We start from the raw sequence: 57671 nt of genomic DNA, 5'->3' as shown, positions 1-57671 counted from the left end.
ACGTATATTTTAAGTGTGGAAAGATTTGCGGCACATTTTTTGAGGTGAGGCCGATATGAAAACTTACAAAATTATTGATATAGCAGCCGTTTTGATGGTTGCTGCTTTTTTGGGCTATGCGGGGTATGTCTATTTCCATCCGGAAGCAGCGGTGCCGGAGAAAACCGTTGCGGCTGAAGAGCCGACTTTTTCTGCGGCTCCGTCTGCTTTGACGCTCTCAATGGAGTCTGCAGAGGAATTCAATCCTGAAACTCCTGTTTTTGCGGAGGCTGTTTCGGAACCCGTCGAGCCCCTTTTGGGCCGGAGCGAAAGTGAATCGGATGTTTTTTATATCCGTTCGCCGGAAGCCGCTCAGGTTCTCGAAAGCTCATCCCGTCCGCTGGCGGCATCCGCCGCTGATGACAATAATTTACACAGCTCGGGCAGTACGGGTTCTTCAGTCTCATCATCATCATCATCATCATCTTCTTCTTCTTCTTCCGATTCTTCCTCTTCTTCCGCCTCACCCGCCGGTGCCGGAAAGAAACAAGACGCTTCTGCATCAGCCGCTTCAAATACCAGCTCTTCCCCACAGACATCTTCGGTTAGAAACGGTACGGGGTCTCCTTTGGTGGAGGAAAAAAAGGATCCAACGGACTGGATTCTCAAGGAGGGTATCCGCGGGGGTTTTATGTCCTCAACCCAAGGGAATCTTTCGAAAATCCCCCGGTATGTAAATCTGGCAAAATCTCTCGGCCTGAATACTGTGATTGTTTATGGGTGTTCTTTTGCAGAAACTTCCAAACACCTGAATTATTATCGTGAGTGGTTTCGACTTTGCAATCAGGCGGAACTTCATATTTTTGCATTCTATCCATGGCAGCCGCCCGCGGGCAATGCCTGCCGCAAAGTTGTTTTTGCAGATGGGACAGAAGGGCTTTTCCCCTGTCCTCTGGATTCAAAACTCTGGAAACAATATTTGACGGAGGATATGGCGAATCGGCTTGCCAGGGTTTCAGTAGAATCCCCCCTTTTGTCCTTTGACGGTTTTTTCATTGATATGGAGCAATACCGAACGGAAGAGCTGCCGGAAGAACACAAGCAGTATTCCTACAACACCTGTTTTTGTGATTTTTGTTTCTCTTCTTTTCTTTTTACGCAAGGGTACACCGGTTCAACGCTTCCCCCTGTCGAAAAGGAAGCGAGGAAACAATGGCTTTCTCAAAGGGGTCTGCTTGAAAATTATTTTGCTTATCTGAGTTCGGAGGTTCAGGCGAAGGCCACCGAGCTGAGGAGGAAAATCCATGCGGTAAATCCGAACCTGCTGTTTGGCGTGTATCCGGCTTTAACGGAAACGAATTGGGTTCTGCAGGCGCTGATGAGAGGGCTTTGTGAGGATTCCTACCCCGTTATTTCTTTTACGACAGATACTTACGGATATTATCAAGAACCTTGGGGTGCGGATCGGATTCCCAATGATCTGGATGCGTATTTCCAGAAGTATAATATTCGGGGACTCTATGCGGCGGGGTATCTTCTGCGGGCGTACAAAAGTTCTGAATTGAGGGACCATCTGGTCAAGTCGGCCCAGCGGGCCCATGGGTATTGGCTATATCGAATTCCTCAGCTGGTTGATGAGAATATTCCCTCTTCCGAAAAACTTCTGGAGGGAAGCCGAGCGGATTATCAACAGGCTGTTCGGGCAGCCAATGCGGCAATTCAAAGACCTTAGCACCGGAGTTTATGCATCGTCCATCCTTGAAAATTAATTTTTTATGGGCGTTTGCAGGAAACTCCTTTTATGCCCTCTGCGGCTATCTGCTTCTGACCATATTGGCGAAGACGTCGCCGGTCGAAACTGTGGGACTTTGGGGAATCGGCCAGGCCGTTACGCTTCCGGTGGCCACGTTTTTCAGCCTGAAACTGTGCACGGTCAATATCACGGATATTCGAAATGCCTATCAGACCGGCGATTACATAGCGGTCCGGCTTTTGGCCTCGCTGGCTTCCGTTGTGATTTCAGCCGTCATCGGTTTTGTGTTTTATCCCCTTCAGACGGCCCTGGTTATCAGTTTTATGGGTATCAGCCAGGCCATAGCGGAAATCCGGGCTTATTTTCTGTCCAATTTTCAAAAATATGAACGGCTGAATCTAGCGACCGGATCTCAGGTTGCAGAAGGGGTTCTCGCCCTGCTTTTGTTCCTGCTGCTGTATTGGCCGACTCGGAATCTTCTGCTGGCAATCGGCGGGATTATTCTCGCCCGCCTGAGTGTGCTGTGTTTTTATGATATGCCGGTCTCGGCACGGGTTCTTTCGGCTCATCAGCCGGAAGGATTCGGCGGGTATCGGCCGCGATGGCACTGGCCGAAGATTTGGAGTCTTTTTAAGTATGCGTCTCCGCTGGCAGTAGTGGGAGCTGTTATGAATATATCACAGCATGTTCCTCGTCTGGTGATGGATAAAACCCTCGGTCGCGACGCCGTCGGGTATTTTACCGCTTTGTCGATGCTGCTGGTGGTTTATACGATGATTCATTCGGCCCTCGGCAATGCAGCTCTGCCGCGTCTGTCGATATATTTTAAAGAAAGCATACGCTCTTTTGTCCGTCTGTTTGTTCAGCTGATTGTTCTGATGCTTGCGGTGGGGCTGGTTTTTGTGGCGGGGGTTTACTTCGTCGGGAAACCCCTGCTGACATTTCTGTTTACAGCGGAGTATGCCCGCTACAACGATGTTCTGGTGATGCTGGCGGTCGCCAGTTCTGTGTTGGCTGTTTTCAGCGTCTCCAACTGGGGGCTGAATGCCACGCGTCAGTTTGTTGTGCAGATGCCTATCTATATCGGCACGGCGGTTGTCAGCGGCGTCTGTTCTGTTCTGCTGATTCCCCGCTTTGGGATTATGGGCGGGGCTTATGCGTTTTTCTGCAGTTATATGTTCGGGGCTCTGATTTGTATTGTGTTTGTGATGAAGGCAATTCGAAAGAATCATGTTGGTTGATGAAAAATGACAATAGCATTTGCATTCTTTATCATTGCATTTTTAACGATAATCTTTCTTAACCCCCAATTAGGTACTTTTCTAATCTGGCCGATATTGTTTACTTATCCGCACGGCTGGTGGTATCACCAGGGTTTCCTGCCTCTTAATATTGGATATGATGACCTGTTTTGTATCACCTTGTTTTTGGTTGTTTTTGTGAGAAGAAATTTAATGGGCGGCATTCCTCTCCGTTTGGGGTACGGTTTCTGGGTTATAACCGCTTTTATTGGGGTCGTGACGCTTGCCGGTTTTTCCGGTGCAATGGATTGGCCGGCTTACCGATTTGTTATTTTGAAGGAAATATTGAAAGTTTGGGTTTTCTGGTGTTTGTTCTATGCAGTAGTTCATTGTGTGGATGATGAAAAGGACCTGCAAACACAACTTATTATGTTTTCAGCAGCGGCTGTCTTGGGTGCAGGATTGGTCATTTTTCAATATTTTGTTCCGTCTTTGGCGTGGCCTTGGCAGCTTCCTGAAACTACCGGATTGGGAGGCCAGACAATATCTGGAACTATCGGTGAAGAAGAAGAATTAAGAAGGGCTTACGGTGCTTTTATGAATGCGAATGGCGCTGCCTGTGTCTTAGTCTGCTCATTTATTCTTTTGTTGGGTTCCTTAAAACTTCAGAAGAATATTTGGAAGCGTTTCATATATTATATTTTTGCCTTTCTACTGCTGGTGGCGGCCTTAGTAACCAAATCCCGCTCAGGTTTTCTTATGCTTGCAGCCGTTCTTTTTTTAATGGCTTTTTGGGGGCAAAATAAAAGACTTTCCTGGCTTGCTATAGGGACATTTATTGTTGTTTTGTTTTTGTTTGCCGGCACAAGAAAGGCGTTTTTTGAACGATTGTCGGAGGTTTATAATCCCGCCAGCAAAGAAGTCAGCGGAAACGTTCTCGGACGTGTAGAATTATGGAAACGGTACTTTTCAACAATGAACCTCAAAATTTTTGTGTTGGGCCAGGGGAGTACGGCAGGGATTATTCGAAATGAAACGGAAAGCCACAGTATGTATGTCTCATTAATTACCGTTTATGGCCTTCCAGGGCTGATATGGGCTTTGAGTTCTTTATATGGCTTTGTGAAACGTGCTGTTTTCGTACGATGTTATTCAAGAAGTCTGTTGCTTTGGCAAGTTGCTACTATTTGTTTATGGGCAATCTTTTCTTGGGGCGTTTATGCCGGCACATCTGATGCGCTCAGTTCAAATTATCCACGATATCTTTTGTTCTTTCTGGTAGTCCTAGTGGATAGAGCGTTCGAATTATGCCGACGGCAGGAACTCGTGGCTGCAGATGGATATTTGAATTATTTGGATTCATACAGAATATCTGATTGGGAAGTGAATGAGGGATATGTATAAACATTGTTTCAAAGGCATTTTTGCTGAAATTCTGGAGTTGGTTGAGGCGATTCTTCGTTCATGGCCCGGGCGAATCGGGGTTTTTCTCCGCTGGTGTTATTACCGGTGCCGCCTGAAATATGTCGGAAAGGGAGTGGTGATAAAGGCAGGGGTTCGGTTTGTGGGCCACCGCTATATTACCCTTCAGGATGGCTGCATTGTGGATGTCAACTGTATGATATGCGCCGGACCCTTTTCGTCTTCTCCGTATGAAAAGCGCTATGTGCCCAATCCTGATTTTCACCTCGGAGAAGGGGAGGTCCGCATCGGCCGCAAGGTTCACGTGTCAGTCGGCTGTTATATCCTGGGGCATGGAGGGGTCGATATCGGCGATTACAGCGGATTGGCGGCCGGGACGCGGGTGCTGTCGCTGACCAATCATTACCGCAGTTTCTCGGAACCTCACCGCCGCAATGTGTATTTTACCATTAGTGTTCCCAAGGAAAATGCCTGCTTTTTATACGGTCCGATTGTTCTTCAGGAAAACGCCGGCGTGGCGTCTCAGTGTGTTTTGCTGCCGGGGTTGACGATGGAAAAGGACAGTTTTCTGGCGATTGGTTCTGTAGCCCGAGGACGAATTGAGTCCAATTCCATTGCGGCCGGCAATCCGGCTGTTCGGATTAAAGAGCGGTTTACGGATTCATCCGGAAAAAAAGAATGAAGATTGTTTTTTTTGATTTTATTTATCGATTCGGCGGCGGTCCTCAGCTGGCGGCGGATACGATGATTCGTCTTTCGCGGCATCATCAGGTAGAAGTGATCGACCCGTATGGACAAAGTCAGCCCTATATTCAGAAATTGACAAACCATGGGGTGAAAGTCCATATTCTGATGTCGGGGGCAAGGTTTATTTTTCTCGGTTCTCCGCGGAAGCCCTGGCAGCGGCTGTGGCGGTTTCTGTGTGCCGTTCCGCATTATGTTCGTCTTCGCCGCCGTTTGATTCAAACAATCCGGCGGATTCAGCCGGACCTGCTTTGGACGAACGGCAAAGTGGCTTTCCGCTTTTTAAATATCGGCAGGGCTCTTCGGAAGATTCCTATGGTGATGGAAGTTATCGGCTGCCTGCCGGCGTCTTATTACCGGGATTCCGTCGGCAGGCAGATGCAGAAACGGCTGTCTTTGGTTATGGCTATCTCCACGGAGACGGCCAGGCAGCTGACGGCGGCCGGATTCGCTCCGGAGAAGGTACATGTGGTCTATGATACCATCGATTTTGAGGAGACCATTCAGAAATCTATGCAGCCGCTGGAAGCTCCGCTGCCGGGTCTGGGCAAGCATCCGGCTGTTCTTGTGCCGGCTACCCTGATTCCCAAAAAAGGACAGGATACGGCCATTCGGGCTGCGGCTGTCCTGAAAGAACAAGGGCTCAATCCTGTTCTCTGGCTGGCGGGGGATATTGTAGGAGATGATGATTCCTATGCACGATATCTTAGGGACTTGGCAGAGCAGCTGAAGGTAACGGAGCATGTTTTCTTTCTCGGCTGGCGGAATGATGTGCCGACGATTCTCAAACAGGCGGATATCATGGTGCTTCCGACCCATGAAGAGGGGTTTGGACATGTCGTCCTGGAAGCGATGCTTCTGAAGTGTCCGGTTGTAGTTACGCCTGTTGGAGGAATTCGGGATTCTGTGCAGGATGAGGAGAACGGTCTTGTTTTTCCTGTTGGAGATGAAAAACGGCTGGCGGAACAGATTCAGCGACTGCATCAGGATTCTGCCCTGCGGGAGCGTCTGATTGAGCGCGGCTACCAAACCGTCACAGAACGATTTACACCGGAGAACCATACGGCTCGTGTGATGGAAGGGCTCGAACGTCTTGTGAAAACAGGAGAGGTTAAATGAACGCTCCGCTGGTGACAATTTCCAGCGCTTTTTACAATACGGGGCCGATGCTGCTGGATATGGTTCGGTCGGTCTTTTCCCAGACCTTTACGGACTGGGAGTTGGTTTTGGTGGATGACGGTTCGACGGATGACAGTCTTCAGATTGCCCGCTCGGTGCGGGACCCGCGTGTGCGGGTGTACAGCAACGGCCGCAATCTGGGACGGGCGGCCAGTTTGAATCGGATTACGGAGCTGGCCCGCGGCAAATATATTGCCCGGCTGGATTCGGATGATTTATGCTCGCCGAATCGGATTCAAAAACAGGTGGAACTGATTGAAAGCGACCCTAAAATTGATGTTGTCGGAACCGGAATGTGCTATCTGGGTGAAGGTGACCAACCGCTCGGTTACGGCCGGGCCGTCCAGGGCCACGACAAAATATGTGCGCATCCGAACCGTACTTTTCATATTGCTCATGGGACCCTTCTCGGCAAAAAGACATGGTTTCAGAAATTTCGCTATGATGAACGGTTGCCTTTGGCAATAGATTTCAATCTGTTTTTCCGTTCGTATAAAGCCAGTGTCTTTGATAATGTGCCGGAGCCTTTGTATTATTATCGGTTTGATAAGTCTTTTAATCTGAGAAAACAATGGACGGCAAGGAGGGTTGGGGCGGGGTTTCTTTTCCGTTACAATTGGCAGGAACAAAAGTACATTCGTGCTGTGTCAAGTTTACTAAGCCAGTATTTCAAGTTCGCAGTTACGGTGGGTATGTTTTATACAGGGCTTCGCGGCAAATTGATGCAAAGGCGATTTGGGAAGATGAGCGAGGCGGAAAAAGAGTATTTTCTGGAAGAACTCCGTCGAATAAAAAATTGTCCGCTGCCGGGAGTGGGGGAATAGCATGTTGAAAAAAATATTTTTTCACCTTTTTTATCAGGTTCGTTATTTGCTCCCGATTTGGCTGGTGCAGCTGCTGACGGACTGGCTGCCGGACAACCGCATTACACTCCGTCTTCGCGGGGCGATGCTGCGTCCGTTTCTGGGCCGATGCGGCCGGGGGTTTCAGCCGGCCCGCCGTGTGACGTTTCTCAATCCGCACGGCATTCGCATCGGCCGAGATGTCTATCTGTCGACCGGCTGCTGGATTGACGGCATCGGCGGTTTGACCATCGAAGACGAGGTGAAACTCAGCCCCTACGTGGTGATTACCACCAGCTCCCACTGTTTTAAGGACAATTCCGTCTGCGGCGGCGGCTCCCGAACCGCCCCCGTGCGAATCGGCCGGGGTTCCTGGCTGGCCTCTCATGCGGTTGTGGTCAGCGGCGTCTCCGTCGGCTCCGGCGTGATTGTCGGCGCCAACGCTGTAGTAACCAGAGATATCCCGGACAACGTTTTTGCGGCCGGTGTTCCGGCTCGCATCATCGGCCCTCGGGTTGACCAGACTCCCAACATATTTTCACGAGACGATATCCTGAAGGAACAACAAGCGTGAACCAGACACCCAAGCCGGCCCTCTGCATCCTGACCACGGTTTCGGAGTCGATTCGTTTTTTTTACAAAGGGCAGATTGATGCGCTTCTGAAAGCCGGCTTTGATGTCACGGTGATTTGCGCCTATGACGAAACCCTTCCAGCCGAATTGCCGCCGAGCGTTCGATATCTGCCGGCCGAGTTCTCACGATTGATTACACCCTGGCAGGACCTTCGGGCTTTGCGGCGGCTGGTCAGGATTTTTCGAACCCATCGGTTTGCCGTTGTCCAGTACAGCACGCCCAAGGCCTCGCTGCTCGGCTCGATTGCGTCTTTTCTGACGGGTGTGCCGTGCCGGCTTTATCTGCTCTGGGGGCTGTATTATATGGGTCAAACCGGGGCCCGCCGGCTTCTGTTGAAAACCTTTGAAAAAGTAATCTGTGCCCTCAGTCATCAGGTTCTGCCGATTTCTCACGAAATGGTCGGTTTTCTGGAGCAGGAGCGAATCACCCGCCGTCAGAAATGCACAGTGATTCTGAACGGCAGCGCCTGCGGCGTCGATTTAGAGCGTTTCAGCCCTGACTTAACCGGACTATACCGGAAGCAGATTCGAGAACGATACCAAATCCCCGACGATGCTGTCGTCATCGGGACGGTTGCCCGGTTAACCGGAGATAAGGGGATTCATGAGCTGCTGGCGGCTTTTGAGCAAATTCATCAGGAAAACCCTGCGGTTTATCTGCTTCTGGTCGGCCAGCAGGAGGAAAAGGACAGATTGCGTCCGCAAGCTGAAGAACTTATTCGTTCTCATCCGGCGATTCGATGCACCGGCTGGCAGCAGGACCCCGTTCCTTTTTATACCGCGATGGATATTTTCTGTCTGCCGACTTATCGGGAGGGATTCGGCGAGGTCAATCTCGAAGCCCAGGCCATGGCTTTGCCGGTGGTTTCCACCGATGTCATCGGCCCCCGTGAATCCGTTCAGAACGGCGTGACGGGTTTTCTGGTTCCGCCCAGAGAGGTTCCTGCTTTGAAAGAGGCCCTGACGAAACTGGTTCAGGATGCCTCCCTTCGGAGCCGAATGGGACAGGCCGGGCGCCGAAGGGTTGAGCAGATGTTTGACCGCAAACAGTGGATTGAGGAAATGGTCCGTCATCGTCTGAGCTGCCTGAAACAGATAAACCGTCCTTGCTGAATCCTCCTTTCCAATGTTGGAAAAGACAAAAATCGCCTTTATTTCCACAATTCCTAATACCCTTTTTTTCTACATTGAACTGCTCAAGGCTCTTCAAAACGCAGGGGCTCGGCTGACACTGATCACGTCGGAAAATCCGTTTTTAGAGAAATTGACTGCGCAGCTGGATTGCCAGGCTGAGCGCGTGCCGTTTTCCCGCTCTCTTTCGCCGGTTCAGGATTGGCGGACCCTTCGCGGACTCACCGGACTTTTTCGGAGGAATGGTTATGACCTGGTTCACGCCCATACGCCCAAGGCCGGTTTTCTGTCGATGAAGGCCTCCGCGGCGGCATCCGTGCCGGTTCGGCTTTATACCATTCACGGTCTGGTGGGCGATACAGCCGTTTTCTGGAAGAGAAAACTTTTTTCTTTTTGTGAAAAACAGGCCTGTCGGCATGCACATCAGGTTCTGGCCGTCAGTCCCAGTCTCCGGAAACGGATTGTGGATGAAGGTCTTTGTCCGGCGGAGAAAGTATCGGTCCTTCGGGACGGCAGCGCCTGCGGGATTGATGTGGACGGCCTTTACTCTCCGACGGAAGCGGTTCGACAGGAAGCACGGCGGATTCGAGAGCAATTTCAAATCCCTCCCGAGGCGGTTGTCCTCGGCTTTGTCGGACGGCTCACGCCCGAAAAAGGGATTCCGATGCTGCTGGAGGTCTTCGGGAATCTGGCTCAGAAAAATCCGCTGCTTCATCTGCTGCTGGTCGGCAGAATGGATGAAGACCGCGAAAAACTGGATGCCCGCTCCCTGTCGATGATTCGCGAACATCCGCGGATTCACTGGGCGGGTCATATCCCCTTTCCTGCTGCGTATTATGCGGCGATGGATATTTTTGTGATGCCGTCCCGACGCGAAGGGTTCGGTATGTGCAACATCGAAGCGGCGGCGATGGAGGTGCCGGTCGCTGCTTCCCGCATTACAGGATGTGTGGATTCCATACAGGAGAATGTTACGGGTCTGCTTTTTCAAAGAGATGACCCTCAGGATTTGATTCGATGTCTGACCCGGCTGATTGATGATCCGCAGCTGCGGAGAAGGATGGGGCAGGAGGGTGCCCGCTGGGTGCGGGAACGTTTTTCCTCCCGCCTGCTTGTGCAGGAGCATCTACAGTTGTATGAACGTCTGCTTGCCCGGAGAGGTTGTTAAAAATGGCTTTTCTGAAAAATAAGATTCTTCACGTGCTGGCTGTCATCGTACTGGTTCAAGTGCTGGTTCTGGTTCTGAACTATCGCCGGCAGGAGCAGATTATCCTGAAGATTCCCGACAATCAGGGCATTGAGGAGCTCTGGACGCGGGACAATCATCTGATTGCCTCCGAAATGGGCCGCGGGTTTCATCTGTTCGACTGGTCCAATCTTCAGGCGGCCCGACGCGATTTGCCGGCGGCCTTTTACCCATCGCTTCTCCTGCCGGATGAGCGGATTCTTTCCGTCAAGGAAAAACGCGGTCTGGTGCTGGAAAACTCGCCCGGCCGTTCACTCTGGATTCCTCTGTCCGGACAGCCCGCCGAAGTGCTTTTGGTCTCGGATGCCGCCTGTTCGACCATCATTCTGGCCTGTCAATATCTTAGCGACCAGCGCAGCGAATATCGTTTCCAAAGAGTGGATTTGCAGCAGGAGATTCTCCTGAATCTGGCAGAGCTTCAGGGCGGGCGTGATTTTCTCATACGACGGCTTTGTGTATCCGATACACAGGACAAACTGATTTTGGCCGGCACCAAAGACAAAAAGGCCTATTTGGCCCTGATAGAAATCCCCGGCGGCCGAGTGGTTTGGGAAAAAATCTATCCGGAGGAGATGGAATTTTATTCCGTCTGTTTTCTGGACAATCCGCCGCTGATTTTTGCGGGCTCGCGGGATGGAGCGGTCAGCCGGATTGACGCCGCAGACGGCCGGCTTCTCGAGACCCTTCCGCTGGTTCCCCTGCAGGCCGGACAAACCAAGCTGCGGACCATTCAGCGGGTGGTGCTCAGCCCCGACCGAAAAACTTTGGCGGCCTCGTGCGACCCGTCGTTTTATCTGATTGATGTCCAGACATGGCAGCTGCGAAGGAAAACGGGCGTCTCGCATAAAATTATCAGCGGGATGGCCTTTTCGCCGGACGGCCGATATCTTGCCACATCGGATATCCGCGGCAGCGGGATTATTGAGATATTTGATTTGTCAAAATAACAGCAGAGTCTTTTTTAGGGAACAAACGTGGAACGAACGATTCAGACAGTCGCAGTGCTCGGAGCCAGCGGGACCGTCGGGTCGCTGACGGGCGGACTTCTGGCCCAAAACGGTTTGCGGGTGTATTTTCTGAGCCGCACACGGGAGGGCTCTCGGAAAGGGCTCGAAAAGGCGGTTGCTCAGGCCCGCTCGGAAGTCATCGCAGAAAATATCGTCTGCGGGGATTATGATTCGATGCTTTCGGAAGCCGTCCCCAAAGCGGACTGGATTCTGGAGTGTGTAGCGGAGGACCTGTCGGTCAAGCAGGCGATGTATGAGCGGCTGGAACCGCTTCGCCGGCCGGGCACGATTGTCAGCTCTGTCACCAGCAGTCTGGTGCTCGAGGAGCTGCCGAAGGGCCGCTCGGAGGATTTTCAAAAGCATTTTCTCTCGACCCACTTCTACAATCCGCCGGGAAAGATGTCTGCCTGTGAAATCTGCGGTCAATCGAAGACTGACCCGGCTCTGGTGGAGTTTATGGCGGACTTTCTGCATCGCCGGCTGCGGCGCGCGGTGATTCCGGTTCGGCCGACCGCCGGATTTGCCGGAAACCGCATCGCCTTTCTCCTGTTTGCCCGGATTACGGAACTGGCCGCCGAGTATGGCGTGGAGATGATGGATTATCTCATCGGCCCCTATACCGGACGGGTGATGGCTCCGCTGGCGACGATTGACCTGGTCGGCCTGGATATTCATAAGGCCATTATCCAGAGTCTTCAGGCTCATACCCGTGATGCTCTGCATTCCAAACTGGTGCTTCCGGACTATCTGGAAAAAATGATTGAGCAGGGGCATTTGGGCAGAAAGACGCGGGACAATGGCGGGTTTTACAAGCGCCTCGAGAGCGGCCAATACGAGTATATCGACCCGAAAAGTCTGACCTATATCCAGGCTTTCGAGCCGCATGTCCGCTTTGTCGAAGAAGCCAAGCAGCTGATTCATATCGGACGCTATCGGGATGCCTTTGAGCATATACGGACTGCAAAAGGGACTGAAGCGGAGCTCGTTCAGGAGATTCTTGCGACCTATATTGCCTATTCGTATATGCTTGTCGGGGAGGTCACAGAGAAGAAGTACGGCATCGAGGGCATCGACCGGGTGATGATGACCGGCTTTAACTGGGCGTCTCCGAGTCTGCTGGTTTATATGTTCGGGGGAAAAGAAAAAGCGGCCGAGCTGCTGGCCTCCAAAGGGCTGCCGGTGCCTGCTTCACTGCTGGAGGATACGATTTGTGAACGGTACCCCTTCAATGCAGGGCGGTATTTTCCTGCAAAGTGAGCGTCCAGTTTCCAGCATACAGCAGCCAGAAATGAAAACGAATGAAAGATTATCGGAAAATTCACGCTTGGCATCGTTCTCATAAACTGGTTTTGCAGGTTTATGAATTGACAGAAACATTTCCTGCAAAAGAAATGTATGGACTGTGTTCGCAGCTGAGACGCTCTGCTGTTTCGATTCCGACGAATATTGCAGAAGGCTGCGGGCGGACTACCGGAACGGAGTTGACGCGATTCGTGGATATTTCGCTGGGCTCTCTGAATGAAGTGGAATATCTTCTTTTTTTTGAGCACAGAACTCAAGTATGTAGAGGAAAAGGACTTTTTGCAGATTTCTGCGGAAGTTGCGGAAATCAGAAAAATGCTTACAGCTTTTGCACGGACTATTCGCAAGAGCAGCGAGTAGCAAATTGTCAAAGAGCGGTCGAATCCCTTGCTGGAATCCGGCTGCTGGATACTGGAATCTGAAGAGGATAAAATGAGCGGACAAAACGTTTACCTTCTGGGCGGTTATCAGACCGATTTTGCCCGCAACTGGGCACGGGAAAACAAGCACATCAGCGCGATGATGCGGGAGGCGTACGAGGGCTCGCTGGCCGTGACCCGCATCGAGCCGCGGGATATTCAGGCGGCCTTTATCGGCAACTTCGCCGCGGAACTGTACTGTATGCAGGGGCATTTGGGGGCCTTTTTTGTCGATTTCGACCCGGCCTTTCGCGGGCTGCCGACCTGCCGATTTGAAGGGGCCTGTGCCTCCAGTGCTCTGGCGGCCCTGTCGGCAATGGCTCACATCCAGGCGGGCCTGTATGACTGCATTGCCGTCGTCGGAGTGGAACAGATGAAGACCGTCTCGCCGGCCAAGGGCGGCGACTATCTGGGGACGGCGGCCTGGTACGAGCGGGAATCGGCCGGCATTGAGTTTCCCTTCCCCAAACTGTTCGGAAAACTCGGCGATGTGTATGAGGCCCGCTATGGTCTGGACAATCGGCATCTGGCCCGGATTGCCGCGATTAACTATGCCAACGCCAAACGCAATCCGAATGCTCAGACCCGCGACTGGTTTATGAATTATGACCATGCCTGCCGAACAGGGCAGTACAATACCGCCATCGTCGGGCGAATCAAAGTGACGGACTGTTCCCAGGTGACCGACGGGGCTGTTTGCATCTATTTGGCCTCGGAGCATTTTGCCGCCGCGTATGCCCGCCGACTGGGCAAACCCCTGGAGGCGCTGCCGCGGATTTTGGGCTGGGGCCATACGACGGCCCCGATGGAGTTTGCCGCCAAAGTCGCCGAATCCGAGGGGCAGCCCTATGTCCTGCCCTGGACCCGCAAGGCGATTACGGATGCCTACCGGCGGGCCGGACTGAAGGACTGCTGGGATTTGGATGCCATTGAGACGCACGACTGCTTTACAACGTCTGAGTATATGGCGATTGACCACTTTGGACTGACGGAGCCGGGGCAGTCCTGGAAGGCGATTGAGGAGGGGGTCATAGAAATGGGCGGGCGGCTGCCGATTAATCCGTCCGGCGGGCTCATCGGCTGCGGCCATCCCGTCGGGGCCACCGGCGCCCGCCAGCTGCTGGATGCCTATAAACAGGTGACCGAAACCGCCGGCGATTATCAGGTGCCCGGCGCCCGCCGCGTTGCCACGCTGAATATCGGCGGCTCCGCGACGACCAACGTTGTGTTTATCATCGGACGATGAGTTTTCGGATTTCTGCTCTATGACGGACGAACAAGGAATACAGATTGTGCCGATGAAGGCCGAGCATGCCCGGGAAGTGGCACGCCTTCATATTGAAGGAATTCATCAGGGCTTTATCAGTTCACTGGGGGAGGAATTTGTCACGGCGCTGTACGAAACCCTGGCGGAAAGTGCCGAGAGTTTCGGATATGTAGCCATTGCGGACGGCAGGGTTGTAGGGTTCGCTTCGTTTACAACCAATTTAAGAAAAGTTTATCATTCCGTGCTTCGCCGGCGCGGGCTGAAATTTGTCGGCCTTCTGCTTCGAAAAGTTTTCTCTTTTTCGGTGCTTCGCCGGATTCTCGAAACGCTGCTGTATCCCCGCCGAATCGGCCGCCTTCGCCTTCCGGATGCAGAGCTGCTTTCCATCGGGGTGGCCGCAGACTGCCGCGGACAAAAACTGGGCAATCGTCTGATTGAGCGCGGATTTCAGGAATGCGCGGCACGGGGGATTGAGCGGGTCAAAGTGCTGGTGGCGGATTTCAATGAACCGGCGAATCGTCTTTACCGGAAAACCGGCTTTCGCCTGGCGACTCAGATTGTCAACCACGGTGTTGTCAGCAATGTTTATGTGGCGCCTGTCCGTCCGGTTGTTTCCGAGGAACAGAGGCTGGTCTTCCGTTCCATGCAGCTGTCTGATGTGGACCAGGTGGTTACAATTCATCGGTTTTGTTTTCCGCCTTCCGTGTCGCTGTTTTCTGTTTTAAACCCGCAGGTTGCCCGGCATCTGTATGCGCAGTATGTCGAGGAGCCGGACAGCCTGGCGGTGGTGCTGTTTGATACGGCGACGGGGCTTGTGGCCGGATATGCCGCCGGAACACTCCGTCCGGGCTTCCAGAAGCGGTTTTTCAGACGGCACTGGTTTTTGGTCGGCTGGCATCTTTTCTGGGCTTTGGTTTCTCAGCCCTCTCTGCTTTCTCGATTGGTTCGCTCGATGGGCCGTCGGGAGCTGTTCGAAGAATACCGCCGGCATCCTGAACGGTTTGAGAATACGCCGCCCGCCGGTCCGGTGGGGTATTTTATGCCGATCGCACTGCATCCGGATTATCGGGGCGGAGGCAACGCCGTTCGTCTGGCTCGGGCGTTGATGGATGAATTCTTCAAACGGGGAGTGGTCCGAATCCGCGGCAACAAAATCGACATAAACAACCTTGCCAGCCGCAGACTGTTTGTGGAAAAACTCGGCTGGAATTCCATTGTTCTTGAAAATGAATCGGTCGCCGTCTGGGTTGACAGACCGGCGGCGGAGGAACTCCAACAGCAGACGATTACTCCGCCCGCGCCGCTTTCTTTTTCCGCTCAGATGCCGGCGGCATTTATTACTTACGGCTGGTGCCGTTCCTCTTATGCGGTCCTTTTTTCGTTGGGACAAAAAGGCATAAAGGTCCACGTCGGAGACGCTTCTCCTTTGGCCATGTGCCGTTTTTCCCGGTACAGCCGTTCGTTTGAGCGCCTGCCGGATTTCTTTCTGGAACCCGAACGCTATATCGACGCCCTTCTGGGGGCTCTTGAGCGGACAGAGGCGGAAGTCCTTCTGCCCTGTCACGAAGACATTGGGCTGGTCAGCCGCTTTCGAGACCGGTTTCCCAGCCATATTCGGATTGCCGTGCCGGACTGGCAAACCTATCAAACGGCGGAGGACAAGCTGGAGCTGATGCGGCGGGCTGCAGACTTTGGCGTACCGGTCCCGCAAACCCGCCCCATTCAGTCGGAACAAGAACTGGAGAAGGCCGTACGAGATTTTACCTGGCCGGTGATTCTCAAAACCCGTATCGGCAACAGTGCCAAGGGGGTAACCGTTCCGCGCAGTTGGGAGGAGCTGAAACGGCAGTTTCGATATCTGATTGATACGTATGAACTCGAACAGGACCGCTGGCCGTTTTTGCAGGAGTATCTGCCCGGAAGGGCGGCCGGTGTCTGTGCCCTCTATGACCGCGGCAGACCGCTAGCCTTTTTTGCGGAAGAATATCTTCGCTGCAAGGAACCGAATCGATTCGGGACCTCGACGATGAGAAAAACACTCGAGGCCCCGGTTCTTGTGGACTTTGCTCAAAAAGTTCTCGGCGGTTTGGGATGGCACGGCCTGGCTCACCTGGATTTTATCCAGGATGCAGCGGGAACCTGGCGGCTGATTGAACTGAATCCTCGTCCGTGGGGGGCGATGGCGCTGGCGCTGTACGCCGGTGTGGATTTCCCCTGGCTGTGGTATCGTCTGGCCAAGGGGGATGAACTATCCTTTGCGGATGTCAAACCGCAGTCCCTTTTCTGCCGGTGGATTTTGGGGGATTTTTTTGCGTTTGTGGAACTGCTTAAAAGAGGGCGTTTTTCGGAGGCCGGGCGGGTCTTTCTGCCTTGCCGAAACTGCCGCCACGATGATTTTCTGCTGGCGGACCCGCTTCCGTTTGTTTTTCAGCATCTGGATTATTTTGTAAAGTTCATCAAATCGGGCGGCAGTTTGAATCCCGCCACGAAAAATATGGTTCGTTAAGTTTTTTTGAAGATGCGCTGGATGGATGGGTTTTTGATTTTCGTTGTGAGTTTGGCTGCTGGGCTGGCCGCCACGTGGCTGAGCCGGCGGCTGGCCCTTCGATTCAATATTGTGGACCGGCCGGACAATACCGTCAAAACGCACGGCCGGCCGATTGCTTATCTCGGCGGGCTGGGCATCTGGGTCGGGTTTGCCGTCGGAATGTTTTCGCTTTTTGCAGGGGAACAATTTGCCGGCCTTGTGTGGTTTCTGGCTGCTTCCGTCCTGATTTGTCTGGTCGGTCTGGCGGATGACATCTTTGCCTTGTCGCCGTCCCGCAAAATCGCCGGACAGATTTTGACGGCGGCCCTGGCTGTATTTTTCCTGAACTCTCATTTAAAGGGTGTTTTTCCGCAGCTGTCGGCCCCTGCTGCAGCGGTGCTTTCATTCGGCCTGCTTGTCTTTTTTGTTCTCGGGGCCTCCAACTCCGTCAATCTGCTCGATGGGCTGGACGGCCTGTGCGGAGGGGTGACATTTTTGATTTGCATCGGATTTTTTCTGCTGGCGTCGATGAGCCGCTCGGCCTTCAGTTCGTTTCAGCAGACGCTCGCATTGTCTCTGGCCGCCGCCTGTGCCGGGTTTTTGGTGTTGAATTATCCGCCCGCTTCGATTTTTATGGGCGATGCCGGCTCGCTTCTGATTGGGTTTCTGCTGGCCTGTCAGATGATTCTGTTTCTGCTGCAGGGCCCGGCGGTTTTTCTGGCATCCCTGTTTATTTTTGGTCTGCCGATTTTAGATACGTCGGTGGCCATTCTCCGCCGGTTCCTGAACAAAAAGCCGCTCTTTGTTTCAGACCGAGGGCATATTTACGACCAGCTGGTCGATCGGGGCTTTACAAAAACCCAATCCGTCTGGGCGTGTTATCTCCTGACGGTTCTGTTTTCCGCCGTCGGTCTGCTCGGCTTTCGGCTCGGTCTTGGCCCGGCCCTTCCACTTTACTTTCTCACTCTTCTCATCACCTTCCTTGTCATCTGGAAAAAAGACTTTCTCAAAAAAGTCTGATTTGATTTTTTGAGAAACATTCCTTTTTTCCTCCTTGCCGGAGTCATCCGTTTGGAGTATTCTATGCAAAAAGAGTACCAATGAGAAGTGTTCCAGAGGGAGTTTGTATGAATACAGGAAACATCCGATACTGCACAGACATCCGGCAGATTTCCGCTCTGACAGAAAAGGAAAAAGCTCTCCTGGGACCGGTGGTCGAGCGTTTTCCTTTCCGGTCCAATGACTACTATCTTTCCCTGATTGACTGGAATGACCCGGCCGACCCCATTCGACGGATTATTGTGCCCAGTGCCGATGAACTGGAGCCGTGGGGCCGGCCTGACCCGTCCGATGAAAGCGCCTATACGGTGATGCAGGGCGTCGAACACAAATACAACACGACGGTGCTCCTGCTGGTCAGCGAGGTCTGCGACGGCATCTGCCGCTACTGTTTCCGCAAGCGGCTTTTTGCCCGCCAAAAGCAGGAGGTTCTTCGCGATTTGCCGGCCGCTCTCGATTATATCCGTTCTCACACCGAGATTACCAATGTGCTGCTGACCGGCGGCGACCCGTTCGTCCTGTCCACACGCAGGCTGGAACAGATTATCGCTCCGCTGCGACAGATTCCCCATGTGCAGATTATCCGCATCGGAACGCGCATCCCCGTTTTCAATCCGTTTCGAATTCTGGATGATAACGAGCTGATCACGCTGATTGAAAAGCATTCGCTGCCGGACAGGAAAATCTACATCATGACTCATTTCTGTCATCCGCGCGAATTAACCCCGGAGGCCCTCGAGGCCGCTCATCGTCTCCAGAAGGCCGGGGCCGTTCTGTGCAACCAGTGTCCGCTGATTCGCGGCGTCAATGACAACCCCCAAACTCTGGCTCTTCTGATGCGGAAGTGTTCCTTTGCGGGGATTGTGCCGTATTATCTGTTCCAGTGCCGACCTGCTCTGGGCAATCACGCCTACACCGTGCCGATTGAAGAGGGCTACGACATTCTTCGTCAGGCCAAGTCGATGGTTTCCGGCCTGGCCAAACGGCTTCGCTTTGTGATGTCCCATTCAACCGGCAAGCTTGAAATTATTGCCAAAACGGAAGAATACACCTATTTCAAATATCATCGGGCGGCCGATGACGCCGACAGCAGCCGCGTGCTGGTCTGCCGTTCCAATCCAAAAGCCTGCTGGCTGGATGACTATGAAGAAGTCATTCGCGATTACCCGCCGGAGCGTCCGTATCATTTCTACGGGCCGGAGTAATCTTAGGTCTGATTTACGGCGGACGACAAAAGGAGTTTCAGACCGGCCGGATGGGAATCCCCCGTTGGGCCAGATAGTCTTTCACCTGTCGGATGGAATAGGTTCCGTAATGGAAAATTGAGGCAGCCAGGACGGCATCGGCTCGGCCTGCTTCAATCACCTCCGCCATGCTTTCGAGTGTGCCGGCCCCGCCGGAGGCAATCACCGGAATTTCCACCGCCTCTGCAATCGCCCGTGTCAGGGCCACATCATATCCCGCCTGCGTGCCGTCGGCGTCCATGCTGGTCAGCAGGATTTCTCCCGCCCCCAGCTCCTGAGCCCGTACGGCCCATTCCACCGCATCCAACTCTGTCGGCTCCGAACCGGCCTTGACACACACATGCCAGCGGTTTGTTTGCCCGGGAGTGCGTCGGGCGTCAATCGCCAGCACGACGCACTGGCTGCCGAACCGGTACGCCGCTTCTGAAATCAAGTGGGGATTGCGCACCGCCGCCGTATTGATGGAGCATTTGTCCGCACCGCTTCGCAGCAGGAGCCCGATTTCATCGGCACTGGAGATTCCGCCGCCGACCGTAAAAGGAATAAACACCCGCTCGGCCACCTTTTCCACCATCTCCACGATAGTTTTGCGAGAGCGAATCGTCGCCGTAATATCCAGAAAGACCAGCTCATCCGCCCCTTCTTCGCTGTAGCGGGCCCCCAGTTCCACCGGGTCGCCTGCATCCCGCAGATTGACAAAGTTCACCCCTTTGACAACCCGGTTGTCTTTGACATCCAGACAGGGGATGATTCGTTTGGTCAGCATACCGTCTGCTTCTCACAGAACCGTACAAAGTTTTTCAAAAACCGCAGCCCGTCGGCCGCACTTTTTTCCGGATGAAACTGACAGCCGAAGATGTTTTTTTTCTGCACGGCGGCGGGGATTTTGATTCCATATTGTGTGGAGGCAATCAGGGTTTCCGGGTCGGAAATCTCTGCATAGAACGAATGTGCGAATGCAAAATGCCTTCCCGGCCGCATCTCCTCCAGCAGGGCCATCCCTTCCGGGATTTCCACATAATTCCACCCCATATGCGGAATCGTCAGCCCCAGATTTTTGGGAATCGGCACCACCTTGCCGCGGATAAGTCCCAGGCACCGATGCACGCCCATCTCATAGGTTTCCTCAAACAGGATTTGATAGCCCACGCAGATGCCCAGCAGGGGCTTGCCGGCTGCGGCTTGTTCTTGAATGACCTCGGCAATGGGGGCGACATTCTGCATCGCATAGCCGCTGGCCCCGACCCCGGGCAGAATCAGCCCGCGGGCCCGGCGGATGTCGGCCGGTTTGCACGAAACCTCAATCGGGGCCCCAATGTACCGGAATGCATTAATGACACTCCGCACATTCCCCACACCGTAATCAATAATCACCAGCATTTCCCGAAACCGCCAAGAAGAAAAGAATGGCTCCCAAAGTGAATCCTCAGGGGCAGTCCTGAAGAGAAACAGCAAACGGAGAGGGCGGGATTCGAACCCGCGGTACCCAAAAGGGCACACTGGTTTTCGAAACCAGCTCGATCAGCCGCTCCGACACCTCTCCATATCCGGCCGTTGGGCCTTCACGCCCTTTACCATATCAACTTCAGCTGGTTTTTGCAATCAGGAATGAGGGTTTTTCTGTCCGGTTAAAGGAAAAGGGGCTGAATGTTCACTACGGAAAAATTTTTCGGCTTATATATGCCATATCGCATAGACAATATCGCCATTTTCTTCTTTTCTTTTATGCTTTTTTAACAGTTGGTTCATTCTTGCCTAACAGCGTCTCATTACAAATTTCCCCGTGCTGCTGCGGTGTGCGCCGCAGGTGTCGTGTGTGAAGTGTGTCCAAACCGGTGTGTGTATGAAAAGCAGGGAACGTTTCAGGAAAGAAAGGGAAAAGTATTATGAAGAGAATCACAGCAAGTCTTTTGGTATGTGGGCTTCTGGTGGTCGGCATGGCGCAGGGGGCCGAGATTTTGGTCACCAGCGATATTACCACTTCGACAACCTGGACAGCCGACAATACCTACAATCTGCAAACGCAGATTTATGTTCTGCCCGGTGCAACTCTGACGATTGAACCGGGAACGATTATCGCCAGCACGCCGTCAGCCAACGGTGCCGGGTCTCTGGCGGTCTGCCGCGGAGCCAAAATCTATGCCGTCGGAACGGCTCTGAAGCCCATTATCTTCACCTCGAAGAATGATGATTTCAAAACCTGGCGTCCGGTCTGCAATGAGTGGGGCAACCTGACCATTATGGGCAGGGCCATGATTTCCAACACCAACATTCTCAATCAGCAGTCCTGCCCGCTCGGGTCTAACGTCTCTCCGATGGAAGGGCTCGTGGAAGAGTTTCCGGGTGATACGCGGGTTCTTTACGGCGGCAACGATGACGACGATGACAGCGGCTCGCTGATGTATGTTTCGATTCGCTACGGCGGCCGCGTGGTCGGTTTGGCCAATGAGCTCAATGGGCTTTCGCTCGGCGGTGTCGGTCGCGAAACGGATATTGCTTATCTCGAAATTATGAATAACGTGGATGACGGCATCGAAATCTGGGGCGGAACCGTCAATCTGAAGTATGTGAGCATCTGGAACGTCGGCGATGATTATTTTGACATCGACCAGGGCTGGAGAGGCAAGGCCCAGTTTGGCTTGATTGTTCAGGGATACAGTGCGGATGCGGCCCAGGGTTCCGGTGTCTGCGACCACTGCTTTGAGATGGACGGCGCCGAAAACTCCGACGCCCAGCCGGTTACGACTGCGAACATCTACAACTTTACGGCTATCGGACAGCCTCTGGCCGGTCGGGCCGGAACCGCCTGGAGAGGCAATGCCCGCGTCCAGTTCCATAACAGCATCTTTATGGACCTCGGCACGAACCTGGTCCGGTTTGACAACGCCAGCGACAACGATAACGGCTATGCTTACAACGGCACCCTCACGTGGGCGGAGACTTGGACCACCAACTACGATGAGGCCTGGAATAAGTCCAACCCCAAGACCGGCGGACATCCGAATGTCAGTTGTGCTACGGCTGCCGATCTTCAGAAGATGTACCAGGCCCAGACCTCCGGTAAGCTGGCTGAAATTAACTACTGCGTCTTCTACAACAATAATCACTCACAGGCGTATTCCAACTCTAACGGTTATAACTATGTGGCCGGTCTGAGCGGCAGCAACTGCGTCGGAAATATTTTCGCCACGCAGAGCCCGATTCGGGCCCTGGTTCGCGGCGCGGATGTAACGGCCGGCGGCAAGACCCTCAAGCCGGTTGTGTTCATTGACCCCCGGGCGGCCAACGATGCTTTAACACCGGCTCCGGCGGCTCCGGCGGACGGGTTCTTTACTCCGGTCACCTATCGCGGCGCCTTCAGCGCATATGACAACTGGCTTATCGGCTGGACGGCCGCTTATCAGTACGGCATGACCGGCCTGAAGGGCGATGTCACCGGCGATGACCAGGTGAATCTGGATGACATCTCCGTTCTCAGCGAGAACTGGCTCCTGAGTCTGTAAATTGAACTTCGCACCAGACTGGAAGTAAGGAATGGGGATGGCAGAAGACGGCTTCTGCCATCCTTTTTTGTTTCAGTCCGGTCGGGTCTAACCGAAACCTAATTGTTTCCAAATATACCGAACACAAAATCCGTATAAAGTCCCGCGAAATACTCAAAATCAGTTAGACAAGCCCGGCTTGTCGGAAAAGGAAAGACCTATGAAGACGATGATTCGTTTGCTGTGGATTGGCATTCTGACCGCCGCCGTTTGTGCAGCGGCGGAAAAGAAGAGCCTCCCTTCTTCGGCTCCGAGCGAACCGGAGGCGCAGGAATTGCAGGATCAGCCCCTGGAACCCTGGCGGCTTGAACTGCTCGATTTGGCATTCGAAACCGCCGCGAAAATACCGGTCAAGCCGCATTTGAAGGACCGAAGCCGCGCGCAGGCTATGGTAGTCGAAACCGCACTGAAACTGGACCAGCCCGGACGGGCGCTTCGATACCTGCAGAGAATTGACAACTGGAGACGCGGGGCCTGTCTGGCGGATTTGGCCGTGTATGCAGCCCGTCGCGGGAAAGCACCGCTGGCGGAGCAGTATCTCCGACTGGCCCGGGAAATTGCCGAAAAAGGCCTGCCCAATGCCTCTCCGGAGCCCGTTCAGGAATGGCGTCAGGACCTGATTAAGTCCAAAATCGCTCAGGTTTATGCTCAGCTCGGGCAGCTCGAAACCGCCCTCAAAGCTCAGGAGGGGCTGGAACCCTCTCAGCGGGGAAAGATGTTGCTCGGCAAGGCGCAGCTGCAGCAGAAGGACCTGTTCGACAAGGAAGTACAGCGGCTTGAATCGGAATTGAAGCGGAACAATGAAGACGTCCGCAACAACGTTCTTTTTTCGTATGCACAGATGTACGATATGGTGTATGACCAAAAAGAGCAGCGGACTGAACTGGAAGAGAAAATCAGGAACTCCTGGTCGCCGCTGCCTGCCTTTCTTCGAATTCGGCTGCTCACGCAGCTGACGGAGGCCGCTCTGGAGCATACCGATTCCGCCAAAGCCCTCGAACTGCTCGAAGAGGCCCGGCAGCTTTTGGACAAATATCAGTGGCCGGATGAGACGCTGTTTGCCCTCGGGGCTCCCCTGGCGGCTCTTCGATACCGGGCCGGACAGCGCGAGCAGGCCCAAAAAGAAGCCCAGGAGCTTCTGAAAACCTACGAAGCCAGAAGACAGGCCATCTTTAATATCTATCGAGCCGCCGCTCTGCGGCCGCTGGCAGAGGCCTATGCGAAAATGGAGGACAAGGACGCCGCGCTGGCTCTCTACAAGAGAGCGGTTGAAGAGGGGGTCGAAAATCCCAATTCCCGTCCTCGGGCGGAGGATTTGGCGGCCACCTGCTGTTCGATGGTCCTGTCTGCGGTGGAACCGGATGCGGAATTGCGGGAACGGATTCGTCAGATTCACAAAGGATTAGGCCAGCCATGGTAAAACAGACGGCGTGCGGGGCTCTGGTCTGGCTGCTGGTGCTGGCTGTAGGACAGCCGGCTCAGGCTGCTGAGGGCATCGGGAGCATTCGCGGAACGGTCTATGACAGCGATTTCGGGATGCCCCTCGGGGCGGCCTCGGTTGTGATTGCAGAGCTCGACGCTTCCGTCCAGACCAATCAGGACGGCCAGTTTCTGTTTCCGGAAGTGGCGCCCGGAACCTATACCCTGATTGTTTCCAAATCCGGTTATACCCGTCTGGTTCGCTCTAACGTGCTGGTGCAGGCCGGCCAGATGACCGACCTGAATGTATCATTAACGGGCGATTTCACGGATATTGAAGAGTTTGTGGTGGAAGACCTGCAGATGGGGGCGGGCACAGAAGCGGCGCTGCTGGACCTGCGGATGGAAAGTCCGGCTCTGATGGATTCCATCAGCGCCGATTTGATGAGCCGGGCCGGCGCCTCGGATGCGGCCAGCGCCCTGCGTCTGGTTGCCGGAGCCACCGTTCAGGATGGGAAATACGCCGTCATTCGCGGTCTTCCCGACCGATACGTCAATTCCCAGATGAACGGCGTGCGTCTGCCCACGGCCGACGCCGACAAACGAGCCGTCCAACTGGACCAGTTTCCGGCCGCCGCCATCGAGAGCATCCAGGTCAGCAAGACCTTTACGCCCGACCAGCAGGGCGATGCCTCCGGAGGAGCGGTCAATATTGTTCTGAAGGGAGTGCCCAATGAACGAACGCTCAAGGCCGATTATTCAACCAGCTGGGATTATCCTTCTGCCGGAAGCCGCTTTTTAGGGTATCGAGGCGGTGGCGTCAACCGGTGGGGCAAAGATGAAGGAGAACGGGATATTCAGTATGACCGACTGGGAATGAACTGGACCGGGGCGGTCGGCGTCAGTCCCGTGGACGAACCGCGCGATTACAAATGGTCTCTGTCCGGCGGGGATAAGTTTGATTTGGCCGACGGAACCCGAATCGGGGGATTCGGCAGCTTCTTCTACGAAAAGGACAGCTCCTATAAGGAGGGACGGGATGATACCTACTGGGTCCGCAGTCCCGGTCAGCCGATGACGCCGCGTCAGTCGCAAATTGAGGGATGGGATGCCTTTAAGACCTCGCTCTGGGACATTCGGGAAAGCACTCAATCTGTTCAGTGGGGCACCTTAGGCACGGCCGGCATTGAGCTGGAAGATCACCGGTTTTCTATTTTGTATCTTTATACACGGGTTGCCGAAGACACCGCCACGCTGGCCGAAAATACACGGGGCAAGAAAAATCTGCATCGATACTGGCCGAACTTTTTCGGGCCTGAATATGACAATTATGACCCGTATGACCCGGACCATCCCGGCAACTCCGAATCACCGGATGCTTCCCCGTATCTGCGTTCGGAAACACTCGAATATACCGAACGGACTACCCGCACCCTTCAGTTCAGCGGGCGTCATACATTGTTTGATTTGGACCTGAGTCTGGGCCGCTGGCTGCGGACTCTGCCGCCGGAGGTGGACTGGAAAATCGCCTACAGCTCCGCCGGGATGGTTCAGCCCGACAAGCGGATGCTCGGCACCAAATGGTATCCGCTGATTGAAGGCGGCCGAGTGGTTGGACAGCATCAGCCCTTTAAACCCTCCGCCAACTTTACGATGGGCTATCTCCAGAGAGTCTGGAAAGAGATTACGGAAGACAGCGAGCAATATCAGATTAATCTGAAACTTCCGTTTGAACAGTGGGGCGGTCAGGAAGGATATCTGAAATTCGGGTTCTTTGAAGACACCGTTACCCGTCGGTACGAGCAGGAGTCGTTTGCGAATTTTGCCGACAATCTAATGGGCCCCAAAAGGCCGTGGGAGTTCTATTGGAGCAGTACATTTCCGACCGAAAATCACCCCATTACGGCCGGACAGGTTGATGTGGACTATAAAGGTCTGCAAAAAATCTCTGCCTGGTATTATATGATGGATATGCCCCTGACTTCCCAGTTTAACCTGATTGGCGGCAGCCGAGTCGAAAAAACCACCCTCGAAATCATCAATGAGCCGGAATCCCAGGTTTTCTGGTATCCCAAAGGTTCGTACACTGCCGTAAAACTCAACCCCGGTGATGCGGATGTCTCGACGCAGCAGACCGATGTCCTGCCTTCTATCGGATTTCAGTATCGTCCGTGGGACCCGATTACGCTTCGCGGCTCCTACAGCGAAACCATCGCCCGCCAGACCCTCAAAGAATTGACCCCGATTATGCAGAGTGAATACTTAGGCGGCGATGTCTTTATCGGGAATCCGGACCTGCAGACCAGCTCCCTGAAAAACTATGACCTGCGGCTGGATTATACCCCGTATGCGGGCAGTCTCTTTTCCCTCTCCTGGTTTCATAAAAAAATCAAGAACCCCATCGAGTACGTTCAGCGGGTCACTGCCTCTTTTGACTTCACGACCGCTGTCAATTATCCCGAAGGCCAAATGAGCGGCTATGAACTGGAAATTCGTCAGGACCTGGCTCGTTTTTGGGAGAATCTGCAGGGGGTTTCTGTCGGAGGCAACGCCACCCTGATTGATTCTGAGGTAACTCTTCCATCCGATGAGGCCGAGCGATTCAATCATCCCAATGTTCGTGCGCCGATGACCAAGCGAGATATGACTAACGCTCCCAAGTATCTGTATAATCTTTACCTGACCTACGACGTACCTGAAGTCAAAACGCAGCTGGCCCTGTTTTATACGGTGCGAGGCGATACCCTCGTGGCTGGTGCCAGTCCGGGTGCCGGTCAGACCCGCGTGCTGATTCCCAGTCTCTATGAAACCGAGTACGGCACGCTCAATTTCAGTCTGACCCAGCCCCTCGGGTCTATCTGGAAACTGAAGTTTCAGGCCAAGAACCTGCTCGACCCGGAAATCAAAACCGTGTACCGCTCCAAATATATCGGAGAGGATGTAACCAAAAGCTCGTATCGGAAGGGAATGGAGTTTTCCCTGAGTCTAAGCGCATCTTTTTAGGACGCAGCAGAACCGCAAACTTACCGGAACCAAACAGGATTTTAATAAATCCCTAACAGGATAAGGGTAGAGTCCTCTTGTTCCGGGAAAGCAGAAAGAAACCGAAACCGATTCAGGAAGGATGTTCATAAATGAACAGAAGTCTTTCAGAAAAAGCAGGTTGCGGAAAAAGGCATCCGGTGTTTAGGCCGTCCGGCATGCGTCGATGGCTGTTCGGGCTGGCTGCCGTCGGCCTTTTCTTCTCCGCGGCTCGGGCCTCGGAGACCGCCGAGACACTCGAAACCATCCGCACGGCCACAGAAAAATGGGTGGAAACGCAGCGGATTCTGTCGAAAGAAAAACGGGATTTTGCCCTGGCCAAGGAGCTGCTGGCCGAACGGATAGCCCTGCTGGAGCGGGAGATAGAATCGGTTGAAAATAAAATCCGCGAAGCGGATGCCAGCATTGCCGAAGCCGACCGCAAACGCGATGAAATGCTCGAAGAAAAAGAGCGGCTGCTGGATGCCTCTTCTGTGCTGAAAAAGCTCGTCAGCCGGATGGAGGAGCGGGTTTGTGCTCTGCTGGAACGTCTGCCCGAACCGCTTCGTCAGCACGTCAAGCCCCTCAGTCAGCGGATTGCCGCGAAATCGGATTCGTCCCGCCAGTCTCTGTCCGAACGCTTCCAGAATGTGGTGGGCATTCTGAATGAAGTGGATAAGTTTCACAAGGAAATTACGGCCGTCAGCGAAATCCGCACGCTTCCGGACGGCACCTCGCAGGAAGTTGCCGCCGTCTATGTCGGCATCAGCTGCGGATATTTCAGCAATCCGGCCCAGACCGCAGGCGGTTTCGGATTTCCGGATGAAAACCGGTGGAACTGGACCGTGAAACCGGAGATCGCCGGCTCTGTCAGCGATTTAATCGCCATATTGAAAAATGAGAAAACCGCTTCTTATGTTCTTCTGCCTTTAACCATTCAGTAAATAAGGAATCAGCATGATACGGTCTTTTCGAACAATCATTCTGCATCGAACTCTGGCCGTCATTCTCCCGGCTCTGGGGCTTGTTTCCGTCGGATACGGTCAGAACCAGACGGCGGATGTCAATGCCTCCGTTCAGAAAATTCAGCAGAAACTGGATGACAGTCTGGCCGAACTGGCTGCCTTCCGGCAGCAGATGGCCGAGGAGCTGCTGCCTCTGAACCGGCGAATCAACGAGCTGGAAAACCGGCTGCTCGAAGTCCGCCGGCAGTACCAGCAGACTTCCCGCCTGCTCGACGGACGCACGCTGGACCTGAGCACCCTCCGCAATGAAATCAAGGCCCGTCAGGAGGAGGCGTCTTATTTGTCCGGCCTGCTGGGAGAATACATCCGCAATTTCGAATCTCGCCTTCATATTGCCGAACTTCAGCGGTATCGGTCAGTGCTCGAAGAGGCCAAACTGGCGGCGGAAAACCGAACCCTCAGTCCGATGGAAATCTATGAAGCGCAGGGCCGTCTGCTCCTGACGGCTCTGGACCGTCTGGAAGAAGCGCTCGGCGGGGCCCGCTTCGAAGGCACCGCCGTAGATTCCACCGGTCTGGTGCAGAAAGGGACATTTGTCCTGCTGGGGCCGATTGCTTTGTTCCGTTCTCATGACGGGCGAGTTGTGGGCACCGTAGAACAGCAGCTCGGCTCTCTGGAGCCGACCGTTCTGCCGTTTGAAAATCCGCAGATTGCCCAGGCCGCCGCCGAACTGATTGAAACATCTCAGGGGCTGTTTCCGCTGGACCCGACCCTCGGCAATGCCCGCAAAATTGAACAGACTCGTGAATCCCTTCTGGAGCATATTCAGAAGGGCGGCCCGGTGATGATACCGATTTTCGCCCTGGCGGGTGCGGCGTTTCTGGTGGCCTTGTTCAAGTGGTTCAGCATGCTCTGGATACGAATGCCCTCCGCCAGAAAAATCAACGCCTTTCTTAAAGCGGTCTCGAAAATGGATTCCGCCGAGGCGAAGGAAAAAGCCCGCGCCATCCGGGGCCCGATTGGACAGATGCTCCGGGTCGGTGTCGAGCACATGAACGAGCCGCGGGAGCTCGTCGAGGAGATTCTGTATGAAAAAATCCTGGCGGTTCGTCTGAAACTGGAGCGGTTCCTTCCCTTTATTGCTGTCAGCGCCGCCTGTGCACCGCTGCTGGGGCTTCTGGGAACGGTGACCGGCATCATCAACACCTTTAAATTGATTACCGTGTTCGGCTCCGGAGATGTCAAAACCCTTTCCGGCGGCATCTCTGAGGCTCTCATTACAACGGAATTCGGTCTGATTGTGGCGATTCCTTCGCTGCTGATTCATGCTTTTCTGTCCCGCAAATCCAAAGGGATTCTCAACCAGATGGAAAAGACGGCCTTTGCGTTTCTGAACGAACTGGCCAAAGCCGCCGCCCATGCCCCGTCGGTTTCGTCGGCTCCGGCGGCCGCCGCTGAACCGGTGCAGGAACAGCCGGCCGTCCAGCCGTCTGTCCAGATTCCGCCGTTTGTGCAGGCGGAACCGCAGACCAAAATCGCCGAAATCCTTGTACAGATTCTGGCCCTCGAAAACGAGGATTCTCTCGAGCGGATTTTTGTCGTGGACAAGGCCGGCAAATACCTGGGTTCCGTGCAGGTCCAGGAGCTGCTGGCCCGGCCTGCCAATACGCCTCTGGAGCTCCTGCTCGACCGCAAAGACTCCTTTATCCGAATTGATGCGCATCCCCGACAGGTCCAGAAGGCCTTTGAGCAGCACAGAGATGCTCATCTGCCGATTTTGGACCACCAGGACCGTCTGGTCGGCCAGATGAGCCGAAATGCATCAAGTCGTCAGGAGGTCCAGTGAGCGAACTGAATCTTCCCAATCAGATTTCCGAGATGCTTCGGTTTCTGCCCGAACCGATGCAGAGGTTTCTGGGGGAGGCCTGGAGCATCTGGCTGTCCGGCGGGTGGGCCATGACGGCCATCGCCGCCGTGGGTATTGTGATGTTCGGGCTGGGGGTTCATCTGTGGCTCCGATTTGCGGAAAAGGGATTTACCCGAATCCGCGAAAAAACCTGGCGCCAGTGGCTCGAACAGCCGAATCTGCGCCGGGGTACCGTCGGACGAATTCTGAACGAAGTAAGCGGTTTTTCCACACTGAAAGACTGTGTTTTGTTCTTTGAAGAACTCAAAACCGCCGAGCTGGGACCGTTTGAAAGAGACCTGCGGGTGATGAAAATCTGCGTCGGACTGGCGCCACTGCTCGGTCTGCTGGGAACCGTTACCGGGATGCTGGCGACGTTTTCGGCGCTGGCGACCGGCAGCGGCGGAGAAAAAACCATGGCGATGGTGGCCGGCGGCATTTCCGAAGCCCTTATCACGACGGAAACCGGTCTGATTATTGCTTTGCCGGGTCTGTTTTTTCATTATCAGCTGGTTCGAAAGCAGAACCGATACAGGGCCTTTCTGGCTCATTTGGAAACCGTCTGTACCCAGCATCTTTATAAACAAATCCTCCGGTCAAAAGGAGACAACTGATGGGACGTTTTCGTTCAATCGCATCCGATGACAATCAGGATGTCGGGATTGACATTTCCCCGCTGATGGACTGCGTCTTTATTCTGCTGATTTTCTTTATTGTGACGACCACGTTTGTGGAGGAGACCGGAATCGAAGTGGACAAACCGCAGGCGGCCTCCTCGGTGCGTCTGGAGAAAAACAGCATCCTGATAGCGCTGACCGACAAGGGACAGGTGGTGTACGGGGGACGCGAGATCGGCTTTAGCGGCATCCAGCCCCTTGTGAAGCGCATGCTGCAGAAAGAACAGGTGCCCGTCATTATTCAGGCCGATCAGGGGGCTCCGTCCGGCCAGCTGGTTCGGGTCATTGATGAGGCCAAACTGGCCGGCGCGGTCAAAGTGAGTGTCGCGTCTCGACAAGGCAGCCCGTAAGCAGGTGGGATTGGCGGCATATGCGTGCACTGTTTCGCTGGTTCTGGAGAGTGTTTCAACGTCTGGCGGTTCTGCTGGGCGGCATCGGGTTGACCCTGCTGTTTTTCCTGATTCTGCCGCTGATGCAGACCCTGGCCAAGCCCCCTGCGGCGGATTTGATTCTGCGTCCTGTTGATACAGCCAGACTGGATGCTCCGCCTCCGCCGCCGGAGGAAAAGCCGCCGCAGGAACCGGAGCCCGAAGACAGTCCGCCGGAGCTGACCGAAGAGGCGCCGCCGCTGACGCTCGAGCAGCTGACGCTGGCGCTGAATCCGACGCTCAGCGGAAGCTGGATGGAGGGAGATTTTGCCGTCTCCCTGCAGAATGTTGCGGCGGAAACCAAAAACGCCGAGGCCCTTTTTTCGATTGCGGACCTCGACCAGAAGCCGCGGGTGATTTATCAGCCCAGTCCGCTGATGACCAAAGAGCTCCGGAAGAAAACGCCCGGAACGGTCTATATTATTTTTGTCGTCGATGAACAGGGACGGGTCGAAAATCCGACCGTCCAGTCCAGTACCGACCCGATTTTCGAAAAGCCCGCTCTGAATGCCGTCAAACAGTGGAAATTTGAACCCGGCCGGCGAAACGGTCAGCCGGTGAAGTTTCGTATGCGGGTACCGATTACGTTTCCGAAAGGATAAAAAGCATGGTTTCTATGATTCGTCGTTCTGCGATTCTGGCTCTGATGGTGAGTGTATCTCCGTTTAGCGGGGTTCTGTGCCGGGCGGAGGAATCGGCACGGCCGCTGCCGGAGTCTTTTTTGTCCTTCTGGAATCAGCCGTCCTTCCAGCAGCGTCTGGCGGAAAGCTATCTGGCGGAGACGGATATTGAGCCCCGCCTGACTGCCGAAGAACGCGAGCGGCTTCTGAAAATCCTGAATCTGATATCGTCGGATAAAATGAACGAGGCGGCTTCTGCTATTCAAAAAGAGCTGACTCGAAACGCCGCTGCCAGCGCCGTTTTTGATTTTACGCTGGCCAACATTTATTTTCAGCAGGAGAAACTGAATGAGGCGGCCGCTGCTTATCGGCAGGCCGTGCAGAAGTTTCCCAAATTTCGGCGGGCATGGCGCAATTTAGGCCTGATTTGCATCCGGAACAGCGATTTTGCCGGTGCCGCCGCCGCATTCACCAAAGTGATGGAGCTGGGCGGTTCCGATGCCGTCACCTACGGTCTGCTCGGGTTCGCCTATGCCTCGCTGGATGACCATCTGGCGGCCGAGTCGTCCTACCGGATGGCGGTTTTGCTGGACCCGGCTACAATGGACTGGAAAATGGGGCTGGCACGAAGTCTGTTCCGGCAGGAGCGGTACCCGGAAGCCGCCGCCCTCTGTGAATCACTGCTCCGGCAGACCCCCGACCGAGCGGATTTGTGGCTTCTTCTTGCCAACGCCTCTCTCGGAATGAACAAACCGCTCAAAGCCGCCGAGATTTTTGAGTGGCTGGACACCCTGGGCCGTTCGACCGCCGAAAGTCTGCTGCTTCTGGGCGATATTTACATCAATGAAGAACTGTATGAATCCGCGGTCAGGGCCTATACCCGGGCCCTCGAGCAGAAACTGTCTGTGCCCGCCGAACGGCTTCTTCGGGCCTCCAGAGCCCTGATGGCCCGCGGAGCGCTGGCGGAAAGCCGGCAGCTGCTCGAGCGGATGCAGCAGGCCTTTGAAGGACAGTTCACTGATGCTCTGAAGGTGGAAATGCTCAAGCTCCAGGCCCGGATTGCTGTGGCCGAAGGCGCCGGCAGTGAAGAGCAGATTCGCCTGCTGGAGGAAATTATCGCGATTGACCCGCTGGACGGAGAGGCCCTCATCCTGCTCGGACAGCACTGGGGCAAGATGAATAATTCGGAAAAGGCGGTCTTTTACTTCGAGCGGGCGGCGGCCATCGAGAAATACGAAGCCCAGGCCCGAATCCGCCATGCCCAGCTGCTGGTACAGCAGGGCAAGTATGAAGAGGCCATTCCGCTGCTTCGGCGGGCTCAGCAGATTGACCCGCGCGACAATGTCCGCGAATACCTCGAGCAGGTGGAACGGGCCGCCAAATCCCGCTGATTGCTGCTCCGATGAATTGTATCCGGATTTGCGGAATTCTGCTTGCCACCGAATGGCTCTTTGGAGCCGGTCTGTGTGCTTTGGCCCAGAGCGCTGCGGACAATCCGGAAACGGCCGTACTCCTTCAGCAGGCCCAATCGGGAGATGCCGGGGCCCAGTATCTGCTCGGCTTCCTGTATGCCGAAGGCCGTCAGCTTCCTCAGGATTGGTCTCAGGCCGCTTACTGGTATCGGGCGGCGGCCCTTGCCGGGGATGCGGATGCTCAAATTGCTCTGGCGGCTCTGTACGAAGAAGGCAGGGGAGTACCGCACAATCCTGAACAAGCCCTGTTCTGGTATCGGCAGGCGGCTCTGTCGGCCAACGGCTGGGCACAGCTGTTCCTCAGTCTTCGACTGGCGGAAACCCAGCCCGTTTCCTCCTATGTGTGGGCCCTGCTGGCGGAGCTGAACGGGGTTGATGCTTCCGAGCAGAAAAAAAATCTGTTGGCTAAGAAAGAACAGGACCTGCTTGTTGATGCACAAGTCCGTCTGGGTGAACTTGTCCGGCGACATCCGTATCTGACGGAACGCATTTCAGGGCAGGTCCGATATGTTTCAGAAGATGAGGGATTTTCCGTCTTGTTTCCTTCGCCTCCCGTTCAGCACCGGCTTGAGCAGGACCCGAACAGTTATACCGTTTCCTGTCAGGCCGCTGCGGCGGACGGCCGCACCGCCTATCATCTGACTGTCCGGCGGTTTTTGTCTGATTCGGCCGACCGTCCCTCTTTTCAGCAGGGCTTTATTCAGGATTATCTGGCTGCCCGGGCCCGTCTTTCCTCGGACGGCCGGCTTGTCCGCCAGACGACGCTGTATTTCGGACATCCAGCCGTTCTGTTTAAACACACCGTCCCGGCCGCCGAAGGCCGAAGCATTCACCAGGGCCTTCTTGTTTTTGCCGGACGGACCTTTCTCGTCCTGACCTGCGTCTTTCCGGAAACGGCCCCGCCTCCGGATTTCCCGTTCTTTGTCAACTCTCTCGATTTCCCGCAAATCGGCTGCGGCCCGGTGCTGTAAGCCGGGCCCGCACTTGGTGCATTCATCGGGTCTGGAAGACGGCTCTTTATGAAAATTTAACTTAACCGCCCCGGCCCGCTCGCCGATGGCTTGCTCCGGAAACAATCTTTTTCAGGAGCACAAAATATGGCGGACATCATGGGATTCAGCTGCAGGGCGGAAAACGGCACCAATCGATTCAGCGGGATGCTGATAGGGGTGTTTTTATCGGTCTTTACCGCCGGCTGCAGCGGTTCATTCGAAAAGGGATGGAGTGCGTATCAGCGCAAGGAGTATGATGCGGCGGCGGAGATTTGGAGTCAATCGGCTGAATCCGGAGATAAGCGGGCTCAATTTTATCTGGGCCTGATGTACGAAGAGGGACTCGGTGTTGGACAGGACCCCCAAAAGGCCGCCTACTGGTATGGGTTGTCTGCCGAACAGGGGTTTTCTCCTGCACAAAACAATCTCGGCCTCTGCTACTGGAACGGACAGGGAGTCGAGCGGAATCCCGACCGTGCGGCGGAACTGTTTGCGGCCGCCGCGGAGAAGGGGCATCCCTGGGCCCTGCAGAATTACGGTCTGCTGTCGTTGCGGGGCGAGGGAACGGTCCAGGACCCCGTCCGGGCCTTTGGGCTGGTTCGCAGGGCCGCTCTGGATGGAAATCCGCAGGCCCAGTACACGCTGGGGATGATGTATCGGGAAGGCCTGGGCACCAAACAGGATGTTCGAAAGGCCGCCAAATGGATGAAACAGGCCGCCAATCAGGGCTATGCGCCGGCTCAGAATATGCTCGGCCTTCTGTATGAGGACGGACAAGGGGTCATTCAGTCCTATCCGCGGGCGGTCTATTGGTATGAACAGGCCCAGAAACGCAATCTGCCCGCTGCGGCCAACAATCTGGCCCGTATGTATCTGAAAGGCCGCGGCGTCAAACCCGATTCGCAGAAAGCCCTCGACCTGCTTCGCCCGCTGGCGGAAGCCGGAATTCCTCAGGCTCAGGCCGGATTGGGTATTCTGTATCTGGAACAGGAATCGCCGGATTATGCCCAGGCGCTTTCATGGCTTCGGCCCGCCGCCGAGCAGGGCGTTTCCGCCGCCTGTCATGCACTGGGGCTGATGTATGCCAACGGCCAGGGTGTCCCGCAGGATTATGAACAGGCCGAAAAATGGTATCGCGGCGCCGCCGAAAAAGGATTTGCTCCTTCTCAAAACAATCTGGCCCTGATGTATTATCAGGGTTTGGGTGTGGAACAGGATTATCAGCAGGCGGCCGAGTGGTTCCGAAAAGCTGCTCAGCAGAATGCCGCCCCCGCCCAATATGCCCTCGGATGGCTGTATTACAGGGGCTGGGGAGTTGAACAGAATCTCCACGAAGCTGTCGAATGGTTTCGGCGTGCGGCCGAAAACGGATTCCCTCGGGCGCAAGCTGCTTTGGGCAAGATGTACCTAAAAGGACAGGCCGTACCGAAGAATTCATCCGAAGCCCAAAAATGGCTCCAGGAAGCCCAGCGGTCAGCGTCAACACAAAAGGAGCCCGACACCCGCGCGGGTGCCTGGGCTTATGCAAAGGCCGAATCAAGGTGATGCGGCGCTGGGACTTATGAGGCCCGGGTATTCGGCTTTTGATGAGCCGTTTTAATTGCCGCGGCAATTCCCGCCGTCAGCACCAAAGTCAATAGACCGCCGGCAATCCCGGATACGCTTGTCCCGACATCCACGGCGGGCCAGTGTTCGCTGTCGGATTCTTCCGCGTGGGCCGTCTTGAAGCTGTAATCCGGCAGAATCGCTGTTTTCTCCTGGATTTGAGCCAGAGAGGAATGAATGCCTTTTTCCGGCGATTCCAGTTCTTCTTTGCCCGATACCCGCGCCATCGACCATTCCAGTCCATCCGGATGAGTCGAGGCAAACCAGCTGGCCGCTCCGCCCAGCACAAGGGCCGCTGTCAAAAACACCAACGCCGTCCTGCGAATAGAGGAGCCGGGCAGGGCGGTTTGCGGCGAAAGGATGATTTGCGGCTTGTTTTGCAGAACAAACAGGACGACCGCCGCTGTAGCCATCCCTTCCACGATTCCGATCGCCAGATGAATCGGCTGCATCGCCAGCACAAACAGCCCAAACGGAAGCTCGGTGATGCCGGACAAAACCGTTTCCATCACGACAGAAAAGGCCCCCAGCTGAAGACCGACAACTGCTGCCAGCATCGAGCCCCAAACAACGCGTTTTCGAGTCGGATTTTTTCCGGCAATCGGCTGGTAAATTAACGGATAGGCAACAAAACAGGTCCAAAAACCCAGATTAAAGATGTTGCACCCGAGAGCCAGCAATCCGCCGTCGGCAAAAAACAAGGCCTGGATAACCAGAATTGAGGCCATTGTCACGAACCCCGCCCAGGGTCCCAACAGAACAGCCAGCAGCAGCCCGCCGCCCAGGTGCCCGCTGGAACCGGTACCCGGAATCGTAAAGTTGAGCATCTGGGCCGCAAACACAAACGCCCCGGCTACCCCCATCAGCGGGATTTTGCTTTCCTGAAACTCCTGCCGGATTTTTCTGCACGAATAGCCCAGCAGACCGGCGCTGACAGCCCACATCGTCCCGCCGACCGCCGGCGACAGCAACGCATCCGCCATATGCATACAAAGCTCCCTGTTTTAGAAAAATGTCATTCTTGTCTTAAATTAAATTATCCCTGTCTTATACGGTCATTCCCGCGACCTGTCCTTCGAAGCTTTAGCGAAGAAGGAAGGCGGGAATCCAATCGTTCAACCCCGCTGTCTTTTCCGTGTTCAGAACGTAATCACCGTCCGCACGCCCGCCACGACGGCATCTTTCGACCCGCCCATCCCGCCCGGATTGGTCACATACTGAATCGACGGTGTAATGGTCATCCAGCCGGCCGCCTTCCAGGCGTAGTACGCCTCCAGCACACTTTCAAAATCTTCCGTAAACGGGCTTCCGCTGTGGTCGCTTAATACCCCGTGTGCATAGCCGACGCCCAGCACATCCGCATCGCGTCCCTCGAAAAGCCCTTCATACTGGATGCCGCCGCTGTAAAACCGGCTGACGGCGTTCGACCGCCCATTCGCATAGCCGTAGCGGAAAAAGGTTCCGAGCCCCTGGCTGTCGTCCGGATTGCTGTTTTCTTTGCAGAGCATCTGGTCAAAGCTCAGATAAAAGCCTGTGTCGTCCCGATAGAATCGGCTTTCATCCAGAGCGGGTTTCGGCTGCGGGTCGTACCAGACACCAACGCGATACGTTCCCGGCAGGGCCCCCTTGGCGGAGGAAAAGACAGGCGTCAGCCCCGTCTCGGCCATATACACAAAGTAGTCCTCCTGATGAAAGGCGGTGTTCAGCCCTGTTTCCCGCTTGTCCGCCTGAGCGTCCGCCGCTCCGAAGGAGATATACCACAGATCAGAAGGCGCCCACAGGACGATTGCTCCAATCCCGTAATCCGGAAACGGAATCGTCGGGTTGTTCACGAGGGCCGAATTGAGAAACTGGGTGTTTTCATCGTTGGCATATCGGCTGCAGTCAAACGAGACCGGACAGCCCCGGCATTCAAACCCGCCGGTCATATCAATTTTCCCAAACCGCACCCGAAGCGTATCGTCCCAAAGACTCTGCTCGTACCACAGTTCAATCAGATTGAAGGCCTCGCGCGGGGCAAAATCCCCGTTGACGCCGAATAATGACTGAACGGAGGTTGCGTCAATATCGCGCCGGGGCCATGTTCCTTCGGCATGCAGATACAGCGTGCCGCCTGTCAGACCGGCCAGCCGCTCCATATCCGTATCCAGTTCGAGGTCATAACTGCCCGACCAGCGCCCCTGATGCCGATGCGTACTGATTCCCCCGCGGGCATTCTGCTGGTAAATGCTTGTCAGACTCAGCCCGAGCTGAACCCCCGACGGTTCCCAGAGTTCATTCAGACCCGCAAATCCATTGGTCAGCGACTCCCGCTGCCAAAAATTCTCGTTTCCTTCTGCACGGCAGACCCCTTGAACCGCCGACACGATGACAGCCATCAAAAGAAGATTTTTCATTTTGTTCCTTTCTTTGATAAAAAGCGTTCTCTTCTCACATTTCACAAAACTGGTCTGATTATCCTGCTTTGTGTTCAATACAACACTCATTCCCGCATTCCCGAATATGAAAGAGCATTTTCAGTCCGGCGGCAAGCAAAAAAAACAGTGTGCCGACCAGAACAATGCATGCGCCGGTCGGCAGACGGAGAAAATAGGAGATCACAAGGCCGAATCCGGCGGACAGCACGCCGAACAGCATCGCCAGAAAAACAACCGCTCGATAGCCCCGTCCGAGCAGATAGGCCGCTGCCGCCGGACAAACCAGCAGACTGAACAGCAGCAGCCCCCCGACGGTCTGGAGCGTCACGGAAATCATCAGCCCGGTCAAACACAGGAAAAGAAAATAAATCAGCGTTGAATACGGGCGCGTGGCGGCTGCCAGAGAACGGCTGAAGAGAATGGCTTTCATTTCTCCGTCAAAAGCGGTGAGAAACAAAATCAGCAGTCCGAACAGAAGGCCGCTCAGCGCTGCCGTATCCCAGCCTGCAAACAGGACATTACCCCACAGCAGGGCCAGCATTTCGCTGCGCCGGTTCTGTTCGATACCCACTCCCAAAAACACAAGCCCCATCAGAAAGGCCAGCAGAACCGCTTGGCCGGTATTGGCGTCCAGCCGGTTTTGATGAGCGGGCAGAAAGGCCGCCCATCCCGAAGCCGCCGTCGACAGCAGCACGGCTCCGATTATCGGATTCTGATTCACAAGAGCCGCCGCAACCGCTCCGACCATCGCCGCGTGGGACAGACAGCTTCCGATGAACGGCATCCGCATCCCGACGATAAAGACCCCCAGCAGACTGATTCCCATTCCGCAGAAAAGGGCCGTCAGGATAATGGGCAGAAAATAGGCATCCATTTTTTGTTCCTTGTCATCTGTCGGCCGGTCCGATTCGATACAGTTCCGTCGTGCGGTCCGAGAAATCCTGACGGCTTCCGGCAAACCGCACCCGTCCGCACTCCAGAAGAACAACCTGCCGGCAGCACTCCGGAATCCAGTCCCAGTCATGGGAAATCATTACAATCGTCAGCGAATATGTGGAGTGCAGCCGCTGCAGAATCTCGCCGAGCTGTTTTTTCCAGAACGGGTCCAGATAAGTTCCCGGCTCATCCAGCAGCAGCAGTCGGGGGTTGGCGGCCATGGCCCGGGCAATCAGGACCTTCTGCTGCTGTCCGCCGGACAAGGAACGGAATGTCTGCCCGCTTTGTTCAGCCAGCCCCATCTCATCCAGTCGCTGCAGGACGGTCTGCCGGTCCTGGGCCGTTTGCCGGCCGAACAGGCGGCCCGGCAGTCCCATCGAGACCACCTCCTGCACGGTAAACGGCAGATGGGCGTTGGTTTCCGTCTGCTGAGGAACATAGCCGATTGGATTGCGGTACGGTCCGAATCGTCCTTTCCAGCCGCGGAAAATCTCCTGTCCGTTGAGCCGCACGATTCCCCGTGTGGGGCGAATCAGACCGCAGCAGACCTTCAGCAGGGTTGTCTTGCCGGCTCCGTTGTGACCCGCCAGCACGGTAAAACCGCCTGCCGGAATGGTCAGCTGTTCCACCGACAAAATCGTCCGCCCGCCGCGGCGGACCTGAATATCGGACAGAGAAATCGAAATCGCCATCCTGCACCGCTTTTACGGCAAAAGGGTTTCAAGATTCGTTTCCAGCATCTGAAAAAACGGGCTTTTTGCGCCGCTGTTTGCGGAAGGAAAGTTGCTCAGGACGGCGGCGCGTGCCCCCAGTACAGCGGCCATTCGCTCCGCCGGCCCCGTGCCTTCCTGCCGGTTGGCAAGCAGCAGACGCACCTGATGCCGTCGGCCGATTTCCAGACAGTCGGCAATTTCTGCGGGATTCATCTGGTCAGCCGACCGAAACATCCCGACGACGTTCAGACCCAGCCATCGGGCGAACTCGGCCTGATGACGGGACGCCAGAACCGGCTGATTCCGAAGGCCGGCTTGCTCCATCCGCATTTGGATTTGTTCTGCGGCTTGATGTACCTGAAGCTCCAGCTCGGCCATCCGCCGAGTCAGGAGGGCTTTGTGTTCAGGAAAAGAAGCTTCAAGGGCCTCACAAACCTGTCGGCACACCTGAAGATAAGTCTGCGGAATACAAAGCCCCGGCGGCGCCTCAATCGGTCTGATCGGCAGATTCATTCGCTGAAGCTGTTTTTCCAGCCCTGACTGAAAATCAAATCGAAGCAGAACGCGGCTGTTTCGAAGCTGCTGAAGGCAATCCGGCGACAGGTCGAAATGGCCCGGACACATCCCCGGCTCACTCAGACAAAAGACCGGAACCATTCCGTCCGTCAGGTCCCTTACGGCTGAGAGCAGATATGTGTTGGTGACAGCAATAGAAGCCCCTGATGTCTTGTCTTCCCGCCCTTGTCGGCATCCGACAATCGGCAAAAGAATAAGGCCCAAAACCAGCAGAATATTTTTCGAATTCACGGCCGGCTCTCCAATGTTCCCAGTTCCCATCCGTTTTTCATCCGCAGACGAACCAGAAAACCTTTTTGCAAATCGCCGCTCAGCCAGGTCTGGCGGGGGACCGGATAGCGTCCCCCGGTTTCCGTCCAGAGCTGTTCTTCATCAAAATTCGGCCCCAGACTGAACACAACCCATTCCACCGGCGACTTTTCCGGTTCGGAATACCATTGTCCTTGCTCCTCCTGAAGACTGCTTTCGGCCGGAAAACCGTCCGGCACCCACAATCGGCTCCGAATCCAGCGGGAAATCTGATTGCGGTCTCGGATGCATTCCCCGACGCTGCGGTATTTATAGGTATATCCCGGATGAAATTTGTCTTCCATCTGCACGGCTTTTGCTTCTCCGAGCGAAACGCCGGGCAGGTAATCGCCCTCCGCTAATTCTCGCGGCAATTGGTACAAATGAGCCCGCAGGGAACCGGCGCTACAGTCCTCCCGCGTCGGCGGGTATTTCCGCCGGTCGCTGAAATAACAGGTCAAGGCCGCACTGACCTGCCGAAGGTCAGAATGAACCGCCAGAATTTTGGCCTGAAGCCGAGCCCGACGCAGCGAGGGAACCAGAAGGGCAATCAGCATCCCCGCTGCGGCCAGAACGCTCAGCAGCTCAAGCAGGGTAACCCCTTTTTGATGAAAGAATCTTACGGACATCCGCACAAGCCCGGCACCATCGTCAGCCATTGTCCGGCCAGTTCGGCTAGGTCATACAAATCGACCGAATAATCCGAATTCAGGTCGCCCGGCAGATTTCCTCGTCGATGTCCCCGATCGGTCAGCACCAGACCGTTGCCGTCATAGTTCGGCACCCACAGACGATACCCGTAATTGCAAAGGGTGCATCCCGGTGCTTCCTGGTCCAGAATCCCGATTATATCTATCCATCCCTCCGGAGCGGGATATTTCAGAAACCCTTTTCCGATTCCCAGTTTTACCGGGAACGTGCGTCCCAGTCCGTCTTCAACGGTCAGGGTCATATCAGGCCCCCAGTTTGCCGGATTGATAATCCGAACATTTTCTATACGGACAAGCCGTCCCTGATAATATTCCGGACCGCTGTTGCGGTTGGGGTCAAAGATGAACTGGTTCTGAGCATCTTTCAGGTCGGCCAGGGTAATGGCTTCCGGCTCGGGCAGACCGACGGCCGGTTTGACCAGCTCAATTTGAAAATCAAAGAACGGATTTTTTTGGTGCTGCTCGTTGATATTGGTTTTCCCTCCGTAAAATTTGTACCAGCCCGTCACACGGATTCGATCGCCCGGAGCAAAAAAATACCGCGTGACGGGGTCCGCATTAATCCGGCACAGCTCCGCCAGCAGCTCTTCATGGGTATAACTGTCATTGGGATTGCCTGTGGTGACCTTGTGATAGTATTGCCCCAGCCAGACGGCCGTGCCGGCATGGTCATCCCCCTCCCCCTGAAAGTATATCTGCCATTGCCCGCCCATAAATCCGGTTCCCGGGGCGGGATTGAGGATCATTTCGGGGGCATTCAAAACAATCCCCTCCAGAACCACCTTGTCGGTTGCATTGTAAGTGCCGACTCCATATTGGTTTACGGCTTGCAGCTGACGGTGTGTAATCACGGCGACAGTCGGTTCATCGGCCCGCACGCACACCGCGGCGGAAACGAAAAGAAGAACACCCAGACATGGCTTCATAACCCTTCTCCTGAAAAAGCGCATACTATTTACATATTTTTGCTACCAGAGTGCATAAAAATATAGATTTCGTGCTACTGTGTCAAATAAAAATTTGTTTTTTTGCCGGCTGTATTACAATCTGTTGAAAACGGGTTTGGAGTGTTGAAATATGAGCAAAATTGAACGCGTGGGAATCTCGCTGGAGCAGGAGCTTCTTGCCAAATTTGACGGCCTGATTGAAAAGCAGGGGTATCCGAACCGCTCCGAGGCCGTGCGTGACCTGATTCGGGCGCGGCTGGAGCAGCAGCAATTGGCCGACCCCTCGGCGGATGCCGTGGCGGCGATTCTGTTAATTTATGACCATCATCTGACCGGCTTGACTGCAAAACTTACCCATCTTCAGCACAGCCACCTTCTCCATATTATCACCACAACCCACGTCCATCTGGACCATCACAATTGTCTGGAGGTCATTATCCTCAAAGGGAAAGTAAAGGAAATCCAGTCGCTGGCCGACCGGATGACCAGTCTGAAGGGGGTCAAATTGAGCCGTGTGAATATTATGTCGGCCACAGGGGCTTAATAGGGCCGCCGGCTACATCTGTTCGGGAGTTTCTATCCCCAAAAGGTCCTGCATTCCGTGCCGAATGACCCGTGCAGTCAGTTCGCACAGGAGCAGGCGGCTCGGACGCACATCTGCCGGCGCCCCCAGCACCGGACAGGCATTGTAAAACCGGCTGAACGACTGCGACAGGTCGTACAGGTAGGCCGTCAGCAGATTCGGCCGGTACGAGGCCGCCGCCGATTCAATCGCCTGCTCATAGCTGATAAGTTTCTTGGCCAGCTCGATTTCCGCCGCATCCGACAGGACAACCCGCTCGATTCCCGCCAGTTCCCGCTCCACATCCACTTCTTTGCCCGCCGCCTTGCGCTCGATGGAGCGGATGCGGGCGTAGGCATACTGCATATACGGGGCCGTATTGCCGTCCATTGCCAGCATCTTGTCGAAGCTGAACACGTAGTCCGTATCGCGATTGTTGGCGTAATCGGCGTATTTGACCGCCCCGATTCCTACCGCCCGCGCGATGGCCGCCTTTTGTTCGGCAGGGAGAGAAGGATTCTTTTCCTCGACGACCGCCCGCGCCTTTTCCACGGCCTCCTCGAGCAGGTCCTTCAGTTTGACCGTGCCGCCTTCGCGTGTCTTAAACGGCCGCCCGTCCGGCCCGAGCATCGTGCCGAACGTCACGTGCACCAGCTCCACCCGGCTGTCCGTCCAGCCCGCCGCACGAGCTGTCTCGAACAGCATTTGAAAATGGAGCGTCTGCCGTGCGTCCGTCACATAGACAATCTTGTCTGCTCCCAGCTGCTGAATCCGAAACCGCAGGGCCGCCAAATCCGTCGTTGCATACAGATAGGCACCGTCGGATTTCTGAATAATAAACGGCAGGGGAGAGCCGTCCTTGCCGACAAACCCCTTTGGAAATACGCACACCGCCCCCTCTGACTCGACGGCCAGCCCTTTCTGCCGCAGCTCCCTGACTACCTCCGGCAGCATCGAGGCGTAAAAACTTTCTCCTCTAACATCGTCGTCTTTTAATGTGATATTAAGCTGCTGATAAATTTCATTGCAGTGACGAAGAGTGGTCTTTGTAACGAACTTCCATGCGTCATATTCTTGTTTGTCTGTCATCTCGTTGCTTCGTTGTAACATTACTGTTACATAACGAGTAAGGTCTTGGTATGGTATTTCTTTTTTTTGAGCTTTGTTGTTGATAATTTCTCGAGTGTATATTGTTAGGTTCATTTTTTCCAGAACGTCATCAAGAAAATTTACGTATTGGTAAGCATATAAAAGTTTGGGCCAGATTTCATTTTTATTGCGATTGGGGAGTTCTGACAGGAAAGGTCCAAAAACCTTTTCACCATTTCCATATTCCTCTGTTTGGTCATTTTCATAATCGGCATTGTGTCGATCACGAATTCTTGTGCAAATACTAAGCAATGTATAAGGATTATCTTTGTTTTCTTTAAGCTCTTTTAGTTCTTCAACATAGTATTCTTTCTTGTGAACTTTCTCTCCCATGCATATATGCCAAAGTGCAAGGATTACTTTCCCGAACTGCGTCCCCCAGTCGCCGATATGATTCTGGCGGATGACGTGATGGCCTTCAAAGTCGTGGACACGGGCAATCCAGTCGCCGATGATGGTGCTTCGCAGATGGCCGACGTGCATTTCCTTAGCGATGTTCGGCCCGGAATAATCCACCACGATGGTTTGCGGTTTTTCCGCCGGTTCCATCCCCAGTCGAACCGGGTCGGCGAACATCCCCAGCAGCCGCTGCTCCAACAGAGAAGATTTCAGCCGCAGATTGATAAATCCCGGGCCGGCAATCTCGACGGTTTCGCACAAGTCGTCTATTTGCAGAAGACGGACGACCTGCTCGGCTAACTGTCTCGGATTTGTTTTGAGCTGCTTGGCGGCGGCCATTACCCCATTGGCCTGGTAATCTCCAAAGGCCGGGTTTTTTGACGGGCTCACCAGTGCCGCCGCCTCGTTCAGCCCGCTTGCCTGCCGCAGGGCTTCCGAAATCCGCCCCTCCAGAATCGTCAGCAGGTTCTTCATCGCTTGCCCGGCTCCTCCAGCTCCAGCCGCTGGGCATCTCCCCAGAGCATCTCCAGATTGTAATACGCCCGCGTTTCCGCGTTGAACAGGTGCACCACCACATCCACAAAATCCAGCAGAATCCACCGTCCCTGTTCATAGCCGGCCCGCCCGAACCGCGGGTAATTGAACCGCTCGCCTGCGTCCGAAATCTCATCGGCGACGCTGCGGGCCTGCCGGTCGCTGGTGCTGGTGGCAATCACAAAATAATTCGTTGCCGGACTGATTTTCCGCAGGTCCAGAATTACAATATCGCTGCAGTGACGGTCCCGCGCAATCGCCGCCGCCGCCATCGCAAACTGCCGGTCCGGTGCGATGGGTTCCTTTTTGGTTTTTCGCCGGGTCGGTGTTTTCTCGGCCGGCTTCTTTTTTGTCGTTTTTTTGGCTGCCAAAGCAGATTCCTCGTGCGTTTATGCTTCCTTCAAAAAACAGGGGCGACCATCAGGCCGCCCCTGCAGGATACGTTTTCGGAAAGAATTCGTCAAGGATGCCGCGTTAATTTCCAACCCCGAAGGTTCGGCTAAGCCATTCGCCAATCATCGGCGAAACTTTCACCACGACGCCGCTGAACACTACGCTGGCCATGGTCATCAGCTTAATCAGGATGTTCAGACTCGGTCCGGAGGTGTCCTTGAACGGGTCGCCGACCGTGTCGCCGATAACCGCTGCTCCGTGCACGGGGTTCTTTGTGCCGTCCGGCAGCTTCTTGCCGCCGTAGGCACCCTTTTCAATGTACTTCTTGGCGTTATCCCAGGCACCGCCGGCGTTGTTGAGGGTAATCGCCAGCACAAAACCTGTAGTCAGGCCGCCCGCCAGAAGTCCCATTACCCCCGGCACTCCCAGCAGCAGTCCCGTCAGAACCGGCACAATAATCGCCATCAGGGACGGCACCAGCATTTCTTTCTGAGCTCCGGCGGTGGAAATCGACACGCACCGGGCATAATCCGGCTTCTCCGTTCCCTTCATAATGCCCGGTTTTTCCTTAAACTGCCGGCGGACTTCATTGACCATCGCTCCCGCCGCACGGCCGACGGCCTTCATCGTCATTGCACAGAAGACAAACGCCATCATTCCGCCGATGAACAGGCCGCAAATCAGTTTCGGATTCATAATCGTCAAATCGTAGGCATGAACAAAATCCAGAACCGAAGCGACTTTTACCGATTCTGTTGTAAAAATCACATCTCCGACCCGGAATGTACCGCCGTTGGAAATCGAAAGTTTCTTTATCCAGATGCGGATTTCTTCGATGTACGCCGCCAGCAGGGCCATGGCCGTCAGGGCCGCCGAACCGATGGCAAAGCCCTTGCCCGTGGCCGCCGTCGTATTGCCCAGCGCATCCAGAGCGTCCGTCCGTTTCCGCACTTCTTCGCCCAAACCGCTCATCTCGGCATTTCCGCCTGCATTGTCCGCAATCGGTCCGTAGGCGTCCGTGGCCAGCGTAATTCCCAGCGTGGACAGCATTCCGACGGCGGCAAATCCAATCCCATACAGCCCCATTGAGAAGTTTGTAAAGCCGCCGGCACTGGTGAACGCCAGAATAATCCCGATGACAATCGTCACCACACACCAGCCCGTCGAAAACATTCCCACGGCAAATCCGTCAATAATCACTGTAGCCGGCCCCATCGGCGCCTGACCGGCGATTCCCCGGGTGGGCTTGTATTCATCCGACGTGTAGTACTCTGTAACCTGCCCGATAATCACGCCTGCAAGCAGCCCCGCCACGACGGAACCGAAAATGCCCCATGTAATCATCCCCAGCAGGGCCATAATAATCAGAGCAATCAGAATCAGCACGGAACTGCTGCCGGTTCCCAAAAGCAGTGCCCGCAGCAGGTTCTTCTGGGAAGCCCCTTCTTTGCACCGTACCATAAAGATGCCGATGATAGACAGCACGATGCCGATGCCCGCCACAATCATCGGAGCCAGCACGGCCATCAGCTGCGAGACGCCCTTGATCTGCAGGGCCGCGGCCGGCAGGGCTGCCCCCAGAGCCGCCGTCGCCAGAATCGAGCCGCAGTAGCTTTCGTACAGGTCGGCGCCCATTCCCGCCACGTCGCCGACGTTATCACCGACATTGTCGGCAATCGTCGCCGGGTTGCGCGGGTCATCTTCCGGAATGCCCGCCTCGACCTTGCCTACCAGGTCGGCTCCCACGTCAGCCGCCTTGGTATAAATGCCGCCGCCGACACGGGCAAACAGCGCCTGGGTCGAAGCGCCCATTCCGAACGTAATCATCGTCGTGGTGATTTCAATCAGCTTCTGGCTCGGGTCCATTCCCGGATGTACCAGATAGAAGTTGCCGAACAGCTTGAGCCCTTCCTTCATATGGGCGGCGGTATAGACCAGCTTGTCCAGAATCAGATACCACAGCGTAATATCCAGCAGGCCGAAGCCGACCACCACCAGACCCATGACGGCACCGCTGCGGAAGGCCACCTGCAGTCCGCGGTTTAAGCTTTCCACGGCTCCCTGGGCTGTCCGGGACGAGGCGTTGGTTGCCGTCTTCATTCCCAGAAAGCCGCACAGGCCGCTGAAGAAGCCGCCCGTCAGAAAGGCCACCGGCACAAACGGGTTCTGCACACCATAGTAAGAGAGCACACTGAAAATGACAAACAGGACGGCAAACACAACCGCCACCACTTTGTACTGCCGTTTCAGATAAGCGTAAGCGCCTTCCTGAACGTACGTAGCGATTTCAATCATCCTTGGGTTGCCTGCCGGGGCAGCCATTACCTTCTTGTAAAAATAGACAGCAAAGGCCAAGGCCAAAATAGAACAGACCAGGGCGCTCAACGGCGCAAACCATTGCAGACCCACCCCAGCTTCAGGAACCTCTCCCGCAGCCCAAACCGGGGCTGACAGCATCAGCATTGCACCAACTGTGCAGATTGTACTTTGTGTTTTCACCGGTTCATCCTTTCCAGAAAATCCTTGTCTTTTAGATGTTTTCTTCCTCGAAAATTGCAACAAGTGTACTCATTTTGATGGTTTTTTCAACCTCAAAATGCCGTTTGAAAATCGGTTTCTTCCAGGGAAAAACTCCCGTTGGACTTTACGTATGGTAGTCCGCATTAATCGTTATATATTCTCGACTTAAGTCGCAGCCTATACAGAAATCCCGGTGTTTGCCGACGCCCAGATACACGGTAATCGTGTGGGCTTTCTGGGCGATAATTCGGGAAACCTTTTTGGGGTCAAATTCGGCCGGCTGACCGTTTTTGAATACCGTAATTTGCCCAATTTTACAAGTGAGTTTTTCCGGGTTTAACAAAACACCGCTGGAGCCGACCGCACAGATAATCCGTCCCCAGTTCGGGTCCGCTCCGTGAACGGCACATTTCACCAGGTCATAATTGGCAACCGCTCGGGCGGCCTGACGGGCCTGAGCCGCCGACGCCGCTCCTTCAATGACAACGGTAAACATCCGGGTTGCTCCCTCTGCATCCAGGGCCATCTGCCGGGCCAGGTCCAGACACAGCTCCGTCAGGGCCGCTTCGAAACGTTGATAGGCCCCGTCCTGTTTCTGAATCATTCGATTGCCTGCCAGACCGGAGGCCAGAATCATCGCCGTATCGTTGGTGCTTTGGTGCCCGTCCACCGTCAGCCGGTTCAGTGACTGGTCCACGGCCGTACGGAGGGCTTTCTGCAGGAGGGGTTTGCGGATGGCCGCATCCGTTGTCAGGATGCAAAGCGTCGTGGCCATGTTCGGCCCAATCATTCCGGCCCCTTTGACTGTTCCGGCCAGCGTGACGGTTTTGCCGTTCAGTTTGACGGTTCGGACGGCGTTTTTGACTTTTGTGTCCGTTGTCAGAATGGCCTTGGCAAAATTCATTCCCGCGGAAGCCCCTTCCCCGAGGCGGGCGGCGGCTTTGCGGATGCCTTCGCAGACGGTTTGAATCGGCAGGGGGTGTCCAATAATTCCCGTCGAGGCAATCAGAACCTGTTCCGGTCGAATCCCCAGCAGCTCCGCGCTGGTTTGACACATGGTCTCGGCATCGGCGATTCCTTTCTGGCCGGTGCAGGCGTTGGCATTGCCGCTGTTGATGACGGCGGCAAAGGTGCGTCCGCTGCGCACGTGCTCGCGGCAAACCGTCACCGCCGCCGACACAATTTTGTTGGTGGTAAAGACAGCCGCCGCTGCTGCACCGTTCGGGCAGTACAGCAAAGCCAGGTCCGGTTTTCCGCTGGCCTTGATGCCGCAATGCAGCCCGGCCGCCAAGAACCCCTTCGGGGCCGTTATTGTTTGGTTTTTCATCGCTGTGATTCCTTTATGACAGTTGATGTTTCTGATTGACGCAAATCAGCAAGGTATTGTAGCCGGGCTGACGTGTTTTTCCAAACAAAACTCAGTCAGAAAATAGGATTTGCTGATGCGGATTTGCCGCCCGGGGCAAATCCGCATCGCCGCTTCTACAAAACACTCACCGGGTCCACATCAATCTGAATCTGAACGGACGGGCGAATCGGGGAAGAAGCGCGGAAACGGGCGAACAACTGCTGAATGGGCTGCGGCTGCGGGGCCTGGACAATCAGGTGCATTCGGTGCTGTCCGCTGATGCGGCTGATGGGCGCCTCCATCGGCCCGCGAAGGAGAATCGGCAGTTTCTCCCGGTCGATAATCTGCTCCAGCCGTGCATTGACGGCTTTGGCGGCGGCGGTGAGCCGTTCATAGCGGCCGTCGCGCATCAGCACCATCGCCATCCGCCAGACCGGCGGCAGATGACAGGCCCGCCGATGCTTCATTTCCTCCTGCACGAAGCCCTCCCAGTCGTATCGGCAGGCAAAGTCGATAGCGGGCTGGCCGGGCAGAAAAGTCTGGATGAGCACGCGTCCGCCTTTTTCGCTGCGACCGGCGCGGCCGGCCGCCTGACAAATCAGCTGAAACGTCCGCTCGTTGGCGCGAAAATCCGGCAGCGAAAGAGCCGTGTCGGCGCTGACGATGCCCACCAGCGTTACGTTGGGAAAGTGCAGACCCTTGGCGAGCATCTGCGTGCCGACCAGAATATCAATCCGTCCGGCGGCGAAATCCTCCAGCAGGCCGTAATAATCCCTGCCTGCCATGGCATCGCTGTCGATGCGGCGCAGGCGGGCGTGCGGCAGTTTGTGCTGCACCTCTTCCTCCAGCCGCTGGGCCCCCAGCCCAATCATCGTCATCGCCTGGCCGCAAAGCGGACAGGCCTTCGGCACGAGCGTCTTGGCCAGGCAGTAATGACAAATCGCATAGCCGCCCGTCATATGCCGTCCGAGGACTGTTTCCGCCGCATCTTCCCGGTGCGGGCGTTTGTGGTAAGTGAGCGTCACATCACAGTTGCGGCAGTGCAGTGTATGGCGGCAGGAGGGGCAGTAAATAAAATGGCTGTAGCCGCGGCGGTTGAGCAGCAGAATCGCCTGCTCGCCGCGAGCAAGCACTTCATGCAGGGCCTCTTCGAGCGCCGGGCTGAGCAGCTGCGGCTGCCGGACGGCTCTGCCCTCAAAGGCCGTGAGCATGTTGATAACGTCCATCCTCGGCATCGGCAGATTGCGCACGCGCCGGCTCATCACAATCCGCGTATAGTTGGCTCGTGTCTGGCAGTTGTGCAGCGTCTCCAGCGACGGTGTTGCTGAGCCCAGCAGACACACGGCCCCGGCCAGCTGTGCCCGCTTGATTGCCGCATCGCGCCCGTGATAGCGCGGCACCATATCCTGCTTGTAGCTCGGTTCGTGCTCCTCATCGACCACAATCAGCCCCAGCCGCTGCAGGGGCGCAAAGACGGCCGAGCGGGCGCCGATGACCACATCCGCCTGCCCGCGGCGAATCGCCTGCCACTGCGCGTTTCGCTGCGGGCCCGACAGGCCCGAATGCATCACCGCCAGCCGCTGGAACCGCGCCCCGAACCGCTGGACTGTCTGGGCTGTCAGGGCAATCTCCGGCAGCATCACAATCGCCTGCCGGCCCATCGACAGGGTCTTCTCGATTGCCCGAATATACACCTCCGTCTTGCCGCTGTCGGTCACGCCGTGCAGCAGCGTCACGGAAAACCGTCCCGCCTGCAGCTGCTGTTCCAGATGAGTCAGCGCCCGCTGCTGGTCTTCTGTGAGCACGATGGCCTCCGCCTGCTCCCGCAGCCCCTGCGGCACCATCGGCAGCGGCCGCACGCCGTATCGAACCGCACAGGCCGCCACACCGCTGCGCAGCAGTTTCTTCAGCGGCCCCTCCGTACAGCCCGCCCGCTCCAGCAGCATCGTTTTTTCGACGGCCGTCTCTTCGCTGACGGCCCCCTCTTCCTGCAGAAGACGGACAATCGTCTGCTGCGGCCCGCTGCCAAGTTTTGAGTCTTCCGGGGGCTCGCCGGTCAGATACACCCGCACTTCCTTGCGAACGCCCGCTTCTTTTTTGACTGCTGCCGGCACCATCGCCGCCAGCACCTGCCCCAGCGGACAGACGTAGTAGGCACTCATCCACCGGGCCAGCTCCATCAGCTGCTCATCCAGCAGCGGTTCTTCATCGAGAATCTCCCGAACCGTTTTCAGGTCAAAGGCCCGCGCCTTCTGCCAATCGGAATCGGCTCCGGCGTCGGCGGGCTCGACCTCCACGACAAACGCCTCCAGAAGCCGATTGGTGCGTCCGAAGGGCACGCGCACCCGCTGGCCCGGGCGCACAGAGCCCAGCCCGCTGGGCAGCAGATAATCAAACAGCGCATCGGCCCCGGTATTGAAGGCCGCGCGAATGACCCGGCCCTCCGCATTCGGCTCCTGATGCTCAAACAAACTGTCGCTTTCTGGGCGTTTCATGGACGGATACTCTACCACGAACCCGGCCGAAAAACACCCCGGGACGCCTCTGAATTCCCGAAAAAAATCCCGAAATGCCGCTGCAGGAAGGGTTTAAAAAAGGTTTGCCCCAGGGTAAGGGAACAAAAAACGCGCCCTCTTTCGATGGCGCGTTGGGTAGGCTCCGCAGAGCCAGCCCTTTCGGGCTTGCCCACGACTCTTCTCTTATTGTGAAAAGCGCGGGCCGGGATCAATTACACTGAAGGTATTTTAAATCGGCAAGAATAGACAAATCAAGCCTTTTTTTGTAAAATTCCGCTAAAAAAGGAAAGTTAAGGAGGAACATACAAATGGGCTATATATTGGGTATAGATTTGGGACCTACTTCAATTGGCTGGGCGGCTTTTGATTTGGATGAAAACAATGAACCCGTAACAATATCAACTATTCTTGATAAAGATGAAAAAGGGAACTGGATAAAATGCCCAGCTTTGGGGGCTCGTGTTTTTCCAGCCGGTGTAGACAACCTCGGGAAAGGGAAACAGGAAAGCCCAAAAAATTTAAACAGAAGATTAAAACGATCTCTCCGGAGAAGATTACGGCGGGCCAAGGCAAGACGGAAAGCTGTTGTAGAACTCTTGATAAAGTACGGTTTGTTAAAAGACCTGCAACATGTTGAAACTATCCAACAAGTTGATCCTTACGAAATTCGTGCAAGGGCAGCTTCCTCGAAAGTAGAATTGTTCGAAATTGCACGAATCTTTTTACATTTTGCCAAACGCAGAGGCTTCAAAAGCAACCGCAGGCAGCCTTTAACTAAAGAAAAGAACTCGTCAGAGATGAAGGAGGCTATTGAGCGGCTGGATCGCGAGTTAGACGGAAAAACACTGGGACAATTTTGGTATGAAAGAAGAACCGAAAATCCCCGCACTGCAATCCGAAATCGAAGAGACCAGTATCGTTGGATTGCACAGCGGAAGCACTATATAGACGAACTGACTCGAATCTGGACTATTCAGGCTCCGTATTACCCTGCTGTTTTAACGAAGGAATTTTATGATGAATTGACTTTGGTGTTATTTGCTCAAATTCCTTTTGAACTCAGCAATCGGAAAAAGAAAAAAATTATAGGCACCTGTGAACTGATCACCGGCAAACCGCGATGCCCGTGGGCGGAACGTGCAGCACAGAAATTCCGCCTTTTACAAAAAGTAAACGACCTGCTTGTAGATGGATATCCTCTGTCTCCTCGGGAAAGAAAAGTTCTTATTGAACTATTAACGGTGAAAAAAGAACTTTCCTTTGACCAGATCAGAGAAAAATTATGGGGACCGGAAGGAGCAAAAAAGAAATTTAATCTTCAATACAAAACAAATGACAAAATGCTTGGCAATGAAATTGACTCTCTGCTTGTGAGCGCTGCTTTTTTTGACAAGAATCGGTGGCTTAATCTGGAGGAATCCCACAAAGACGAAGTCTGGCGGATATTGCGGGAATTTCTTGATGAGAAGCGAACCAAGCAGCAAGTAGAGGCGGTGCTTGCCAATCAGTATGGCTTGCATTTTAAGAGAGATGAATGGCCCGAAAAACTGAAGGAGCCTGAGGGATACTGCGCTTACAGCAGAGAAGCGTTAGAGAAAATACTGCCGGCTTTGGAACAAGGCAAAAATCTTTATGAAGCTGTTCAGCAGGCCGGTTTCTCACGGAAAATGAGGCAATTGAATTTTCTTCCCTTGCCGGTCAAAGAAAATGGGTTTTCGATACCAAATCCTGTGGTGCGTTCTGTGCTGGTTCAGCTTCGCAAAGTGATCAATTTGCTGATCAAGGAAAAAGGAGTGCCGACGGAAATCGTGGTCGAAACAGCAGCGCCAATGAAAGCATCAAAACTACAGCGTCAGGAAATTCTTGAAAACCAAGCCAAAAATCAGCAGGAGCGGGACAAAGCAAGACAGGCAATTCGTGAAATGATGGGTTGGGAACCGGATGTTGATATTTCCGAAACAGATGTTTTGAAATACCGTCTCTGGAAATCCCAAAAAGAATACTGTCCTTACACGTGCAGAAAAATTCCTTCATACATCTTGTTCACAAGAGAGGTGGAAATTGATCATATTTTACCGTATTCGATGAGTCTGGATAACTCGTTGGAAAATAAAGTAGTGTGTTTTGCTTCTGCCAATCAGGACAAGAAGCAAAATACGCCGATTTCCTGGCTTGGAGAGCATAGTGAACGCTGGGAGCAAATCTGTGAGTTTCATTTTCATAACGCATTTGGCTTCACAGATGAGAAGTGGGATCGATTTTGCACACGCAATGAAGAAATTGCGGAGAAATACCAAAATAAACGTCTTCTTCAGGATACAGCCTATGCCGCGCGTGTGATTCGGTCCTATCTTCAGCAACTGTATCCTCCACAGGAAGCCGAATACAGGGTTCGTACTACAAAAGGCGGCATCACGGCGGAGTTAAGAAATCTGTGGGGGTTGAATGCGGTTTTGCGAGATGGCGGCGCCGGTCCCAAAAACAGAGAAGATCTGCGGCATCATGCCGTTGATGCCGCCGTCGTGGCTCTCACGAAACCAGCCCTTATCCAGAAAATAACGAAGACCCTTCAGCAAAACTGGCCCCAAAGACCATCTTTAGCCCCGATTGCTGAGCCTTGGGAAGATTTTCGGAACCAGCTAAAGCAGGCTGTACAGAGTGTTAATATCTCTCATCGTGTCCAGCGGAAAGTGAAAGGTGCGCTCCATCAGGAAACCAATTATTTTCTCGAAGAGAACGGTCTCTGGAAAGGCAAATATATAACGCGAAGACAACTTGCCAAAATAACACAGGAGGAAGCAGAAAGGATTTGTGACCCTCACATCCGCGGTCTTGTTCGGCAGCGGCTTTATGAATATGACGGAGATGCCGCCAAGGCTTTCGAAACTCCTCTGCTGCTCCGGCGAAATCCGGATATTCCGATTTACAGTGTCAGAATCTGGAACACGCTTTCAAATCCGATTCTGATTCGAGAGTCATCGGGAGAAACGCTCCGCCCCTTTACCAACAAAGTCTGGGTTAAATCAGAAGAGAATCATCATATCGAATTTTATAAGGCAAAAAATGCCGGAGGGAAAACGGTTTTTCTGTGTCTTCCCTGTTCGATGTGGCAGGCTGCTCAAAGGATTAAAAATAAACAGCCGATCATCCTGAAACGCTTTCTGTCATCCGACTATCAGAATGCTGAATTTATTATGTCTCTCTCAAAAGGGGAAACAGTTTGGATGAAAGGCAAAAGCGGACAGGTATGTTTGGTGCGTGTTACCGGAATATCCGGAGACCCCGAAAATCCCAAAAAGATTGATATGGAAGCCAAACCGATTCATTTGGCGGATGTCCGGCTCGAAGGAGAGCAAAAAAATGCTCTGCGAAGGGAGTGGAGACTGACCGACCTCCAGCGTTTTCCAGAACGTATCCTTCAAAAAGTTACGATAGACCCGTTAGGCAGAATCCGCCGTGCCAATGATTAGTGCAGATTAAGAACACTGCTGCAGTTGCCGATACAGTCCTCGCAGAACTGCGAGGGCTGGGTCGTGATTAAACGGGTTGTCGAATGCTCCACAGCAGGGACGTTTTTATCGGTCCATCTGGGACAGCTGCTTGTCCGGCAGGACGGACAGGTCAAAGGCCGGATTCCCTGTGAGGATATCGGCGTCCTGCTGATTGACAATCCCGCCGTCACCTATACCCATTCCGTCCTGACCGTTCTATTAGAGCAGGGGGCCGCCGTGGTCGTCTGCAACGGCAGACACCTGCCCGCCGGACTCCTGTTGCCCCTCGAGTCCAACGCCGTTCAGGCCGAACGCTTTCGGGACCAGATTGCCGCCGGCGAATCCCTCAAAAAACGCCTCTGGAAGCAGATTGTCCAGGCCAAAATCGCCCATCAGGCCCATCTGGTCCGCTCGGACCAACAGACATATCGGGTCCTGATGGCCCTCCGCCGACGCGTCCGCTCCGGCGACCCCGAAAATGTGGAGGCCCAGGCCTCTGCCCGGTTCTGGCCCGCCTTTCTGCAGGACCCCTCCTTTCGCAGGCACCGAGAAGGTCCTCCGCCCAATCACCTGCTCAATTACGGCTATATCGTCCTGCGTTCCGCCGTTGCCCGGGCCCTGTGCAGTGCGGGGCTGCTGCCGACCCTCGGCATTCATCACCGCAATCGGTACAACGCCTTTGCCCTGGCCGATGACCTCATTGAGCCCTTCCGCGGTTTTGTTGAAGAAAAGGTCCGGGACATGTACACTCGCTGCGGCCCCTCCGACGGCCAGCTGACCAAAGAAACCAAGGCCGCTCTTCTGGAAGTCCTTTACCGCTCCGTCACGGTCGGCGGTTTCAAAGGTCCCCTGATGGTTGCCCTTCACCGCACTGCCGCCTCCCTGGTCCGATGTTTCGCTGGAGAACAGAAATACTTGGATTTGCCTCAGTTATGTATGTAAGCGGGTATAGAACCGTGTGGATTTTGGTGATGTTTGATTTGCCGGTTGATACGAAAAAGGCGCGAAAAGATTATGCCGATTTTCGGAAAAACCTTGTACAGGATGGGTTTACGATGTTACAATATTCTGTATATGCAAGGCATTGTGCCAGTGAAGAAAATGCACACGTGCACTGTAAGCGAGTCTGTTCTTTTTTGCCTCCTGAAGGAGAAGTCCGTATTATACACGTTACGGAAAAACAATTTGAAAAAATGCAAATTTTTTTCGGAAAACGGCGCAAACCCACCCCTCCGCCCCCCGCTCAGCTCGAATTATTTTGAGCTGTTTTTCTCGCAAGCCTTTTTATATAAAAGACTTGCAAACGGACTAGTGTAATTGATCCCGACCTGCTGTCAATTCACAACTCCGAGCCGTCTCGGCAGACATCCGATCCAGTGTAATTGATCCCGACCTGCTGTCAATTCACAACACATCGCTGCTCCTTGACGAGACGCAGAAAGTGTAATTGATCCCGACCTGCTGTCAATTCACAACAAACTATGAGCAGGCCCGCAATAATCTTGTAGTGTAATTGATCCCGACCTGCTGTCAATTCACAACCGGCAGATTCCCCAGCATGTCATAGAACATAGTGTAATTGATCCCGACCTGCTGTCAATTCACAACGATTCGGCATCAGAAGCCAGTTTGACTTGTAGTGTAATTGATCCCGACCTGCTGTCAATTCACAACGATACCAACGGTGAGTGTTTCTGTCCACCCAGTGTAATTGATCCCGACCTGCTGTCAATTCACAACTCAGCAGCATCAGGATTAATCCGCTGATGAAGTGTAATTGATCCCGACCTGCTGTCAATTCACAACTGAGAATGTCATTTGGTCTGTGGAATTAAAGTGTAATTGATCCCGACCTGCTGTCAATTCACAACCGATCCAGCCCCCCTGAAAAAAGGAGAAAAAGTGTAATTGATCCCGACCTGCTGTCAATTCACAACGGCTGCTTTGTTCTTTCGCATGTGGTAGTCAGTGTAATTGATCCCGACCTGCTGTCAATTCACAACTGTCTGGTATGGTCCTCCTTATTTTTTTTAAGTGTAATTGATCCCGACCTGCTGTCAATTCACAACATTTCGTTAAGTCGAATACACCAAGCAGGAGTGTAATTGATCCCGACCTGCTGTCAATTCACAACGCTGCAAATCTTGTGTATACGCACGAGGGAAGTGTAATTGATCCCGACCTGCTGTCAATTCACAACTGGCTGTTAAAAATCGGCTCATTGACTACTAGTGTAATTGATCCCGACCTGCTGTCAATTCACAACGAGGGCCGATGAGTATCTGCCGATTCAGACAGTGTAATTGATCCCGACCTGCTGTCAATTCACAACGCTGCAAATCTTGTGTATACGCACGAGGGAAGTGTAATTGATCCCGACCTGCTGTCAATTCACAACTGGCTGTTAAAAATCGGCTCATTGACTACTAGTGTAATTGATCCCGACCTGCTGTCAATTCACAACTGGCTGTTAAAAATCGGCTCATTGACTACTAGTGTAATTGATCCCGACCTGCTGTCAATTCACAAC

46 protein-coding genes, 1 tRNA gene and 1 CRISPR repeat array are annotated in these 57671 nt (G+C 54.5%); of the genes, 31 read left to right on the top strand and 16 right to left on the bottom strand.

The annotated features are described in order from the left end of the window. Positions 1-351: 351 nt before the first annotated feature. The gene (locus WHS88_06095) at positions 352-648 is read right to left on the bottom strand and encodes a hypothetical protein (protein ID MEJ5259743.1); all 297 of its coding nucleotides are present in this window, start codon (positions 646-648) and stop codon (positions 352-354) included. A gap of 22 nt (positions 649-670) precedes the next feature. Between WHS88_06095 and WHS88_06090 the strand changes: the two genes are divergently transcribed. From WHS88_06090 to WHS88_06015, 16 genes are all read left to right on the top strand, one after another. After that, a complete protein-coding gene (locus tag WHS88_06090; GenBank protein MEJ5259742.1) occupies positions 671-1711 on the top strand; it encodes a hypothetical protein in 1041 nt (346 codons plus the stop codon). An 11-nt stretch (positions 1712-1722) separates the two neighbouring features. Continuing rightward, positions 1723-2973 carry a polysaccharide biosynthesis C-terminal domain-containing protein gene (locus tag WHS88_06085; protein MEJ5259741.1) on the top strand — a complete coding sequence of 417 codons (1251 nt, stop codon included), beginning with the start codon at positions 1723-1725 and terminating at the stop codon, positions 2971-2973. A 6-nt stretch (positions 2974-2979) separates the two neighbouring features. Further along, positions 2980-4377 (top strand): O-antigen ligase family protein, encoded by a 1398-nt coding sequence (locus tag WHS88_06080; protein MEJ5259740.1) that lies wholly within the window; start codon positions 2980-2982, stop codon positions 4375-4377. Then, positions 4370-5077: a hypothetical protein gene (locus tag WHS88_06075; protein MEJ5259739.1), complete on the top strand. Its 708-nt coding sequence runs from the start codon at positions 4370-4372 to the stop codon at positions 5075-5077. The genes WHS88_06080 and WHS88_06075 overlap by 8 nt, the downstream gene beginning before the upstream one ends. Continuing rightward, positions 5074-6258, top strand: coding sequence for a glycosyltransferase family 4 protein (locus WHS88_06070; GenBank protein ID MEJ5259738.1), 1185 nt, complete (start codon positions 5074-5076; stop codon positions 6256-6258). Before WHS88_06075 ends, WHS88_06070 begins: the two co-directional genes overlap by 4 nt. Beyond that, positions 6255-7142 (top strand): glycosyltransferase family 2 protein, encoded by an 888-nt coding sequence (locus WHS88_06065; GenBank protein ID MEJ5259737.1) that lies wholly within the window; start codon positions 6255-6257, stop codon positions 7140-7142. The genes WHS88_06070 and WHS88_06065 overlap by 4 nt, the downstream gene beginning before the upstream one ends. Positions 7143-7188: 46 nt before the next feature. Further along, on the top strand, positions 7189-7734 hold the full coding sequence (locus WHS88_06060; GenBank protein MEJ5259736.1) for an acyltransferase: 546 nt from the start codon (positions 7189-7191) through the stop codon (positions 7732-7734). Further along, complete coding sequence (locus WHS88_06055; GenBank protein ID MEJ5259735.1) at positions 7731-8906, top strand: glycosyltransferase family 4 protein; 1176 nt, start codon at positions 7731-7733, stop codon at positions 8904-8906. Before WHS88_06060 ends, WHS88_06055 begins: the two co-directional genes overlap by 4 nt. A 13-nt stretch (positions 8907-8919) precedes the next feature. Further along, positions 8920-10092: a glycosyltransferase family 4 protein gene (locus WHS88_06050; protein ID MEJ5259734.1), complete on the top strand. Its 1173-nt coding sequence runs from the start codon at positions 8920-8922 to the stop codon at positions 10090-10092. A gap of 2 nt (positions 10093-10094) precedes the next feature. Beyond that, on the top strand, positions 10095-11117 hold the full coding sequence (locus WHS88_06045) for a WD40 repeat domain-containing protein (protein ID MEJ5259733.1): 1023 nt from the start codon (positions 10095-10097) through the stop codon (positions 11115-11117). A gap of 27 nt (positions 11118-11144) precedes the next feature. Beyond that, positions 11145-12434 (top strand): 3-hydroxyacyl-CoA dehydrogenase family protein, encoded by a 1290-nt coding sequence (locus WHS88_06040; protein ID MEJ5259732.1) that lies wholly within the window; start codon positions 11145-11147, stop codon positions 12432-12434. Between the two features lie 41 nt (positions 12435-12475). Next, complete coding sequence (locus tag WHS88_06035) at positions 12476-12901, top strand: four helix bundle protein (GenBank protein MEJ5259731.1); 426 nt, start codon at positions 12476-12478, stop codon at positions 12899-12901. Between the two features lie 10 nt (positions 12902-12911). Further along, complete coding sequence (locus WHS88_06030) at positions 12912-14144, top strand: acetyl-CoA acetyltransferase (protein ID MEJ5259730.1); 1233 nt, start codon at positions 12912-12914, stop codon at positions 14142-14144. Positions 14145-14163: 19 nt separating this feature from the next. Then, positions 14164-16671 (top strand): GNAT family N-acetyltransferase, encoded by a 2508-nt coding sequence (locus WHS88_06025; protein MEJ5259729.1) that lies wholly within the window; start codon positions 14164-14166, stop codon positions 16669-16671. Positions 16672-16683: 12 nt separating this feature from the next. Beyond that, complete coding sequence (locus WHS88_06020) at positions 16684-17712, top strand: MraY family glycosyltransferase (protein MEJ5259728.1); 1029 nt, start codon at positions 16684-16686, stop codon at positions 17710-17712. 107 nt (positions 17713-17819) lie between these two features. Beyond that, positions 17820-18956, top strand: a complete 1137-nt coding sequence (locus tag WHS88_06015; protein ID MEJ5259727.1) for a KamA family radical SAM protein — start codon at positions 17820-17822, stop codon at positions 18954-18956. A 37-nt stretch (positions 18957-18993) separates the two neighbouring features. On the opposite strand, the gene hisF is transcribed toward WHS88_06015, so the two are convergent. The 3 genes from hisF to WHS88_06000 form a co-directional block, all read right to left on the bottom strand. Then, positions 18994-19761 (bottom strand): imidazole glycerol phosphate synthase subunit HisF, encoded by a 768-nt coding sequence (gene hisF, locus WHS88_06010; protein ID MEJ5259726.1) that lies wholly within the window; start codon positions 19759-19761, stop codon positions 18994-18996. After that, complete coding sequence (gene hisH, locus WHS88_06005) at positions 19755-20375, bottom strand: imidazole glycerol phosphate synthase subunit HisH (protein MEJ5259725.1); 621 nt, start codon at positions 20373-20375, stop codon at positions 19755-19757. Before hisH ends, hisF begins: the two co-directional genes overlap by 7 nt. A 76-nt stretch (positions 20376-20451) precedes the next feature. After that, a tRNA-Ser gene (locus WHS88_06000) sits at positions 20452-20538 on the bottom strand. 343 nt (positions 20539-20881) lie between these two features. Between WHS88_06000 and WHS88_05995 the strand changes: the two genes are divergently transcribed. The 11 genes from WHS88_05995 to WHS88_05945 all read left to right on the top strand — a co-directional run bounded on the left by WHS88_05995 (position 20882) and on the right by WHS88_05945 (position 35582). Then, positions 20882-22498, top strand: a complete 1617-nt coding sequence (locus tag WHS88_05995) for a hypothetical protein (protein ID MEJ5259724.1) — start codon at positions 20882-20884, stop codon at positions 22496-22498. 199 nt (positions 22499-22697) lie between these two features. Then, entirely contained in the window at positions 22698-23957 is a 1260-nt protein-coding gene (locus tag WHS88_05990; GenBank protein ID MEJ5259723.1) for a hypothetical protein, read from the top strand. After that, positions 23951-26959, top strand: coding sequence for a TonB-dependent receptor (locus tag WHS88_05985; protein ID MEJ5259722.1), 3009 nt, complete (start codon positions 23951-23953; stop codon positions 26957-26959). The genes WHS88_05990 and WHS88_05985 overlap by 7 nt, the downstream gene beginning before the upstream one ends. A gap of 131 nt (positions 26960-27090) precedes the next feature. After that, positions 27091-27921, top strand: a complete 831-nt coding sequence (locus WHS88_05980) for a DUF3450 family protein (GenBank protein ID MEJ5259721.1) — start codon at positions 27091-27093, stop codon at positions 27919-27921. Positions 27922-27934: 13 nt separating this feature from the next. Beyond that, on the top strand, positions 27935-29788 hold the full coding sequence (locus WHS88_05975; GenBank protein ID MEJ5259720.1) for a MotA/TolQ/ExbB proton channel family protein: 1854 nt from the start codon (positions 27935-27937) through the stop codon (positions 29786-29788). Continuing rightward, the gene (locus tag WHS88_05970; protein MEJ5259719.1) at positions 29785-30462 is read left to right on the top strand and encodes a MotA/TolQ/ExbB proton channel family protein; all 678 of its coding nucleotides are present in this window, start codon (positions 29785-29787) and stop codon (positions 30460-30462) included. The genes WHS88_05975 and WHS88_05970 overlap by 4 nt, the downstream gene beginning before the upstream one ends. After that, positions 30462-30875: a biopolymer transporter ExbD gene (locus WHS88_05965; GenBank protein MEJ5259718.1), complete on the top strand. Its 414-nt coding sequence runs from the start codon at positions 30462-30464 to the stop codon at positions 30873-30875. The genes WHS88_05970 and WHS88_05965 overlap by 1 nt, the downstream gene beginning before the upstream one ends. Before the next feature lie 20 nt (positions 30876-30895). Beyond that, the gene (locus WHS88_05960; protein MEJ5259717.1) at positions 30896-31555 is read left to right on the top strand and encodes an energy transducer TonB; all 660 of its coding nucleotides are present in this window, start codon (positions 30896-30898) and stop codon (positions 31553-31555) included. A gap of 14 nt (positions 31556-31569) precedes the next feature. Continuing rightward, positions 31570-32964 carry a tetratricopeptide repeat protein gene (locus WHS88_05955; GenBank protein MEJ5259716.1) on the top strand — a complete coding sequence of 465 codons (1395 nt, stop codon included), beginning with the start codon at positions 31570-31572 and terminating at the stop codon, positions 32962-32964. An 11-nt stretch (positions 32965-32975) separates the two neighbouring features. Continuing rightward, positions 32976-34016, top strand: a complete 1041-nt coding sequence (locus WHS88_05950; protein MEJ5259715.1) for a tetratricopeptide repeat protein — start codon at positions 32976-32978, stop codon at positions 34014-34016. A gap of 126 nt (positions 34017-34142) precedes the next feature. Then, a complete protein-coding gene (locus WHS88_05945) occupies positions 34143-35582 on the top strand; it encodes an SEL1-like repeat protein (GenBank protein MEJ5259714.1) in 1440 nt (479 codons plus the stop codon). A 14-nt stretch (positions 35583-35596) separates the two neighbouring features. Here WHS88_05945 and WHS88_05940 read toward each other — a convergent pair whose 3' ends face one another. From WHS88_05940 to WHS88_05910, 7 genes are all read right to left on the bottom strand, one after another. Then, positions 35597-36625: an energy-coupling factor ABC transporter permease gene (locus tag WHS88_05940; GenBank protein MEJ5259713.1), complete on the bottom strand. Its 1029-nt coding sequence runs from the start codon at positions 36623-36625 to the stop codon at positions 35597-35599. A 156-nt stretch (positions 36626-36781) separates the two neighbouring features. Then, on the bottom strand, positions 36782-38038 hold the full coding sequence (locus tag WHS88_05935; GenBank protein ID MEJ5259712.1) for a carbohydrate porin: 1257 nt from the start codon (positions 38036-38038) through the stop codon (positions 36782-36784). Positions 38039-38096: 58 nt separating this feature from the next. Further along, complete coding sequence (locus WHS88_05930; protein ID MEJ5259711.1) at positions 38097-38933, bottom strand: metal ABC transporter permease; 837 nt, start codon at positions 38931-38933, stop codon at positions 38097-38099. 13 nt (positions 38934-38946) lie between these two features. Further along, positions 38947-39687 (bottom strand): ATP-binding cassette domain-containing protein, encoded by a 741-nt coding sequence (locus WHS88_05925; protein ID MEJ5259710.1) that lies wholly within the window; start codon positions 39685-39687, stop codon positions 38947-38949. Positions 39688-39699: 12 nt separating this feature from the next. Continuing rightward, positions 39700-40515, bottom strand: coding sequence for a zinc ABC transporter substrate-binding protein (locus WHS88_05920; GenBank protein ID MEJ5259709.1), 816 nt, complete (start codon positions 40513-40515; stop codon positions 39700-39702). Continuing rightward, positions 40512-41231, bottom strand: a complete 720-nt coding sequence (locus WHS88_05915; protein MEJ5259708.1) for a hypothetical protein — start codon at positions 41229-41231, stop codon at positions 40512-40514. Before WHS88_05915 ends, WHS88_05920 begins: the two co-directional genes overlap by 4 nt. Continuing rightward, positions 41192-42208 carry a hypothetical protein gene (locus WHS88_05910; GenBank protein ID MEJ5259707.1) on the bottom strand — a complete coding sequence of 339 codons (1017 nt, stop codon included), beginning with the start codon at positions 42206-42208 and terminating at the stop codon, positions 41192-41194. The genes WHS88_05915 and WHS88_05910 overlap by 40 nt, the downstream gene beginning before the upstream one ends. Before the next feature lie 151 nt (positions 42209-42359). Here WHS88_05910 and nikR point away from each other — a divergent pair, with 151 nt between their 5' ends. Then, positions 42360-42773 (top strand): nickel-responsive transcriptional regulator NikR, encoded by a 414-nt coding sequence (nikR, locus tag WHS88_05905; GenBank protein ID MEJ5259706.1) that lies wholly within the window; start codon positions 42360-42362, stop codon positions 42771-42773. A 12-nt stretch (positions 42774-42785) separates the two neighbouring features. On the opposite strand, the gene argS is transcribed toward nikR, so the two are convergent. The 5 genes from argS to priA form a co-directional block, all read right to left on the bottom strand. Beyond that, positions 42786-44813: an arginine--tRNA ligase gene (argS, locus tag WHS88_05900; GenBank protein ID MEJ5259705.1), complete on the bottom strand. Its 2028-nt coding sequence runs from the start codon at positions 44811-44813 to the stop codon at positions 42786-42788. After that, the gene (gene rsfS / locus WHS88_05895; protein ID MEJ5259704.1) at positions 44810-45244 is read right to left on the bottom strand and encodes a ribosome silencing factor; all 435 of its coding nucleotides are present in this window, start codon (positions 45242-45244) and stop codon (positions 44810-44812) included. The genes argS and rsfS overlap by 4 nt, the downstream gene beginning before the upstream one ends. A 103-nt stretch (positions 45245-45347) precedes the next feature. Further along, complete coding sequence (locus tag WHS88_05890) at positions 45348-47765, bottom strand: sodium-translocating pyrophosphatase (protein ID MEJ5259703.1); 2418 nt, start codon at positions 47763-47765, stop codon at positions 45348-45350. Between the two features lie 145 nt (positions 47766-47910). Continuing rightward, entirely contained in the window at positions 47911-49113 is a 1203-nt protein-coding gene (gene argJ / locus WHS88_05885; GenBank protein MEJ5259702.1) for a bifunctional glutamate N-acetyltransferase/amino-acid acetyltransferase ArgJ, read from the bottom strand. A 155-nt stretch (positions 49114-49268) separates the two neighbouring features. Then, positions 49269-51629 (bottom strand): primosomal protein N', encoded by a 2361-nt coding sequence (gene priA / locus WHS88_05880; GenBank protein ID MEJ5259701.1) that lies wholly within the window; start codon positions 51627-51629, stop codon positions 49269-49271. Positions 51630-51958: 329 nt separating this feature from the next. On the opposite strand from priA, the gene cas9 reads away from it, so the two are divergent. The 3 genes from cas9 (at position 51959) to cas2 (ending at position 56403) form a co-directional block, all read left to right on the top strand. Next, positions 51959-55120: a type II CRISPR RNA-guided endonuclease Cas9 gene (gene cas9, locus WHS88_05875; GenBank protein MEJ5259700.1), complete on the top strand. Its 3162-nt coding sequence runs from the start codon at positions 51959-51961 to the stop codon at positions 55118-55120. A 63-nt stretch (positions 55121-55183) separates the two neighbouring features. Further along, positions 55184-56083: a type II CRISPR-associated endonuclease Cas1 gene (cas1, locus tag WHS88_05870; GenBank protein ID MEJ5259699.1), complete on the top strand. Its 900-nt coding sequence runs from the start codon at positions 55184-55186 to the stop codon at positions 56081-56083. Between the two features lie 14 nt (positions 56084-56097). Then, complete coding sequence (gene cas2, locus WHS88_05865) at positions 56098-56403, top strand: CRISPR-associated endonuclease Cas2 (GenBank protein MEJ5259698.1); 306 nt, start codon at positions 56098-56100, stop codon at positions 56401-56403. A gap of 48 nt (positions 56404-56451) precedes the next feature. Further along, positions 56452-57671: a CRISPR direct-repeat array (repeat unit 36 nt; unit sequence AGTGTAATTGATCCCGACCTGCTGTCAATTCACAAC).

It is taken from the genome of Anaerohalosphaeraceae bacterium (assembly GCA_037479115.1).
GTDB lineage: Bacteria > Planctomycetota > Phycisphaerae > Sedimentisphaerales > Anaerohalosphaeraceae > JAHDQI01.
The sequence above is the reverse complement of the archived record's forward strand: the minus strand, read 5'-3'. Positions and strand labels throughout refer to the sequence as shown.

Coding starts and splice junctions, on each gene's coding strand:
- WHS88_06020 (MEJ5259728.1), top strand. CDS start 16,684: ATGCGCTGGATGGATGGGTTTTTGATTTTCGTTGTGAGTTTGGCTGCT.
- WHS88_06075 (MEJ5259739.1), top strand. CDS start 4,370: ATGTATAAACATTGTTTCAAAGGCATTTTTGCTGAAATTCTGGAGTTG.
- WHS88_06050 (MEJ5259734.1), top strand. CDS start 8,920: ATGTTGGAAAAGACAAAAATCGCCTTTATTTCCACAATTCCTAATACC.
- nikR (MEJ5259706.1), top strand. CDS start 42,360: ATGAGCAAAATTGAACGCGTGGGAATCTCGCTGGAGCAGGAGCTTCTT.
- WHS88_05965 (MEJ5259718.1), top strand. CDS start 30,462: ATGGGACGTTTTCGTTCAATCGCATCCGATGACAATCAGGATGTCGGG.
- WHS88_06090 (MEJ5259742.1), top strand. CDS start 671: ATGTCCTCAACCCAAGGGAATCTTTCGAAAATCCCCCGGTATGTAAAT.
- hisF (MEJ5259726.1), bottom strand. CDS start 19,761: ATGCTGACCAAACGAATCATCCCCTGTCTGGATGTCAAAGACAACCGG.
- hisH (MEJ5259725.1), bottom strand. CDS start 20,375: ATGCTGGTGATTATTGATTACGGTGTGGGGAATGTGCGGAGTGTCATT.
- WHS88_05995 (MEJ5259724.1), top strand. CDS start 20,882: ATGAAGAGAATCACAGCAAGTCTTTTGGTATGTGGGCTTCTGGTGGTC.
- WHS88_06025 (MEJ5259729.1), top strand. CDS start 14,164: ATGACGGACGAACAAGGAATACAGATTGTGCCGATGAAGGCCGAGCAT.
- argJ (MEJ5259702.1), bottom strand. CDS start 49,113: ATGAAAAACCAAACAATAACGGCCCCGAAGGGGTTCTTGGCGGCCGGG.
- WHS88_06080 (MEJ5259740.1), top strand. CDS start 2,980: ATGACAATAGCATTTGCATTCTTTATCATTGCATTTTTAACGATAATC.
- WHS88_05930 (MEJ5259711.1), bottom strand. CDS start 38,933: ATGGATGCCTATTTTCTGCCCATTATCCTGACGGCCCTTTTCTGCGGA.
- WHS88_05935 (MEJ5259712.1), bottom strand. CDS start 38,038: ATGAAAAATCTTCTTTTGATGGCTGTCATCGTGTCGGCGGTTCAAGGG.
- WHS88_06030 (MEJ5259730.1), top strand. CDS start 12,912: ATGAGCGGACAAAACGTTTACCTTCTGGGCGGTTATCAGACCGATTTT.
- WHS88_06035 (MEJ5259731.1), top strand. CDS start 12,476: ATGAAAGATTATCGGAAAATTCACGCTTGGCATCGTTCTCATAAACTG.
- WHS88_06085 (MEJ5259741.1), top strand. CDS start 1,723: ATGCATCGTCCATCCTTGAAAATTAATTTTTTATGGGCGTTTGCAGGA.
- cas9 (MEJ5259700.1), top strand. CDS start 51,959: ATGGGCTATATATTGGGTATAGATTTGGGACCTACTTCAATTGGCTGG.
- WHS88_05975 (MEJ5259720.1), top strand. CDS start 27,935: ATGATACGGTCTTTTCGAACAATCATTCTGCATCGAACTCTGGCCGTC.
- WHS88_06015 (MEJ5259727.1), top strand. CDS start 17,820: ATGAATACAGGAAACATCCGATACTGCACAGACATCCGGCAGATTTCC.
- WHS88_05990 (MEJ5259723.1), top strand. CDS start 22,698: ATGAAGACGATGATTCGTTTGCTGTGGATTGGCATTCTGACCGCCGCC.
- WHS88_05915 (MEJ5259708.1), bottom strand. CDS start 41,231: ATGGCTGACGATGGTGCCGGGCTTGTGCGGATGTCCGTAAGATTCTTT.
- WHS88_06045 (MEJ5259733.1), top strand. CDS start 10,095: ATGGCTTTTCTGAAAAATAAGATTCTTCACGTGCTGGCTGTCATCGTA.
- WHS88_06065 (MEJ5259737.1), top strand. CDS start 6,255: ATGAACGCTCCGCTGGTGACAATTTCCAGCGCTTTTTACAATACGGGG.
- WHS88_05925 (MEJ5259710.1), bottom strand. CDS start 39,687: ATGGCGATTTCGATTTCTCTGTCCGATATTCAGGTCCGCCGCGGCGGG.
- WHS88_05940 (MEJ5259713.1), bottom strand. CDS start 36,625: ATGGCGGATGCGTTGCTGTCGCCGGCGGTCGGCGGGACGATGTGGGCT.
- WHS88_05955 (MEJ5259716.1), top strand. CDS start 31,570: ATGATTCGTCGTTCTGCGATTCTGGCTCTGATGGTGAGTGTATCTCCG.
- WHS88_05960 (MEJ5259717.1), top strand. CDS start 30,896: ATGCGTGCACTGTTTCGCTGGTTCTGGAGAGTGTTTCAACGTCTGGCG.
- argS (MEJ5259705.1), bottom strand. CDS start 44,813: ATGAAGAACCTGCTGACGATTCTGGAGGGGCGGATTTCGGAAGCCCTG.
- WHS88_05950 (MEJ5259715.1), top strand. CDS start 32,976: ATGAATTGTATCCGGATTTGCGGAATTCTGCTTGCCACCGAATGGCTC.
- WHS88_05945 (MEJ5259714.1), top strand. CDS start 34,143: ATGGCGGACATCATGGGATTCAGCTGCAGGGCGGAAAACGGCACCAAT.
- WHS88_05910 (MEJ5259707.1), bottom strand. CDS start 42,208: ATGAAGCCATGTCTGGGTGTTCTTCTTTTCGTTTCCGCCGCGGTGTGC.
- WHS88_05985 (MEJ5259722.1), top strand. CDS start 23,951: ATGGTAAAACAGACGGCGTGCGGGGCTCTGGTCTGGCTGCTGGTGCTG.
- WHS88_06070 (MEJ5259738.1), top strand. CDS start 5,074: ATGAAGATTGTTTTTTTTGATTTTATTTATCGATTCGGCGGCGGTCCT.
- priA (MEJ5259701.1), bottom strand. CDS start 51,629: ATGAAACGCCCAGAAAGCGACAGTTTGTTTGAGCATCAGGAGCCGAAT.
- WHS88_05980 (MEJ5259721.1), top strand. CDS start 27,091: ATGAACAGAAGTCTTTCAGAAAAAGCAGGTTGCGGAAAAAGGCATCCG.